General features: G+C 71.2%; 53 protein-coding genes and 3 pseudogenes (1 of these 56 cut by a window edge). 15 read left to right on the plus strand and 41 right to left on the minus strand.

The annotated features are described in order from the left end of the window. Positions 1-61: 61 nt before the first annotated feature. The 4 genes from NLX86_RS02780 to NLX86_RS02795 form a co-directional block, all read right to left on the minus strand. A complete protein-coding gene (locus tag NLX86_RS02780) occupies positions 62-349 on the minus strand; it encodes a zf-TFIIB domain-containing protein (RefSeq protein WP_254369931.1) in 288 nt (95 codons plus the stop codon). 66 nt (positions 350-415) lie between these two features. Beyond that, positions 416-1,390: an aminoglycoside phosphotransferase family protein gene (locus NLX86_RS02785; protein WP_254369932.1), complete on the minus strand. Its 975-nt coding sequence runs from the start codon at positions 1,388-1,390 to the stop codon at positions 416-418. A 676-nt stretch (positions 1,391-2,066) separates the two neighbouring features. Beyond that, entirely contained in the window at positions 2,067-2,273 is a 207-nt protein-coding gene (locus NLX86_RS02790) for a hypothetical protein (protein WP_254369933.1), read from the minus strand. A gap of 187 nt (positions 2,274-2,460) precedes the next feature. Continuing rightward, a complete protein-coding gene (locus NLX86_RS02795; RefSeq protein WP_254369934.1) occupies positions 2,461-2,718 on the minus strand; it encodes a hypothetical protein in 258 nt (85 codons plus the stop codon). Positions 2,719-2,919: 201 nt separating this feature from the next. Here NLX86_RS02795 and NLX86_RS02800 point away from each other — a divergent pair, with 201 nt between their 5' ends. Then, entirely contained in the window at positions 2,920-4,119 is a 1,200-nt protein-coding gene (locus tag NLX86_RS02800) for a serine/threonine-protein kinase (RefSeq protein WP_254370084.1), read from the plus strand. 98 nt (positions 4,120-4,217) lie between these two features. Beyond that, positions 4,218-5,642 carry a recombinase family protein gene (locus NLX86_RS02805; RefSeq protein ID WP_254369935.1) on the plus strand — a complete coding sequence of 475 codons (1,425 nt, stop codon included), beginning with the start codon at positions 4,218-4,220 and terminating at the stop codon, positions 5,640-5,642. Between the two features lie 45 nt (positions 5,643-5,687). Here the strand turns inward: NLX86_RS02805 and NLX86_RS02810 are convergent, their stop codons facing one another. From NLX86_RS02810 to NLX86_RS02865, 12 genes and pseudogenes are all read right to left on the minus strand, one after another. Beyond that, on the minus strand, positions 5,688-5,831 hold the full coding sequence (locus tag NLX86_RS02810) for a hypothetical protein (RefSeq protein ID WP_254369936.1): 144 nt from the start codon (positions 5,829-5,831) through the stop codon (positions 5,688-5,690). A 138-nt stretch (positions 5,832-5,969) separates the two neighbouring features. Then, positions 5,970-6,485: pseudogene (locus NLX86_RS02815) on the minus strand (IS30 family transposase); the annotation flags it as partial. A 144-nt stretch (positions 6,486-6,629) separates the two neighbouring features. Further along, a complete protein-coding gene (locus tag NLX86_RS02820) occupies positions 6,630-6,860 on the minus strand; it encodes a hypothetical protein (RefSeq protein WP_254369937.1) in 231 nt (76 codons plus the stop codon). A gap of 94 nt (positions 6,861-6,954) precedes the next feature. Beyond that, positions 6,955-8,190 (minus strand): helix-turn-helix domain-containing protein, encoded by a 1,236-nt coding sequence (locus NLX86_RS02825; RefSeq protein WP_254369938.1) that lies wholly within the window; start codon positions 8,188-8,190, stop codon positions 6,955-6,957. A gap of 94 nt (positions 8,191-8,284) precedes the next feature. Further along, positions 8,285-9,181, minus strand: a complete 897-nt coding sequence (locus tag NLX86_RS02830) for an RNA methyltransferase (protein WP_254369939.1) — start codon at positions 9,179-9,181, stop codon at positions 8,285-8,287. A gap of 108 nt (positions 9,182-9,289) precedes the next feature. Continuing rightward, a complete protein-coding gene (gene cobA / locus NLX86_RS02835; protein WP_254369940.1) occupies positions 9,290-10,549 on the minus strand; it encodes a uroporphyrinogen-III C-methyltransferase in 1,260 nt (419 codons plus the stop codon). 637 nt (positions 10,550-11,186) lie between these two features. Further along, positions 11,187-14,069, minus strand: a complete 2,883-nt coding sequence (gene cobT / locus NLX86_RS02840) for a nicotinate-nucleotide--dimethylbenzimidazole phosphoribosyltransferase (RefSeq protein WP_254369941.1) — start codon at positions 14,067-14,069, stop codon at positions 11,187-11,189. A 335-nt stretch (positions 14,070-14,404) separates the two neighbouring features. Further along, positions 14,405-15,622, minus strand: coding sequence for a precorrin-6y C5,15-methyltransferase (decarboxylating) subunit CbiE (cbiE, locus tag NLX86_RS02845; protein WP_254369942.1), 1,218 nt, complete (start codon positions 15,620-15,622; stop codon positions 14,405-14,407). A gap of 80 nt (positions 15,623-15,702) precedes the next feature. After that, positions 15,703-16,341 carry a GNAT family N-acetyltransferase gene (locus NLX86_RS02850; protein ID WP_254369943.1) on the minus strand — a complete coding sequence of 213 codons (639 nt, stop codon included), beginning with the start codon at positions 16,339-16,341 and terminating at the stop codon, positions 15,703-15,705. A 150-nt stretch (positions 16,342-16,491) separates the two neighbouring features. After that, on the minus strand, positions 16,492-17,358 hold the full coding sequence (locus NLX86_RS02855; protein WP_254369944.1) for a MetQ/NlpA family ABC transporter substrate-binding protein: 867 nt from the start codon (positions 17,356-17,358) through the stop codon (positions 16,492-16,494). Between the two features lie 55 nt (positions 17,359-17,413). Further along, the gene (locus NLX86_RS02860; protein ID WP_254369945.1) at positions 17,414-18,145 is read right to left on the minus strand and encodes a methionine ABC transporter permease; all 732 of its coding nucleotides are present in this window, start codon (positions 18,143-18,145) and stop codon (positions 17,414-17,416) included. After that, positions 18,142-19,161: a methionine ABC transporter ATP-binding protein gene (locus tag NLX86_RS02865; RefSeq protein ID WP_254369946.1), complete on the minus strand. Its 1,020-nt coding sequence runs from the start codon at positions 19,159-19,161 to the stop codon at positions 18,142-18,144. Before NLX86_RS02865 ends, NLX86_RS02860 begins: the two co-directional genes overlap by 4 nt. A gap of 520 nt (positions 19,162-19,681) precedes the next feature. Between NLX86_RS02865 and NLX86_RS02870 the strand changes: the two genes are divergently transcribed. Beyond that, entirely contained in the window at positions 19,682-20,050 is a 369-nt protein-coding gene (locus NLX86_RS02870) for a hypothetical protein (RefSeq protein WP_254369947.1), read from the plus strand. Further along, positions 20,043-20,468, plus strand: coding sequence for a hypothetical protein (locus tag NLX86_RS02875; RefSeq protein ID WP_254369948.1), 426 nt, complete (start codon positions 20,043-20,045; stop codon positions 20,466-20,468). Before NLX86_RS02870 ends, NLX86_RS02875 begins: the two co-directional genes overlap by 8 nt. A gap of 3 nt (positions 20,469-20,471) precedes the next feature. On the opposite strand, the gene NLX86_RS02880 is transcribed toward NLX86_RS02875, so the two are convergent. From NLX86_RS02880 to NLX86_RS02890, 3 genes are all read right to left on the minus strand, one after another. Next, positions 20,472-20,975 (minus strand): GNAT family N-acetyltransferase, encoded by a 504-nt coding sequence (locus NLX86_RS02880; protein ID WP_254369949.1) that lies wholly within the window; start codon positions 20,973-20,975, stop codon positions 20,472-20,474. 37 nt (positions 20,976-21,012) lie between these two features. Next, positions 21,013-21,546, minus strand: coding sequence for a sigma-70 family RNA polymerase sigma factor (locus NLX86_RS02885; protein ID WP_254369950.1), 534 nt, complete (start codon positions 21,544-21,546; stop codon positions 21,013-21,015). Between the two features lie 149 nt (positions 21,547-21,695). Further along, the gene (locus tag NLX86_RS02890; RefSeq protein WP_254369951.1) at positions 21,696-22,880 is read right to left on the minus strand and encodes a glycerophosphodiester phosphodiesterase; all 1,185 of its coding nucleotides are present in this window, start codon (positions 22,878-22,880) and stop codon (positions 21,696-21,698) included. A 270-nt stretch (positions 22,881-23,150) separates the two neighbouring features. Between NLX86_RS02890 and NLX86_RS02895 the strand changes: the two genes are divergently transcribed. Further along, a complete protein-coding gene (locus NLX86_RS02895) occupies positions 23,151-23,783 on the plus strand; it encodes a lysophospholipid acyltransferase family protein (RefSeq protein WP_374213824.1) in 633 nt (210 codons plus the stop codon). 169 nt (positions 23,784-23,952) lie between these two features. Here the strand turns inward: NLX86_RS02895 and NLX86_RS02900 are convergent, their stop codons facing one another. Both NLX86_RS02900 and NLX86_RS02905 read right to left on the minus strand, forming a co-directional pair. Continuing rightward, complete coding sequence (locus NLX86_RS02900; protein ID WP_254369953.1) at positions 23,953-25,497, minus strand: MFS transporter; 1,545 nt, start codon at positions 25,495-25,497, stop codon at positions 23,953-23,955. Beyond that, positions 25,494-26,045 carry a TetR/AcrR family transcriptional regulator gene (locus NLX86_RS02905; RefSeq protein WP_254369954.1) on the minus strand — a complete coding sequence of 184 codons (552 nt, stop codon included), beginning with the start codon at positions 26,043-26,045 and terminating at the stop codon, positions 25,494-25,496. The genes NLX86_RS02900 and NLX86_RS02905 overlap by 4 nt, the downstream gene beginning before the upstream one ends. Before the next feature lie 86 nt (positions 26,046-26,131). On the opposite strand from NLX86_RS02905, the gene NLX86_RS02910 reads away from it, so the two are divergent. Then, positions 26,132-26,434 (plus strand): hypothetical protein, encoded by a 303-nt coding sequence (locus NLX86_RS02910; protein ID WP_254370085.1) that lies wholly within the window; start codon positions 26,132-26,134, stop codon positions 26,432-26,434. Positions 26,435-26,449: 15 nt separating this feature from the next. Here NLX86_RS02910 and argH read toward each other — a convergent pair whose 3' ends face one another. Then, positions 26,450-27,877: an argininosuccinate lyase gene (argH, locus tag NLX86_RS02915; RefSeq protein WP_254369955.1), complete on the minus strand. Its 1,428-nt coding sequence runs from the start codon at positions 27,875-27,877 to the stop codon at positions 26,450-26,452. Between the two features lie 137 nt (positions 27,878-28,014). Then, positions 28,015-29,211 carry an argininosuccinate synthase gene (locus NLX86_RS02920; RefSeq protein ID WP_254369956.1) on the minus strand — a complete coding sequence of 399 codons (1,197 nt, stop codon included), beginning with the start codon at positions 29,209-29,211 and terminating at the stop codon, positions 28,015-28,017. Between the two features lie 130 nt (positions 29,212-29,341). Here NLX86_RS02920 and NLX86_RS02925 point away from each other — a divergent pair, with 130 nt between their 5' ends. Further along, a complete protein-coding gene (locus tag NLX86_RS02925) occupies positions 29,342-29,926 on the plus strand; it encodes a pyridoxamine 5'-phosphate oxidase family protein (protein ID WP_254369957.1) in 585 nt (194 codons plus the stop codon). 120 nt (positions 29,927-30,046) lie between these two features. Next, positions 30,047-30,748: a L,D-transpeptidase gene (locus NLX86_RS02930; protein ID WP_254369958.1), complete on the plus strand. Its 702-nt coding sequence runs from the start codon at positions 30,047-30,049 to the stop codon at positions 30,746-30,748. Between the two features lie 6 nt (positions 30,749-30,754). Here the strand turns inward: NLX86_RS02930 and NLX86_RS02935 are convergent, their stop codons facing one another. Genes NLX86_RS02935 through argC form a run of 5 tightly spaced genes read right to left on the minus strand, consistent with a single transcriptional unit; the run spans position 30,755 to position 35,642 of the window. Next, entirely contained in the window at positions 30,755-31,291 is a 537-nt protein-coding gene (locus tag NLX86_RS02935) for an arginine repressor (RefSeq protein WP_254369959.1), read from the minus strand. A 7-nt stretch (positions 31,292-31,298) separates the two neighbouring features. After that, positions 31,299-32,507 (minus strand): acetylornithine transaminase, encoded by a 1,209-nt coding sequence (locus NLX86_RS02940; RefSeq protein ID WP_254369960.1) that lies wholly within the window; start codon positions 32,505-32,507, stop codon positions 31,299-31,301. Next, positions 32,504-33,466 carry an acetylglutamate kinase gene (gene argB, locus NLX86_RS02945; RefSeq protein WP_254369961.1) on the minus strand — a complete coding sequence of 321 codons (963 nt, stop codon included), beginning with the start codon at positions 33,464-33,466 and terminating at the stop codon, positions 32,504-32,506. The genes NLX86_RS02940 and argB overlap by 4 nt, the downstream gene beginning before the upstream one ends. Continuing rightward, positions 33,463-34,617 (minus strand): bifunctional glutamate N-acetyltransferase/amino-acid acetyltransferase ArgJ, encoded by a 1,155-nt coding sequence (gene argJ, locus NLX86_RS02950; protein ID WP_254369962.1) that lies wholly within the window; start codon positions 34,615-34,617, stop codon positions 33,463-33,465. The genes argB and argJ overlap by 4 nt, the downstream gene beginning before the upstream one ends. After that, on the minus strand, positions 34,614-35,642 hold the full coding sequence (argC, locus tag NLX86_RS02955) for an N-acetyl-gamma-glutamyl-phosphate reductase (RefSeq protein WP_254369963.1): 1,029 nt from the start codon (positions 35,640-35,642) through the stop codon (positions 34,614-34,616). The genes argJ and argC overlap by 4 nt, the downstream gene beginning before the upstream one ends. Before the next feature lie 324 nt (positions 35,643-35,966). On the opposite strand from argC, the gene NLX86_RS02960 reads away from it, so the two are divergent. Then, positions 35,967-37,010, plus strand: coding sequence for a PP2C family protein-serine/threonine phosphatase (locus tag NLX86_RS02960; protein WP_254369964.1), 1,044 nt, complete (start codon positions 35,967-35,969; stop codon positions 37,008-37,010). A gap of 346 nt (positions 37,011-37,356) precedes the next feature. Here the strand turns inward: NLX86_RS02960 and rox are convergent, their stop codons facing one another. The 4 genes and pseudogenes from rox to NLX86_RS02980 all read right to left on the minus strand — a co-directional run bounded on the left by rox (position 37,357) and on the right by NLX86_RS02980 (position 41,321). Beyond that, the gene (rox, locus tag NLX86_RS02965) at positions 37,357-38,784 is read right to left on the minus strand and encodes a rifampin monooxygenase (protein ID WP_254369965.1); all 1,428 of its coding nucleotides are present in this window, start codon (positions 38,782-38,784) and stop codon (positions 37,357-37,359) included. A gap of 24 nt (positions 38,785-38,808) precedes the next feature. Beyond that, positions 38,809-38,940 (minus strand): annotated as a pseudogene (locus NLX86_RS02970) (glycosyltransferase); the annotation flags it as partial. A gap of 564 nt (positions 38,941-39,504) precedes the next feature. Beyond that, on the minus strand, positions 39,505-40,695 hold the full coding sequence (locus NLX86_RS02975; protein WP_254369966.1) for an MFS transporter: 1,191 nt from the start codon (positions 40,693-40,695) through the stop codon (positions 39,505-39,507). Between the two features lie 221 nt (positions 40,696-40,916). Next, entirely contained in the window at positions 40,917-41,321 is a 405-nt protein-coding gene (locus tag NLX86_RS02980; RefSeq protein WP_254369967.1) for a DUF5997 family protein, read from the minus strand. 58 nt (positions 41,322-41,379) lie between these two features. Here NLX86_RS02980 and NLX86_RS02985 point away from each other — a divergent pair, with 58 nt between their 5' ends. The 3 genes and pseudogenes from NLX86_RS02985 to NLX86_RS02995 form a co-directional block, all read left to right on the plus strand. Then, the gene (locus tag NLX86_RS02985) at positions 41,380-42,138 is read left to right on the plus strand and encodes a LysR substrate-binding domain-containing protein (protein WP_254369968.1); all 759 of its coding nucleotides are present in this window, start codon (positions 41,380-41,382) and stop codon (positions 42,136-42,138) included. Positions 42,139-42,503: 365 nt separating this feature from the next. After that, positions 42,504-44,723, plus strand: coding sequence for an NADP-dependent isocitrate dehydrogenase (locus NLX86_RS02990; RefSeq protein ID WP_254369969.1), 2,220 nt, complete (start codon positions 42,504-42,506; stop codon positions 44,721-44,723). A gap of 113 nt (positions 44,724-44,836) precedes the next feature. Continuing rightward, positions 44,837-45,092: pseudogene (locus tag NLX86_RS02995) on the plus strand (DUF664 domain-containing protein); the annotation flags it as partial. 14 nt (positions 45,093-45,106) lie between these two features. On the opposite strand, the gene NLX86_RS03000 reads toward NLX86_RS02995, so the two are convergent. The 4 genes from NLX86_RS03000 to NLX86_RS03015 all read right to left on the minus strand — a co-directional run bounded on the left by NLX86_RS03000 (position 45,107) and on the right by NLX86_RS03015 (position 48,001). Next, positions 45,107-45,280, minus strand: a complete 174-nt coding sequence (locus NLX86_RS03000) for a hypothetical protein (RefSeq protein WP_254369970.1) — start codon at positions 45,278-45,280, stop codon at positions 45,107-45,109. A 208-nt stretch (positions 45,281-45,488) separates the two neighbouring features. Further along, positions 45,489-46,067 (minus strand): histidine phosphatase family protein, encoded by a 579-nt coding sequence (locus NLX86_RS03005; RefSeq protein WP_254369971.1) that lies wholly within the window; start codon positions 46,065-46,067, stop codon positions 45,489-45,491. Positions 46,068-46,118: 51 nt separating this feature from the next. Beyond that, complete coding sequence (locus tag NLX86_RS03010) at positions 46,119-46,550, minus strand: GNAT family N-acetyltransferase (protein WP_254369972.1); 432 nt, start codon at positions 46,548-46,550, stop codon at positions 46,119-46,121. Further along, positions 46,547-48,001, minus strand: a complete 1,455-nt coding sequence (locus NLX86_RS03015; RefSeq protein ID WP_254369973.1) for a PLP-dependent aminotransferase family protein — start codon at positions 47,999-48,001, stop codon at positions 46,547-46,549. The genes NLX86_RS03010 and NLX86_RS03015 overlap by 4 nt, the downstream gene beginning before the upstream one ends. On the opposite strand from NLX86_RS03015, the gene NLX86_RS03020 reads away from it, so the two are divergent. Next, positions 48,000-48,950 carry a DMT family transporter gene (locus tag NLX86_RS03020; RefSeq protein ID WP_254369974.1) on the plus strand — a complete coding sequence of 317 codons (951 nt, stop codon included), beginning with the start codon at positions 48,000-48,002 and terminating at the stop codon, positions 48,948-48,950. The two genes, NLX86_RS03015 and NLX86_RS03020, sit on opposite strands and share 2 nt — an antisense overlap. Before the next feature lie 72 nt (positions 48,951-49,022). Then, positions 49,023-49,226, plus strand: a complete 204-nt coding sequence (locus tag NLX86_RS03025; protein ID WP_254369975.1) for a DUF1918 domain-containing protein — start codon at positions 49,023-49,025, stop codon at positions 49,224-49,226. A 1-nt stretch (position 49,227) separates the two neighbouring features. Here NLX86_RS03025 and NLX86_RS03030 read toward each other — a convergent pair whose 3' ends face one another. Next, a complete protein-coding gene (locus NLX86_RS03030; RefSeq protein WP_254369976.1) occupies positions 49,228-50,469 on the minus strand; it encodes a glycoside hydrolase family 10 protein in 1,242 nt (413 codons plus the stop codon). A gap of 157 nt (positions 50,470-50,626) precedes the next feature. Between NLX86_RS03030 and NLX86_RS03035 the strand changes: the two genes are divergently transcribed. Continuing rightward, positions 50,627-51,487, plus strand: coding sequence for a 3-hydroxybutyryl-CoA dehydrogenase (locus NLX86_RS03035; protein WP_254370086.1), 861 nt, complete (start codon positions 50,627-50,629; stop codon positions 51,485-51,487). Here NLX86_RS03035 and NLX86_RS03040 read toward each other — a convergent pair. The 4 genes from NLX86_RS03040 to pheT all read right to left on the minus strand — a co-directional run. Then, positions 51,484-52,032, minus strand: coding sequence for an NUDIX hydrolase (locus NLX86_RS03040; RefSeq protein ID WP_254369977.1), 549 nt, complete (start codon positions 52,030-52,032; stop codon positions 51,484-51,486). The genes NLX86_RS03035 and NLX86_RS03040 overlap by 4 nt on opposite strands. Positions 52,033-52,083: 51 nt before the next feature. Beyond that, on the minus strand, positions 52,084-53,424 hold the full coding sequence (locus NLX86_RS03045) for a transcriptional regulator (protein ID WP_254369978.1): 1,341 nt from the start codon (positions 53,422-53,424) through the stop codon (positions 52,084-52,086). A gap of 256 nt (positions 53,425-53,680) precedes the next feature. Then, complete coding sequence (locus NLX86_RS03050; RefSeq protein WP_254369979.1) at positions 53,681-54,745, minus strand: PP2C family protein-serine/threonine phosphatase; 1,065 nt, start codon at positions 54,743-54,745, stop codon at positions 53,681-53,683. Positions 54,746-54,976: 231 nt separating this feature from the next. Next, positions 54,977-56,387, minus strand: partial view of a phenylalanine--tRNA ligase subunit beta gene (gene pheT / locus NLX86_RS03055; RefSeq protein ID WP_254369980.1) — the 3' portion only. It continues 1,175 nt past the right edge of the window; the window shows 1,411 of its 2,586 coding nt (coding positions 1,176-2,586); the start codon falls outside the window, past its right edge; its stop codon occupies positions 54,977-54,979.

Below are 56,387 nucleotides of genomic sequence, written 5' to 3' on the forward strand. Positions count from 1 at the left end.
CACCACCGGAAAGCCCCCGGCCGTCGCTACGGCCGGGGGCTTTCTGCGTCACGGGGTCGTTTCAGGAGGAGAAGAGCATCCGCCCGAAGCCCTTCTGGCGGTGGTGGCCGTGGTGACCGCCGTGGCCGCCGTGCTGCGGGGCGCCCCAGGCGGGGGCGGGGGCAGCCGGATAGGCCTGCGGGGCGGGCGGAGCCGGCGGAGCCTGCTGCGTCCACTGCGACTCGAGGCGGGTCAGCGCCTCCAGTTCCCCGTAGTCGAGGAAGATCCCCCGGCAGCCGCTGCACTGCTCGATCTGGACGCCGTTGCGGTTGTACGTGTGCATCGCTGCATGGCACTTGGGACACTGCATGTCGGCTCAACTCCTCGCCGTCGGGTCGGCATCGCCGGATGCATGCCCGGCGACACTGGGCTCACCCTACGATGACGCCTCGAACTCCAACTCGGGCGGGAGTGACGCGATTCGGGCACAGGCGTCGATCACCAGCTCTTCCACCTCGTCCAGTGCTCGGTGCTCCGCGGCCGACTTGGCCAGGGCGAGGGCGGCCGTCTGTACGGTCAAGGCGCGGGCGGGAACGTCCAGTTCGGGCCAGGGGTCGTCGGCGTCGGGGCGCACGGCGGGCCCGCCTGCCGCACGGTACGCGCCGAGGAAGCGCAGCCAGATCTCCGGGGCGAGCAGGCCGGCCGCGTACCAGGCCGCCGGGCGGGCCAGGTCCCACGCCGGGTTGCCGAGGCCCATGTCGTCGACGTCGATCAGCAGCCAGGGGCCGTCGGGGGCCGGGTGCCGGACGAGCTGGCCGAGATGGAGGTCTCCGTGGCACAGCACGCCCGGCGCGCGCGGTGCGGGGGCCTCGTCGCGGGCCCAGGCCGGGAGCCGCTGCCAGGCCGCGATTACGGGGGCGGCGGCTGCCGGGCCGGCGCCGCCGCCGGCTGCCGTCATACGCCGGACCGCGCCGGCGGCCTTCGCCGGGCCGCGCATCTGCGGGAGCGGGCCGGGCAGTTCGCCCGTGGGCACGGCGTGCAGCCGGGCGAGCAGCCGGGCCGCGTCCTCCCAGGGGGCGGCGTCCGGGTGCTCGGGGTCGACGGGTGTGCCGTGCGGCCAGGCGGTCACCGGACGGCCGTGCAGTACGGCGGACAGGGCGCCCTCGCGGGCGAGGACGGGCAGCGGGGGCAGCAGGATCCCCTCGAGCCGGGGGTCGGCGGCGACGCGGATCCGTATGTCGAGGGCCGCCCGGTCCGTGTCCGGGGCGTGGGCCTTGACCACGACTCCCCCGCTGTGGACGACGGTGCCGTCGGGGCGGTCGGCGAGCAGGGCGTGCGGCTCCTTCGTACGGCGCGGGGCCGGTACGGAGGCGGCGAGCGCGGCGAGTTCCTCGGCGAGCGGTACGCGCACGGTCCCCCCTGCGGTGGTGCGGTCCGGGCTGCGGTGCGCCGCCCCGGGGATCGTACGCGGCGCGCGTACGTCGCCGGGGCCCGGCCGGTGCCGGCGCCGCCGGCGGTGCGCCCGCCCGGGGGGAGCGAGAGGTCCACCGCTGCCCGCGGCTACCGCCCACAGGCAGCGCGCCCGTGGGCTCCGGCGGGCACCTGCCCACCCGGCCGCCCGTTCGGAGATCGCGAGAAGCTCACCATCCCCCGTGGGCGGCTACCCGCCGTCGGCGCCCGCGGCCCCGTGCGGCGTACGCGCGCCCCTCGGGGCGCCTGCCCCGTGAGCGGCCGCGGCCCGCTGTGCGATACGCCCGACCCTCGGGTGCCTGCCCACGCCACCCCCGTTCGGAGGCGAGCCGGTCGACGGCTCCCGTCGGCGGCTGGCGCCTCGCGGGTGGGCCCATGGCGGGCAGGTCACCGTGTCCGTGGGTGGGGCTGCCGGGGCCACTGCGGCCGCGTTCGGGAAGGGCCGGGAGCCGGGTGTTGTAGAGCGGCTGATGCCGGCGCGGAAAAGGGTTTGCCCGCGCAGCTCCCCAGCTGCGCGGGCAAACCCTTTTCCTGCCGTCCGCCGCACCCCCGTCCCCACGGGGCTGATGGGCCGGATGTCCCCGGCCCGGGCCGCTCTCCCGGGCCCGGGGCGCCGCTCAGCGCCCCAGCATCACGCCCACGGACGACGCCTGTGTGACCACCGCTTCCCAGCCGCCGAAGACGACTACGAGCAGGGTCGCCAGGGGAAGGACCATCGCCGCCGCCACCAGGGGGTGGCGAGTGCCGGACGGGCGGCCGCCGAACGCGGCGTATGCCTTACGTCCCTGCGTGCGGATCATGCTCCGCGATGCCGTGTCCGCCATGGTCCCTCTCCTGTCGTTTTGAGCGCGGCGGGCGTCTGACCTCGGGGGACGAGTGCTGCGCCCGCCGCTTGACTTCAACGTTAGGGGCGGGGCAAGGCCCGGGCGTCATGCCCTCGTACCGATTCCCGGGCCTCCCGGAGGATGACGGGCACCCCGGCGGCCTACTCCCCTGGGTGGAGACGCGGTCCTAGGACCTGGGGTCTTCCCGGAGGGGATGCTCCGAGGAGTCGTCCCTGGGCACCGGCTGCTCGACCAGAGCCAGCACCCGGTTCGCCATGAACCGCGCCGTGCGCACCGGCGTCCCGGTCCGGGTGACTTCGCTCACTTCCACGACTCCCCTGCGCACCGCCGTCTCCACCCGGCGCCCCGCCCGGCTTGCCACCACTTCGTATGTACGCGTCGTGTCTCCCGCGTCCACGACTATCTCCACACGATCGCCCTTCATTTCCCAATCCCCCTTCTGCGACGGACCTTTGAGATCTCGCACGGGTGAGGGGAGAGCCGGCCGCCGCTCCCCTGACCACCCCTCAAGTTTCCCACCCGGCACTGACAATCGGCCGAGTGACGAGGGCGCGGCCTCTCCGCACAGCGGGCCGATGGTCCGTAAGCTGTGCCACGTCAAACGGACCGGGCAGCGGGGATGGACATGGCGATGATGCGGCTCCGGCGCGAGGACCCGCGTGTCGTCGGCTCGTTCAGGCTTCACCGGCGGCTGGGCGCGGGCGGCATGGGCGTCGTCTACCTCGGTTCCGACCGGCGGGGCCAGCGGGTCGCGCTGAAGGTGATCCGGCCGGACCTGGCGGAGGATCAGGAATTCCGGTCGCGGTTCGCACGTGAGGTCTCGGCGGCCCGCCGGATCCGCGGCGGTTGTACGGCCCGGCTGGTGGCCGCCGATCTCGAGGCGGACCGGCCCTGGTTCGCGACCCAGTACGTCCCTGGCCCCTCGCTGCACGACAAGGTGGCCGACGAGGGACCGCTGCCGGCCGCCCAGGTGGCCTCGATCGGCGCCGCGCTCTCCGAGGGCCTGGTGGCCGTCCACGAGGCCGGGGTGGTGCACCGCGACCTGAAGCCCTCGAACATCCTGCTCTCGCCCAAGGGCCCCCGGATCATCGACTTCGGCATCGCCTGGGCGACGGGCGCCAGCACGCTGACGCACGTCGGTACGGCCGTGGGCTCGCCCGGGTTCCTCGCCCCCGAGCAGGTCCGCGGGGCCCTGGTGACCCCCGCGACGGACGTGTTCGCGCTGGGCGCCACCCTCGCGTACGCGGCGACCGCCGATTCGCCCTTCGGGCACGGCAGTTCCGAGGTCATGCTCTACCGGGTCGTGCACGAGGAGCCGCAGCTGTACGGCGTCCCCGACGCGCTGGCTCCACTCGTCCGCGCCTGCCTGGCCAAGGACCCCGAGGACCGGCCGACCACCCTGCAACTGTCCATGCGGCTCAAGGAGATCGCGGCCCGCGAAGCGCAGGGTCTGTCAGAGATCCGTCCGCCCGCGCAGCGGAGCGAGGCGGACCGGCCGACAGGGCGGCTCGCCGAGCACGCCGACCGGCCCACCCAGCAGCACACCGAGCGGCGCACAGCAGGGACCTCCGCGCCCCGCGCGCAGGGCCCGCGCGCCTCCTCGCCGCGCACCACCTCACCGCGCACCACCGGTTCACGCCCGGCGGCGCCGCGCAACCCCACCCGCCCCGGAGCACGTACGAACGGCCGGCCCCGCCCCCGTACGACCTCGACCGGCCGGCGGCCGGCGGGGCCGAACCGGCGCCTGCTGCGCCAGCGGCTGATCGTGTTCGTCGTGGTGACGCTGATCGTGGCGCTGGGGATCGCCGCGGCGCAGCAGCTCTGACCTGCAGTACCGCGTTCAGCCCTGCGGGCGGCCCGTCGCCACCGCGTAGAAGGCGACCGCCGCGGCCGCGCCCAGAAACTTTCCGGGGGAAGCGTGCGGTGATCTACGCACGCGTATCCCTTGATGCTGCAGGCGAGGGACGCTCGGTCGACCGGCAGCTTGAAGCCGGCCGACAGCTCTGTGAGCTACGAGGCTGGACGGTAGTAGAGGAGCGGATCGACAACTCGATCTCCGCCTCGACCGGCAAGGAGCGGCCGGCGTGGAAGTCCGTTCTGGCTATGGTCGAGGCCCGCGAGGTGGACCTGATCGTCGCCTGGCACATCGACCGCATGACGCGCTCGATGCTCGACCTGGAGGAGCTGATCCTCCTCGCGGTGGATGCCGGGGTCGGCGTCGCGACGGCTTCGGGTGACCTCGACCTGACTACCGACGTCGGTCGGATGGTGGCTCGCATCCTCGCGGCCGTCGCCCGCGCCGAGGTGGAACGGAAGGGGGCTCGTCAGAAGCTGGCGAACGTTGCCCGTGCCGCCGAGGGGGACGTGCACTTCGGTGGCGTCCGGCCCTTCGGGTATGAGAACGACCGCGTCACGATCATCCCGAAGGAGGCTGACGCCATCCGCAAGGCGGCGGTCGACGTGCTCGCCGGCAAGCCGCTGGCGCAGGTGGCACGCGAGTGGAGCGATGACGGGCTCGTATCCTCCCGGGCCGAGATCGGGTGGGAGAAGGGGAAGCGGAAGCCGAAGGCCGGCTGGTCTGCGCGCGGAGTGAAGAACGTCCTCGTGAATCCTCGATACGCAGGTATCCGCGTCTACAACGGCGACGAGGTGGGCACCGGAGTCTGGGACAAGATCCTTGAACTGGAGGACTACCTCGCGCTTGTTCAGTTGCTCGTCGACCCGGACCGCAAGAAGGGTGAGAATGCCGGGCGCAACGGGCGCAAGCCTCAGTCTCTAGTGACCGGCATTGGCCGGTGCCAGAAGTGCGGGGAGACGGTGCGGGCAGCGTCCAACCGGGGCGAGCTGACGTACTCGTGCCGGATGTCTCACGTCCACACCAATCGGGAGTACGTCGACACCCGCGTGCACGGCGAGATGATCGACCGACTGTCCCGGTCGGACGCCTTGGCCCTGCTGGCTCCCTCGGGCCACACCGAGGCCGACGAGGCGAAGGCGGACATCGAGAAGGCGCAGGCCAAGCTCAACCAGCTCGCCAAGCTCCTCGCCACTGACCTCATGACCGACGAGCAGTTCATCACGGCCACTGCGGCGACGCGAGAGAAGCTGAAGAAGGCCGAGGCGGTGCTGATCAAGGCTGGGACGGGTGCCCTGACGGTAGGGCTTGACCTGGGGACGCCGAAGGTCAAGAAGCAGTGGCTTGACCTGCCCCTGGAGCGTCAGCGGAAGCTCGTCGAGGCTCTGTTGGAGGTGACCCTGATTCCGCGCGGCCGGAAGCGTCGAGACCCGACGCCATTGGAGGAGCAGGTGATGATCGAGGACCGTAAGGTCGAGGTCGAAGCCGAATAGAACGCACGAAGGCCCCCATCTCCGAGTGGAGATGGAGGCCTTTCGTCATGCGGCGAGCGCGTGGCTCTTGCGGGTGGGCGCGAGGAGCATACGTATCAGGCGGGCTTGCTCTGCGGTGAGGGGTGGTGGCGGCGCGCCCTGCCGTCGACGCCTCGCGATCTCGATCGCCTCGTCGATGGTGAGGTTCACGGTGCTACTCGGCCATGCTCGTTGAGGACTCGACGGACGAGGACTGCGCGACCGGCGCCTGCCCGGTGCGGTGATCACGGCGAAGGCGCCCCCTGCTGCGTGTTGGGCGAATTCAAGGGGTCGTGGCAACACCGCTGGTCATGCGGCTGTTGTCAGTAGCTTAGCCAGGCGCTCGGCTGGGGTTTCCCAGCCGAGCGTCTTGCGTGGGCGGCCGTTGAGTTCGGCGGCGACGGCTTCAGGGTGCTCGCGGCTGTGCCGGGACAGGTCGGTGCCCTTGGGGAAGTACTGCCGTAGCAGTCCGTTCGTGTTCTCGTTCGAGCCCCGCTGCCAGGGGCTGGAGGGATCGCAGAAGTAGACCGGCATGCCCGTGGCCATGGAGAACTGGTGGTGCAGGCCCATTTCGGCGCCCTGGTCCCAGGTCAGGGAGCGTCGCAGGTGGCCGGGGAGGGTGCTGACGGTGTCGATCAGCGCGTCGCGGACGGTGATGGTGTCGCGGTTGCCGGGCAGATGGACCAGCATCACGTAGCGGGTGGTCCGCTCGACCAGGGTGCCGATCGCGGAGCCGTTGTTCTTGCCGATGATCAGGTCTCCCTCCCAGTGGCCGGGAACGGCCCGGTCCTCGGCCTCGGCCGGCCGGTCGCTGATCATCACCGCACGGCCCGCCTGATGGGCCGGGCCTCGTCCAGGGCAGGCCCGCCTACGGGTTGGGCATAGCCAGCGCCAGACCGAGCACCAAGCCACACGAGGCGCTGATCATGACGATGAGTAAGACCCCGGCGCACCTGCCGATGACGCGCACTACAGACCAGCCCGGGTGTTGTGGTTCCTCACGGCCAGGCGTGCGCTCAATTCCTCGCGGGCCATGGGAGGCACCACGTTCTCGGGGAGGGCGTCCCATTCGAGGCCGCCGTCCACCGGGCGCATCTGCACACGCCCGCCGATCGCGCCCATGATGATGCCGATCTTGCCCTTGGCTGTGTCCTTGGCAAGATCCCCGATTCCGGGCTTGGTCTGCTCGTTGCTCGCCATGACGAGGAAATTACGGGGAGTGAATACGGGCAGCCAGGCACGCTTCGTGGTAGTTCTCTGGCGCTCCGTCAGGAAGTGTTGTGCAGCGCGGTAGTTACCCTGCAACGCCCAGGTGAGCGGCCATCTCGCGCATGTCTTGGGTCAGCGTCCGCTTCCGGTGGCTGAGGATGTCCCCCATGATGTAGCGGGCCATCGCCTGATGCTTCAGCCACTCCGGGGAGGCGCGACGAATCGTGCTCAGCTCCTCCATCGTGTCCTGGTGAGACCCGAGCATCGCGTGAGCCCGCGCGACGTCGAGACGGTGACGATCCCAGTTGTTTGCGCTCGGCCGGCCGAACCGCTTCAACGCCTTTCGCCCCACGGGCCCCTCGTCGGCACGCCGAATCACCCCGCGAGCATCTCCGATCAGGGACAGGTCTTCGATCGCCTTCGCTTCGGCCGTCACCGGCCCGAACGTGGTCCAGTGCTCCCGGAAGTTGACGTGCTCGACGTCCAGCGCGCTCGCGGCGGTCGCCGTCATGCGCCGAGCCTCCCGAGCGACGTCCGGGCGGTTGTTCCGCATCGCGGCGGAGGCCACGCGCTGAAGGAGCTCACCCCAGAGGGCCAGTTCGCCCGGCTTGGCGCTGGAGATGCGCGGCTCGATCTCCTCGGCCGTCACAGTGGCCAGGTGCTCAGCCTCGTCGAAGCGGTCCTGCCGCAGGAGGAGCCAACCCATCCCGACGACGCCTGTAGCGGCGATGTGCTTCTCGCCGGCCTCCCGAGCGTCCCGGATGCCGAGCGACAGGGCGTGATAGGCCATGTCGTAACGCCGAACCTGCGTCAGGTACTTCCCGGCGAGCAGGAAGGCGCTCGCGCGCACCACGACGGCCTGCCGACGGGCCTGGTCCTCCTCGGCGAGGGTTACGGCGGCCTCGGCGCCCCGCAGGATGCCAGGGAGGCGCTTGGCCACGCTGTCGTAGCGGTCGGAGTGGTATAGGGAGTGGCTGTCGTCGATGTCCCGCTGAATGGCGGCCAGAGTGGGCGCCTGTTCGGCCTCGACGATGACTTCCCGCAGTCCGACCGGTGGCATGAGGGCCCGGCGTAGCTCGGAGAGCTTCGGGCCGTCACCTTCGCCGATGTGGACCGGCTCGGGTGCCTCGGTGGCGAACAGGCTCGATGTCGTGGTGCCGAGAGCGCGGGCGAGCATGTGAATGGTCTCGACCTGGGCGTTTCCGCCCTGCTCGATCTTGCGGACGACTCCCACAGACAGGCCGGCTTCTTCGGCGAGCCGTTCCTGGCTCATGCCGGTCCGGCGTCGGTGGTTGCGGACGTTCTCCTGGAGCGACGACATCGAATCACCTCACGTCCAGCGTACCGGCGTTGGCGAGCCGAAGAGTTCTATCCCATTACCCGTGCGAGCACACGAACGGCTCTCGATCTTCCGTTCAGGCGGGCCTCGGCCGGGTCGCGTAGAAGGCGACGGCGGAAGCCGCTGCCACATTGAGCGAGTCGATCCCGGCGGCCATCGGAATGCGCGCCCACTCATCCGCCGCTCGTAGAGCGTACGTGGACAGTCCATGGCCCTCGGACCCGAGCATGATGGCGCACTTCTCGAAGCGGTCGGGGTCGAGCTCGTCGAGTGGGGTCGCCTTCTCGTCCGGGGTCATCGCGAGGATGCTGTACCCCGCCTCCCGGACGGCGTCGAGCCCGGCCGGCCAGTCTTCGAGCCGGGCGTACGGGACGGTGAAGGTGGCACCCATCGACACCTTGATCGCTCGCCGGTAGAGGGGGTCTGCACAGTCCGGGGAGAGCAGGATGCCCTTGATCCCGAGGGCGGCGGCACTACGGAAGGCAGCCCCGAGATTGGCGTGATCGACGAACCCCTCGAAGATTGCGATACGCCGACCTGCGGAATCTTGTAGACCCAAAGCGAACGTCGTGCCGATGTCGGTGTGGTCGTTGACCGCCTCCATGACCACCACCCGGCGGGCCGTCCCGAGCAGTTCGTCCGCCGTCGGCAGCGGTTTGCGCTGCATCGAGGCGAGGGCGCCACGGTGCACGTGGTAGCCGGTGACCCGCTCGGCGAGGTCCGGGCTGACCGCGTACACGGGAGCCGGGACCTCGTCGATGACGTCGCGCATCACGTCGACCCACTTGGCCGAGAGCAGCATCGACCGCATCTCGTAACCGGCGTGCTTGGCCCGTCTGATGACCTTCTCGCCCTCGGCGATGAACAGGCCCTCCGCGGGCTCGCGCCTGCGCCGGAGCTCGACGTCGGTCAGGCCCGTGTAGTCGCGCAGGCGCGGGTCTTCGGGGTCCTCGATGGTGATGAGATCAGCCACAGGGTGATACTGCCTTGTCCTGGGTGTGGTGCCAACGGCCGGACGAGATGGGTTACTGGCGGTTACGCGGATGCGCCTTTGCGCGCTTGCGCCGTGCGCCTCGCGCGGTTAGGCCGTGGTGCGTGGTGCCGGGCCCGTGCCCCGGCCCACGGTCACGACTTCGCCGATGACGATGACCGCCGGCGGGCGGATCTCCTCGGCCCTGACCGTGTCGGCGACCGTGGCCAGGGTCGCGTCCACCCGGCGCTGGGCGGCGGTCGTGCCCTCCTGGATGACCGCGACGGGCGTCTCCGGCGACCGGCCGTGCGCGGTCAGTGCTGCGGCGATCGCGCCGATCCGCTCCACCGCCATCAGCAGGACGAGCGTGCCGCGGAGCTTGGCGAGCGCCGTCCAGTCGACCAGCGAGCGCGGGTCATCGGGCGCGACGTGACCGCTGACGACGGTGAACTCGTGGGCCACTCCCCGGTGGGTCACCGGGATTCCGGCCGCACCGGGGACGCTGATCGAGCTGGAGATGCCGGGCACCACCGTGCACGGAATGCCGGCCTCCGCGAGCGCCTCGGCCTCTTCCATGCCGCGGCCGAAGACGAACGGGTCGCCGCCCTTGAGGCGGACCACCGCCTTGCCCGCCTTCGCGTGCTCGATCAGCGCGTGATTGATGGCCTCCTGGGCCATGAATCGGCCGTACGGGATCTTCGCGGCGTCGATCACCTCGACGTGCGGGGGGAGTTCGTCGAGCAGGTCGCGCGGGCCGAGGCGGTCCGCGATGACAACGTCCGCCTCGGCGAGCAGGCGGCGGCCGCGCACGGTGATCAGGTCCGGATCGCCCGGCCCGCCGCCGACGAGGGCGACGCCAGGGGTCCGCGTGCGGTGGTGGGGCGCCGAGAGGGTGCCGTCGCGCAGGCCCTCGACGATCGCGTCCCGGACCGCGGCGGAGCGGCGCGGGTCGCGGCCGGTGAGCACGGCGACGGTCACGCCCTCGCTGCGGCCGGTCGCCGGGGTCCAGGCGGTGGCCGCCTCGGCGTCGTCGCTGCGTACGCACCAGGTGCGGTTGCGCTCGGCCTCGGCGGAGGCCCGCGCGTTCGCTTCCGGGTCACCCGTCGCCACCAGGGCGTACCAGGCGTCGGCGAGGTCGCCGTCCGCGTACGGGCGACGCTCCCAGCGGATCTCGCCGGCCTCGGCCATCGCCTCGACGGACGGGGTCGCCGACGGCGATACGAGGACGATGTCGGCGCCGGTCGCGATGAGTGCGGGGAGGCGGCGCTGGGCGACCTGGCCACCACCGATGACGACGACGCGCCGTCCGGACAGACGCAGTCCGACGGGGTAGGCGGGGTGCGGGTCGCCTGCGGCGGCGTTCGCGGTCATGACGTGCGGCTCCTCGTGCGGGGCTTGCGTGTGCGGGCCGCTGCGGCGGTGGAGCGGCGCTGATGAGGGCGGGCTTTCGGCCCCGCGCTCACCTTACGGGCCGGGGGGCGGGGGTTCACCGTCGGCGGTGCGGCGCGGTGCGTGGCCTGTGGGCCCCGGCCTCGGTGTTGACCGGCTTCGGTGCGGTGCGGTTCCAGCGCGGTGCCGGGCGCGGTTCCGGTGCGGTGCCGGTGCGGTGCGGTTCCGGTGCAGTGCCGGTGCGGTCCCGGTGCGGCGCGGATCCGGTGCGGTGCCGGTGCGGTCCCGGTGCGGTGCCGGTGCGGTCCCGGTGCGGCGCGGATCCGGTGCGGTGCCGGTGCGGTTCCGGTGCGGTGCCGGTGCCGGTGCCGGTGCGGTGCCGGTGCGGTTCCGGTCCGGTGCGGTGCCGGCTCGGTGCCGGGTGCTGGTGCGGGTGGGGGCGGGGCTCCGCCCGGGGGGGGGGGGGGGCCGGGGGCCGGGGCCTCCGGGAGCGCCATTCGGGACTGCATGATTTACGGCGCGTTCGGCGGGGTCGCTTCCGGCGGCCGGAGCCCCGCGCCACAAATCACGCTTCTACGTCCCGAACGTCACTCCCTCCGACCCCGACCCCCTCCGCGCGTCACTTCTCCGTCACGCCCGCCGAGTCGAACGTAGCCACCTCGTGCATCGCACGCGCCGCGCTCTGAACCACCGGGAGCGCAAGGAGCGCGCCAGTGCCTTCGCCGAGGCGCAGGTCGAGGTCGACCAGCGGGCGCAGGCCCAGCTTGTTGAGCGCCGCTACGTGGCCGGGTTCCGCGCTGCGGTGGCCGGCGATGCAGGCCGCCAGGGCTTCCGGGGCGATGGCGCGGGCGACCAGGGCAGCCGCGCCGGCGCTTACGCCGTCCAGGATGACGGGGGTGCGCAGGGAGGCGCCGCCGAGGAGGAGGCCGACGATTGCGGCGTGTTCGAGACCGCCTACGGCTGCGAGGACGCCGATCGGGTCGGCCGGGTCGGGCTGGTGGAGGTCGAGGGCTCGGCGTACGACATCGACCTTGCGGGCGTGCATCTCGTCGTTGATGCCGGTGCCGCGGCCGGTTACCTCGGCCGGGTCCATGTCGGTGTAGACGGAGATCAGGGCGGCCGACACGGTGGTGTTGGCGATACCCATCTCGCCTGTGAGCAGGGCTTTGTTGCCCGCGGCGATGAGGTCACGGGCCGTCTCGATGCCGACCTCGATCGCGGAGAGGACTTCTTCGCGGGTGAGTGCGGGACCGGTGGTGAAGTCGGCGGTGCCGGGGCGCACCTTGCGCGGGAGGAGACCAGGTGTGGCCGGCAGGTCGCCCGCGACGCCGACGTCGATGACGCAGACCTCGGCGCCGACCTGATTGGCGAAGGCGTTGCAGACCGCGCCGCCGCCGAGGAAGTTGGCGACCATCTGGGAGGTCACTTCCTGGGGCCAGGCGGTGACGCCCTGCGCGTGCACGCCGTGGTCGCCGGCGAAGATCGCGACGGCGGCGGGCTCGGGGATCGGCGGCGGGCACATCCGGGACAGGCCGCTGAGCTGTGCGGAGATGATCTCCAGCATGCCGAGCGCACCGGCCGGCTTGGTCATCCGCTTCTGGCGTTCCCAGGCTTCGCCGAGCGCCTTGGCGTCCAGTGGCCGGATGTTGGAGACGGTCTCCTGGAGGAGGTCGTGCGGCTCTTCGCCGGGCAGGGCGCGGCGGCCGTACGTCTCCTCGTGGACGACCCAGGCCAGCGGGCGGCGCTTGGACCAGCCGGCCTGCATGAGCTCGGGCTCCTCCGGGAACTCGTCGACGTACCCGACGCAGAGGTAGGCGACGACTTCGAGGTGCTCGGGGAGGCCGAGGGCGCGGACCATCTCGCGCTCGTCGAAGAAGCTGACCCAGCCGACGCCGAGGCCCTCGGCGCGGGCGGCGAGCCAGAGGTTTTCGACGGCGAGGGCGGAGGAGTACGGCGCCATCTGCGGCTGGGTGTGCCGGCCGAGGGTGTGGCGGCCGCCGCGGGTCGGGTCGGCGGTGACGACGATGTTGACCGGGGTGTCGAGGATGGCCTCGATCTTCAGTTCCTTGAACTGCTTGGCCCGGCCCTTGGGCAGCGACTTGGCGTACGCGTCGCGCTGGCGGGTGGCCAGTTCGTGCATCGACCGGCGCGTTTCCGCGGAGCGGATGACGACGAAGTCCCAGGGCTGCGAATGGCCGACGCTTGGTGCGGTGTGCGCGGCCTCGAGGACGCGCAGCAGTACCTCGTGCGGGATGGGGTCGGTACGGAAGCCGTTGCGGATGTCGCGTCGTTCGCGCATCACGCGCAGGACGGCTTCGCGCTCGGCGTCGTCGTAGCCAGGCGCCGGCCCGGAACGTGCTTCCTCGGGTGTGGGTACTGGTGTGGGTACGGGTACGACTTCCGGCGCGGGTGCGGGTGCGGGTGCGACGGTCGCGGCTTCGGGCTGCGGCTCGGGAGCGGGCGCGGGTGCGGGCGCGGGTGCGGGTGCGACTGTTGCGGCTTCTGGCTGCGGCTCGGGCTCGGCGACGGGCTCCGGTGCGGGTGCGACGGTTACGGCTTCCGGCACCGGCTCAGCGATGGGCGCGGGTGCCGGAACGACGCTTGTGGCCTCCGGCTCCGGCTCGGTTGCCACGGTTACGACTGCCGGCTCCGGCTCGGGTGCGACGATCGCGGCTTCCGGCTCAGGCTCCGGGGCGACTTGCGGCTCCGGCTCCGGTGCGGGGGTTACGGCTGCGAGCTCCGGCTCGGGGGCGTTCTGCGGGGGGAGGAACTCCGGCTCCTGCGTGACGGGCTCCGGTGCGGGGGCCGCCGTGGTTGCTTCCGCGGGCTCCGGCTGCGGGCGTGCCGGGTCGCCGTCGGTGGCGGTCGGCTGCTCGGGCGCCGGTACGGCCTCGGCGACGGGCTCCGGCTGGGACGGCGCCAGGTTGTGCGTGGACGGAAGCGAGCCCTCCGCCGGGACGAACTGGCCCATCGGCTGGGCCGGTTCCGGGACGACCGTTTCTGCGGGGGCGAGCGGGCTCCACGGGGCGACTGCCTGCGGCGGGATCTCGCCGAGCTGCGGGCCCGGCAGGGCGCCGGCGTCACCGCGTGGCACGTCGAGGTACTCGGGGCCCGTGGTGGGCGGGCCCGCGTGCCGTACGGCCGAGGCGGGGCCGCGGTCGGCGAGGGAGCGCACCACGCCGCCGCTGGCCTCCGGCACGGGCGGGCCCAGGTGCAACGGGCGCCGCGCGGGAGGCGGGGTTGCCACGGGCTGCGGGACACGTACGCCGCCGAGGTCGACGGAGCCGGAGTCGCGGCCGCCCGCCTCGTGGGCGTCGGGCTGCGCGACGGGCACGGGCTGCGGGTCGCTCCACGCGCCCTGCGCGCTCGGCATCAGCAGCAGGTCGTCGTCCTCCGCGGGGTCGAGGAAGGTGTACGCGCCTGGAGCGGGGATGCCCGGCTGGTCCACCATGCCCGCGTTCTCCGGCATTCCCTCGCCCGGAACCTGGCCGGTGTCAGTCATGCGTACCCCTCGCCCATCGGTTGTGCTCCTTCGACCAGCTCGCCCGGGCGCCCCGAACGCGGCACACCCGGCGCCCGTCATGAAGAACGAGCGTGTGCGCCGCGCGGCACGAACACCCGCCGACATGAGTCATTGTCGCGGCCGTTCGCCGCCATGGCACCCGTATGTGCCACGGCCCGCTGTGGACTGCGCCACGTCGCGCGTCCTCCGGTTCCGCCATACCACACAGACACCCAAACCGGGCGCCCTTTTAGGACATTGGCGAACGAAGCACCGAACGCCCCCCAGGCAGTACAACGATCGGCCAGCCTACCCCGCGTGGTGCGACGGGAGGATCACGGGGCGCGATCCAGGCGCCGTCCGGAGAGCAGGAAGGCCACCGCGCGCTCGCGTTCGGACCAGGTGCGGGTGTCGAGGTCGACGGACTGCAACAGGGCGCATTCGACGGCGTAGCCGCTCTCGGAGAGGGTCCGGCCGATCGCCTCCGCCTCGTCGCGTGTCGAGGCATGCGTGACGATCCGCTCGGGGCGGCGGTCGGCGCACGCGGACACCACGGGGACTCCCCCGCCGCCGATGCGTACGACATCGGGTTCGGGGAGGTTCTCCAGGGTGTGCGGGGCGCGGCCGTGGACGACGTGGAGCTGGACCTGGGCGTGCCGGGCGGCGGCATCGATCCGGGCGCAGGCGGCGGCGTCCTGGTCGACCGCGATGACGGCCGCGCCGAACCGGGCGGCCTCCACGGCGAGGGCTCCGGTGCCGGCGCCGATGTCCCAGACGAGGTCGCCGGTGCGTGGGCCGAGGCGGGCCAGTTGGGCGGCGCGCAGCTGGATCGATTCGCCCTCGGCCGGGCCGGGCCGTCCTTCGGCGGGCAGGGCCCAGCCGCGTTCCGACGGCTGGCCTGCAGGTTCGTGGCCGGCGATCCAGCCGGCGTCCCGGTCGGCGACGTTGCCGCCGCCTCCGATGACGATGACGACATTGGGGTCGCGCCAGGTGTGGTCGGCGGCCTTGTCCGAGGTGAGGACGGTGACCTGCTCCCGCTCGGTGCCGAGTTCCTCGCAGATCACGAAGGTGCGGTGGACGCCTTCGAGGAGCAGGGCGAGTTCTGCGGGGCCGGCACCCGGGGAGGTGAGGACGGCGACCTTGGGGTGCGCGCGGCAGACGTTCACGGCGCGGCGCAGGGTACGGGGATGGGCGACGACGATGTGGGCGTCGTCCCACGGCATCGCGGCGCGGGCGAACGCGGCGGCCACGGGGGAGACCGCGGGCACGACTTCGACCTCGAGGCCGTGTTCGGGGGCGCGCAGGGTCCGTACGACGCCGAAGAAGCCGGGGTCGCCGTCCGCGAGGACCACGGCACTGCCGCGGTGGCCGGCGATCCGGCGGGCGGCGAGGCCGACGCTGCCGAGGCGGATCCTTTCCGCGGAGGCGGGAACTTCGGGGAGCGCCAGGTGGTGGGCGGCGCCGGCCACCAGTGTGGCGGCCGAGAGGGCGGACCTGGCGGCTGCGGTCAGGGGCGAACCGTCCCAGCCGATCACCGTGACCCGGTCGGCCATCGTCGTCAGTCTCCTGGGTGTGTCGCGGGTCGGGGCAGCCCGCGCGGCGGCGGGCACGGTGAGACTACCTGGTGATCTGGTCAGTTCCAGTCGGTGTACGCGGCGTACCCGCCGGCGTCGGCCATCTCGCCGGACACGCCGTCGAGGTCCTCGGGGAGCAGGCTCCAGACGATGAGGTCGGTGCGCAGATCGGTCCAGCTGCCGTCCTCCGTCTGCGTACGCGCTATCCAGGCGTTGCGCAGGACGCCCTCGCTGATGCAGCCGATCTTCTGGGCGACCTGCTGGGAGGCGGTGTTGTCGGCGGCGGTACGCAGTTCCAGGCGCTCGAACCGCTGGTCCCGGAAGAGCCACTGGGCGACGGCGAGCACCGATTCGGAGGCGTAGCCCTCGCCGCGCGCCCAGCGCGCCGTGACGTAGGAGATCTCGGTGGACCGGCAGCGCCAGTCGGTGTTGCGGAGGTGGACGATGCCGACGAGCCGCTGGGTGAGGAATTCGGTGACCGCGAAAACGATCCCCCGGCCCGCGGTGCGTTCGGCGTGTGCGAGCCGGGTGGCCCAGTCGTGGGCGTGGGCCGTGGTGTAGGGGTACGGGACGGAGGTCCACGCGGTGACCAGTTCGTCGTTCATCATCTCGGCCAGCGCCGTGACATCCGACTCCTCGAAGGGGCGCATCACCAACCGGTCCGTGCTGATGGAGATGTCCGGAAAGGTGGTAGTCATGCGCAACTCCATGCCAGAGACCGTTGTCAGGACCGTAAAGGCACAGCATGCAGCATCGGTCCGCGGCTGCGCATGGCCGGGTGGACGCGCGAAGGCCCCGCGCACCGGGCCTGGTGCGCGGGGCCGTTGCCTGTAAGGGCCGTACGGGCGTCAGGACTTGACGGCGCCGAAGGCCGGGATGACCGAGCCGTCACCGAACTTGCTCTCGATGAACTTCTTGACCTCGTCGGAGTTGAGGAGCTTGGAGAGCTTCACGATCCGCGGGTCGCTCTCGTTCCCCGCCTTCACGGCAAGGAAGTTGGCGTACGGGTTGCCCTCGCCCTTCTCCAGGGCGAGCGCGTCCGTGGAGGGCTTGAGCTGGGCGCCGATGGCGAAGTTGCCGTTGATCACCGCGGCGTCGAAGCCGTCGAGGCGGGGGGCGATCTGCGCGGCCTCCAGCTCGGTGAACTTCAGGCCCTTGGTGTCCTTGATGTCGGCGAGGGTGGCGTTGCTGCCGGCGCCGTCCCTCAGCTCGATCACACCGTTGTCGGCGAGCAGCTTGAGCGCACGGCCTTCGTTGGTGGCGTCGTTGGGCACCGCGACGGTCTGGCCGGACTTCAGGTCGCCGAGCTTGTCGGCCTTCTTGGAGTAGAGGCCGAGCGGCTCGATCTCGACGTTGACGACGGGCACGATGTGCGTCTTGTTCTGCTTGTTGAAGTCGTCGAGGTACGGCTTGTGCTGGAAGAAGTTGGCGTCGACGTCGCCGTGCTCGGTGGCCTTGTTGGGCTGGACGTAGTCGTCGAAGACCTTGACGTCCAGCTTCAGCCCTTCCTTCGCCGCCAGGTTGTCCTTGACGTACTCGAGGATGAGGGCGTGCGGGGTGGGGCTGGCGGCGACGGTGAGCGTGGCGGCCGGGTCGGCCTTCTTGCCCGCGGTCGTTTCCTTCTTCGGGTCGGAGGGGGCGCTGCACGCGCCGAGCCCGAGGGTCAGGGCGGCGGCGGCCGCGAGGGAGGCGGAGATCTTTACAGAAGTACGCACGAAGAGTGCCTTTCTTGCGGGGTTGAACTGTCCGGCAAAGGGTCCGGACATGGCGTCAGGAAGTCTTGGCGGGCGCCGGCGTGGGCCGGGTCCCGAAGAGCCGCAGGCGTGTGGCGGCGGTGGAGCGGCCCGAGCGGTGGGCCAGGCGCCGGACGGCGAGGTCGCCGGCCAGCTGTACGAGGGTCACGAGGACGACGAGCAGGACGATGTTGGCGATCATCCAGCTGCTCTCGAAGCGCAGGTAGCCGCGGGTGTACGCCAGGCTGCCGAGGCCGCCGCCGCCGACGGCGCCGGCCATCGCGGAGTACCCGATGAGCGTGATCACGGTGGTCGTGATGCCGGCGATCAGCGAGGGCAGCGACTGGGGCAGCAGCACCTTGAAGACGGTGGTCCAGGTGCCGCCGCCCATCGACTGGACGGCTTCGACCAGACCGTGGTCCACCTCGCGGATGGCGGTCTCGGCGAGCCGGGCGAAGAACGGGACGGCGCCGATGGCCAGGGGCACGACGAAGGCCGTGGGTCCGCTGACCTGGTTGGTGACCCAGGCGGAGAACGGGATCAGGACGATCATCAGGATGAAGAACGGCAGCGAGCGGCCGATGTTCACGATCGCTCCGACGACCTTGTTCACCACGGTGTTCTGCAACAGCCCGCCGCGATCGGTGAGGATCAGCAGAATGCCGAGCGGCAGTCCGCCCAGTACCGCGTAGAACGTGGACCAGCCGACCATATAGAGGGTGTCCAGAGTGGCGTTGACCAGCTCGGGCCGCATCTCGGACCAGTTCACTTGGCACCTTCCTTGCTGTCGGCGATGTCGATCTGCAGGCCCTGCTCGCGCAGGAAGCCGATCGGCACGACGTTCTCCTCGAAGCGACCGGGGAGTTCGATCCGCATCCGGCCGACCTGCTTTCCGCCGACGGTGTCCATGGCGGCGCCGAGGATCGATATGTCGATGTTGTAGGTACGGGAGAGCTGCGAGATGACCGGCTGGGTCGCGGCCTCGCCGTGGAAGGTGACGTCGACGACCGTGCGGTCGTCGCCGGAGGCCGCTCCGCTCACCGGGAAGAGTTCGTGGGCCAGCTCGGAGCCGGGGGTGGCGAGCAGTTCGGCGACCGTGCCGGATTCGGTGATGCGCCCGTTCTTCATCAGCGCGGCCGAGTCGCAGATGGTTTTGACGACGTCCATCTCGTGCGTGATGAGCAGGACGGTGAGGCCGAGCTGCTGGCCCAGGTCGCGCACCAGCTGGAGGATCGAGCGGGTGGTCTCGGGGTCGAGGGCGCTGGTCGCCTCGTCGGAGAGCAGCACCTTGGGGTCGCCGGCGAGGGCGCGGGCGATGCCGACGCGCTGCTTCTGGCCGCCGGAGAGCTGCGCCGGGTAGACCTTCGCCTTGTCGGCGAGACCCACCAGGTCGAGCAGCTCCAGGGCCTTGCCGGTGCGCTCCCTGCCGGAGATGCCGAGGATTTCCAGCGGCAGTTCGACGTTGGCCTGCACGGTGCGTGAGGAGAGCAGGTTGAAGTGCTGGAACACCATGCCGATCCGGCTGCGGGCCTCGCGCAGTTCCCGGCCGGCGCGGCGGCCGCGCCCGGCGAGGGCGGTGAGGTCCTGGCCGGCGACGGTCACGGTGCCGGCGGTCGGACGCTCCAGGAGGTTGACGCAGCGGATGAGGGAGGACTTGCCGGCGCCGCTCTGGCCGACGACTCCGAAGACCTCGCCCTCGCGGACGTGCAGATCGACGCCGTCCAGGGCGGTGACCTCGCGGCCGCGCGACTGGTAGACCTTCTTCAGGCCCGTTGTGGTGATCACAGGGGATTTCCGTCACTGTCGAGTGCGCGGCGAAGTGTCCGCCGGGCACGGGGCATTCGTCAGGGGCGCGGAACGGCTGAATCGGTGGAAACCGGTACTCAACGCGTGCGCGGGGCAGGCACGTTCCGCGGTTCACGGACGTGGCTCGGCCAGGACTCGCTTCGGGGCGCGAGGCCGTGGGAGGGGGCCCTCAGAAGGCGCACATTCGACACATACAACGAGCACCGGGCGTCATCATCGCCTCGGTCGCAAGGGTGCGGCTGCTCGTCGTGGTCATGCGCCCAGTAAACCAGACACGCGTCCGGAACCGATCACCGCTGTCCGAATACCGGACGGTCGTGGACAGGTTCAGCCGACTCCGGCGATCTCCACTCCGCCGCCCGCGACCTGCGCGGACGCGGCCGAGGGGCCGCTCACTCCACGGTCCGCGGCGGGCGGACCGGTCCCGCGTTGTGGCCAACGCCACGGTCGTCGCGGGGCCGGGCGCAGCGGGTCTTTTGGCCCGTAATACCCTCGCTGCATGCTTGACGCCCTGACGGTCGCGATCGGTGCGGCCGCACTCGCCCTCGCCGCGTGGTGCGGATTCGCCGCGTTCCGCGACCAGCCGACCAAGGACTGGCACTTCATCGGCATGGCCGTGGTCTCCGTGCTCGCCCTGGTCCAGCTGGCCGTCGGGATCGTGCAGCTCGCGCGGGGCGAGAAGCCCGACGAGGGCGGCGTGATCTTCGTGTCGTATCTGCTCGGCGCCTTCGCGGCGATCCCCGCCGCCGGATTCCTGTCGCTGGCCGAACGGACCCGCTGGGGCTCGGCGACGGTCGCGGCCGGCGCGGTGGTGCTGGCCGTGCTCGAAGTCCGGCTGTACGACATCTGGGGAGGCATCGGTGCCTGAGCCCGCCATCGTCGAGCGCACGCGTACCCGGTTGGTCACCGGCCCCGGCCTGCTGCTGGTCTGGGTGTACGGAGTGATCACCGTCGGCGCGGTGTCGCGGTCGGTCTACCAGATCCTCACCGAGTTCGACCGGGCACCGCTGGCCTACTCGCTCTCCGCGGCGGCCGCCCTGGTGTACGCGTTCATCACGTACTCGCTGGTGCGCGGCGGGGAGACGGCCCGCAAGGCGGCGCTGGTGTGCTGCGCCGGCGAGCTTACGGGCGTACTGGCCGTCGGCACCTGGACGCTGCTGGAGCCCTCCGCGTTTCCCGATGCCACCGTCTGGTCGGACTTCGGCATGGGCTACCTCTTCATTCCGGTGATCCTGCCGGTGACCGGGATGCTGTGGCTGCGGAGGTCCAGGGCGTCCGCGGTTTAGCACTTACGCGCTGGCCGCAAAGGCCCGCGTGTCCGCCTCCTTCTCCAGGGTGACGAGCGTCAGGCGGGGCCCGATCCGCCGGTTGGCCACCGCGGCGTAGCCACGGCTGCGGTAGAGGCGCAGATTGCTCTCACTGCGGTGTCCGGTGAAGAGCTGGAACCGCTTGGCGGCCAGCTCGGCGGCGAAGTACGTCTCTATGGCGACCAGCAGCCTGCCGCCCAGTCCGTGCCGCTGCATCCGGGGGTGGACGATCAGTTTCGCGATCCGCGCAGTGCCCGACTCGTCCACGCTGCCGCGCACCGAGGCCACCACTTCGTCGCCGAGCCGGGCCACCAGCCCGTAGCCCCGGCCGAGTTCGGTCCTGATGCCGGCGAGCGTCTGGGTGAGCGGCTCAATGGCGTAGTCGCCGTAGAGCTCGGCCTCGCTCTGATAGCACAGGTACTGGAGTTTGAGGATCTGCTCGGCGTCGTCTTCGGTCGCCGCAGAGATGGTCACGCTCATGCCCATGTGTGCATGCCTCCCGCTCACCTGGTTCCCGCTCGGTCTACGGCTCCTTTCCCCCGAGTTCAGGAGCCGCAACCTCTGCCCGCAGCATTCTGCGCAGACATCCCAGGCATCGGGAACGCACCGGCCCCAGGCTGCCCTGTGAGATACCCAACTCCCCTGCGATTTCCCGGTAGGTCGGATCGTCCGGGGAGAGCATCGCGCCGAGCAGTTCGGGGCACCGGCCGGGCAGCCGTCCGACGGCCGCCCGCAGTTCGCGGTGCCGCTCGCCGTCGAGGGCGCGGCGCTCCGGGGAGGAGTCGTGGCCGGTTGCCGGTTCCGGGGTGCCGGCGCCCAAGGCGTGGTACGCGGCTTCGCGCCGCGTCCTGCGGCGGGCGATGCGCGCCTCGGTACGTACGGCGGAACGCACCCAGCGCGCGGGTTCGTCGGGGCCCGTCTCGCGCTCCAGCAGCCGCAGCCATACGGCCTGTTCGAGGTCGGCGGCCTCGATCCCGGCCGCCGGTGCCTCGGCCGCGGCTTCGGCGGCGAGGAGCGGGCGTAGCGCGGCCACCAGCTGTGCGGTACTCGTGGTCATGCCGGGCGGGACGCGAGGGCGGGACGGGCCGGTTGCCGGTGCGGCGCCATGTCACCCCAACCGGTTGGGGGCGGCTTGGAGTTGACGCGAACGGGGCACGGAGTGGCCCGGAGTGGTCGGCTCCGGGCCCCCCGTCCGGTCGTATTCGATCAGTTCCCGTTGAAGTCGGCCGCGGCCAGCAGACCCGTGTCGGGATTGTCGGTGAAGATCCCGTCGATGCCCTGCTCGAAGTACGCCTTGAAGGCGCCGAAGGCGTCCCCGTACGCGTTCGGGTCCGTACCGCGCCGGAAGTCCAGCGGCAGGAAGCTGTTCTCGTTGCGCAGCGTGTACGGGTGGAGGATCAGACCGCGGGCGTGCGCGTCGCGGACCAGGGTGGTCGGTGTGCCCAGCTTTCCGGCGGCGTCCTTCGGGATGACCAGGTCCAGCGTGGGGCCGATGCCCTGGGCGAAGCCCGCGATCCACTTCAGCCCCTCGGGCTTGACCAGGTCCGCGACCGTACGGGGGTCCCCGGCCTGGACGAAGTCCCAGGGCCGGGAGGACGCGGAGGAGAACAGCACGACGCGCGGCGAGGCCACCAGCTTCGACAGCCGCTGGATGCTGGTCGGCTCGAAGGACTGCAGGAAGACCGGCGAGTGCTTCTTGTCCCTGCGGTACGTGCGCAGCAGCCGCGCGAGCGGCTCCTCCAGGCCGAGGCCGAGGCCGCGGAAGTAGGTGGGGTGCTTGGTCTCGACGTGCAGCCACACGGCCTTGCCGCGACGGCGGCCTTCCTTCTCGGCCCAGCGCAGCACCTCCTCGAAGGTGGGGATCTCCCAGCGGCCGTCGTAGAGCGTGTTCTCCTGCCGGACGCCCGGGATGCGCTCCTTGGCGCGCAGCGTCTTGAGCTCGGCGAGCGTGAAGTCCTCGGTGAACCAGCCGGTCTGGGAGACGCCGTCCACGGACTTGGTGGTCTTCCGGCTCGCGAACTCGGGGTGCGCGGCGACATCGGTCGTACCGGTGATGTCGTTCTCGTGACGGCAGACCAGATGGCCGTCCTTCGTGGGCACCAGGTCCTGCTCGATGACATGCGCACCGAGGTCGAGCGCGAGCTGGTACGAGCCCAGCGTGTGCTCGGGCCGGTAGCCGCTGGCGCCGCGGTGGGCGATGACGGTCGGCACCGGCAGGTCGCGGTACGAGAAGCCGTGACCGTGACGCTCCTGGGCGGCCGCCGTGCCGCTGCCTGGGCCGAGTCCCAGCGAGGCGCCGCCGATGCCGAGCACCGCGGCCCCCAGCAGCTTGCGGCGGCCGGGGCTCGTGCCCGTGCCCTCGGCCCGTCCCGCTGCCTCACCCTGCGTCATGAGCGCTCCCTCGATGTGATGTCCCGCACCTGCCGAATGGCGGACCGATGGTAGGCACCGGGGGGTGGCGTATGGGAGACCATGGACGGAACGCGGTGGAAACATGGGTCAACACTGCGTATCGGCTCGGTGAACCCGATGTGCGATCAGACCCGACCCGCGAGTATCGTCCTCACCTGCACAGACTTCATACTTCTACAGAGACACTCACGCCGCCGGAGGGCCCCGTTGTCCCGATTCGCGCTCATCAAGGCAGTGCTCGGACCGATCATGCGCCTGATGTTCCGCCCGCGGGTGGAAGGCGCCGAGAACATCCCGGGGACCGGTCCGGTGATCCTCGCGGGCAACCACCTGACCTTCATCGACTCGATGATCATGCCGCTGTTCTGTGAGCGTCAGGTCTTCTTCATCGGCAAGGACGAGTACGTCACCGGCAAGGGCGTCAAGGGCCGGCTCATGGCCTGGTTCTTCACCGGCTGCGGCATGATCCCGGTCGACCGGGACGGCGGCCACGGCGGTGTCGCGGCACTGATGACCGGCCGCCGGGTGCTCGAGGACGGCAAGGTCTTCAGCATCTACCCGGAGGGCACCCGCTCCCCCGACGGTCGTCTCTACCGGGGCCGTACGGGCATCGCCCGGCTGACGCTGATGACCGGCGCGCCGGTGGTGCCGTTCGCGATGATCGGCACGGACAAGATCCAGCCGGGCGGCGCGGGCCTGCCGCGCCCGGGGAGGGTCACGGTCCGGTTCGGCGAGCCGATGGAGTTCTCGCGCTACGAGGGCATGGACCGCGACCGGTATGTGCTGCGCGCGGTGACCGACTCGGTGATGAGCGAGGTCCTGCGGCTCTCCGGCCAGGAGTACGTGGACATGTACGCAACAAAGGCGAAGGCCGCCGCCTGATCCACCGTCGGCCGGAGGCCGGCGCAGCCGTACGAAGCATGTGAGGCGCCCCGGCGCCGAACCCGCGAGGACGGCAGACAAAACCGCCGCAACAAGGGCGAAGGCCGCCGCCTGATCCCGCACCGTGTGATGAAGGGCCGTACCCCTCGGGGTGCGGCCCTTCATCACGTCACGAGTGTTCGAGGCCGTCCTCGAGCTTCTGGCCGCGCAGCATGAACCACGCTGCGATCGCGGTGGCGAAGAGCACCGACGCGCCCACCGCGCCCGCCGCGTGGAAGCCGCTCGCGAAAGCCTCCTGCGCCGAGGAGAGCAGGGCGGCGCCCTGCTCGTGCGGCAGCCCCTTCGCCGACTCGACCGCGCCGCCGAGGGAGTCGCGCGCCGCGTCCGCCACACCGGCCGGGACGCCCTCGGGGACGGTGAAGTCCCGGTAGACGCCGGTCACGATGGAGCCGAGCACGGCGATACCGAGCGCCGCGCCCAGTTCGTACGCCGTCTCGGACACCGCGGAGGCGGCGCCCGCCTGCTCCTTGGGGACGGTGGACAGGATGACGTCCGCCGTCACCGTGAACGCGAGTCCCGCGCCCAGTCCGCCGAGGAACAGCGCCAGCGCGAGGGCCACGACCCCGGTGTCGGCGCTCAGCGCCGTACAGGCCGCCAGCGCCAGGCCGACCGCCGTCAGGCCGCCGGAGACCGCGCTGCGCACCGAGGCCCTGCGGGCCAGGTAGCCGGCCATGAGTCCGGCGCCCACGGCGCCGATCGCGGCGGGCAGCTCGATCAGGCCCGCTTCCAGCGGCGAGCGGCCCTGAACCAGTTGCAGGAACTGGGAGAGGAAGAAGACCAGGCCGGACAGGCCCAGGATGGTCAGCAGGTCGGCGAGGACCGCGCCGGAGAAGCCCCGGTGGTGGAAGAGCCGTACGTCGAGCAGCGGCGAGGGCAGGGTCAACTGCCGCCTGACGAACCAGGTCAGGGCCGCGAGTCCGATGGCTGCCGCGCCCGCGCTGTCCCAGTGGAAGCCGTGCACCGCCGCTTCCTTCACGGCGTACACCACGGCAACCATGCCGACCAGCGACAGACCGACGCTGATCAGGTCCCACGGGCCGGGGCTGGGGTTCCGTGACTCGGGCAGCAGCCTGATGCCGACGAGCACCAGCACCGCCATCACCGGCAGGTTGATCAGGAAGACCGAGCCCCACCAGAAGTGCTCCAGCAGGAAGCCGCCGACGACGGGTCCGACCGCCGCACCGGCCGAGGCCGCGGCGCCCCAGATGCCGACGGCGAGGCTGCGCTCCTTGGGGTCGTGGAAGATGTTGCGGATCAGCGCGAGCGTGGACGGCATCAGGGTGGCACCCGCGACGCCGAGCAGGGCCCGTGCGAGGATCATCATCTCGGGGCTGGTGGCGTACGCGTTGAGCACCGACACCGCACCGAACGCGACGGCGCCCGTGAGCAGCAGCTTCTTACGGCCGATACGGTCGCCGAGGCTGCCCATGGAGACGAGCAGGCCGGCGATGATGAACGAGTAGACGTCGCCGATCCACAGCAGCTGGGTGCCGGACGGCTTCAGGTCCTCGCTGAGGAACGGGGTGGCGAGGCCGAGTACGGTCGCGTCCACCGCCACCAGCAGTACGGCCAGGACGAGGACGGCGAGCGCGAGCCATCGGCCCGGACTGCGTACGGTCTCCGACTCCGTCGCTCGCTGGTCGGTACTCGTCATTTCTCCACGCTCCGTCGTGCGCCGCCGAGCAGCAGCTCGGCGATCATGTACTGGAAGTCCTTTGCCGCGACCCGGCCGTCCTGGACGGCCCAGGCGCAGGTGCCGATGAGGCCGTACAGCGCCTCGGTCAGCCAGGCGGGGCTGAGGTCGATCCGGAACTCGCCCTCCTCCTGGCCGCGCCGGAAGAGCGCCGAGACGCGGGCGTCGAGCCTGGCCCAGCCCTCGTTGACCTGTTCGCCCTCGAAGAGCTGGTTCTCGGTCACCAGGAAGGCGAGCAGCCCGGCGCCCGGTTCGGTCTCGGCGATGAGCCGCCGCACCGCGTCGCTCGCCCCGCCCTCGTCGAGCTGAGCGGCGTCGATCGCCGCCTCGAACTCCCGGATACCGAGGTCTTCGAGCGCCTTGACGAGGGCGTCACGCCCGGCGAAGTGCCGGTGCAGGGTGGCGCGCCCGATGCCGGCCGCCTTCGCCACCTCGTCCATGGTCGCGGTCGACTTACGGGAGAGGAGGGCGGCGGCGGTGCGCAGCACCTGGTCGCGATCGACTGTCATGAGACAACCATAACCCAAATGAGACGTTCATGTCTCACATTACGGCGGCCAGGGAGGAATCCTGTGCGTAGAAGCCGCTGAAGACCCTGAAGCCGCTGCTGCTGATCGACATCGACGGGCCGCTCAACCCGTATGGCGGCCCCCAAGCATCACCGGCCGGAGGGCTACGCCGGGCGCCGGCCGGCACGTACTGGAAGACGCAGTACGTGCTGGGGTACGCGGCAGGGCGGCCCTTCGCCTGGTTCGACGACGAGATCACCATGGACCGCAGCCATGTCGACCAGAAACACCTCGCCGCCGCCCTGCTGGTGCACGTCGATCACCGCATCGGGCTGACCCTGCCGGACTTCGACGCGCTCGCGTACTGGGCGGCGGCGCTGGTGGCGTAACTGGTGTTGGGGGGGTTACTTCTTGGCGGTGGCCCAGGCGTGCTGGACCGCCAGGTCCGCCTTGACCTCGGCGAGCTGGACCGCGACCGCGGAGGGCGCGGTGCCGCCGCGGCCGCTGCGGGAGGCCAGCGCGCCGGGCACGTTGAGGACCGAGCGCACCTCCGGCGTGAGGTGCTCCGAGATCTTGGCGAACTGGTCGTCGGTCAGCTGGTCGAGCTCGATGCCGTGCTGCTCGCACTCCTTGACACACTCACCCGCGACCTCGTGCGCCACCCGGAACGGCACGCCCTGCTTCACCAGCCACTCGGCGATGTCGGTGGCGAGCGAGAACCCGGCCGGTGCCAGCTCCTCCATGCGCTCGCGGTTGACGGTGAGCGTGGCCATCATCCCGGTGAAGGCCGGCAGCAGGACCTCCAGCTGGTCGCAGGAGTCGAACACCGGCTCCTTGTCCTCCTGCAGGTCGCGGTTGTACGCGAGCGGGAGGGCCTTCAGGGTGGCGAGAAGCCCGGTCAGGTTTCCGATGAGCCGCCCCGACTTGCCGCGCGCCAGCTCCGCGATGTCCGGGTTCTTCTTCTGCGGCATGATCGACGAACCGGTGGAGAAGGCGTCGTGGAGGGTGACGAAGGAGAACTCCTTCGTGTTCCAGATGATGATCTCCTCGGCGATCCGGGAGAGGTTGATGCCGGTCATCGCGGTGATGAAGGCGAACTCGGCCACGAAGTCGCGGGAGGCCGTGCCGTCGATGGAGTTGCCGGCGCTGCCGTGCTCGAAGCCGAGGTCGGCCGCGACCGCCTCCGGGTCCAGGCCCAGCGAGGATCCGGCCAGCGCGCCCGATCCGTACGGGGAGACGGCCGTGCGCGCGTCCCACTGGCGCAGCCGTTCCGCGTCACGGGAGAGCGACTGCACATGCGCGAGGACGTGATGGGCGAACAGAACCGGCTGGGCGTGCTGGAGGTGCGTACGGCCCGGCATGGCGACATCCGCGTGCGCCTCGGCGAGGCCGACCAGCGCATCCTGGAGCTCGGCGATCAGGCCGCCGATGATCCGGGCATGGTCACGCAGGTACATCCGGAAGAGGGTGGCGACCTGGTCGTTGCGGGACCGGCCGGCGCGCAGCTTGCCACCGAGGTCGGGGCCGAGGCGCTCCAGCAGGCCCCGCTCCAGCGCGGTGTGGACGTCCTCGTCGGCGACGGTGCCGATGAAGGTCCCGGCCGCGACATCGGCCTCCAGCAGGTCGAGTCCGGCGATCATGCGCTGGAGCTCGTCGGCGGTGAGCAGACCCGCCTTGTGGAGCACGCGGGCGTGGGCACGGGAGCCGGCGATGTCGTACGGCGCGAGCCGCCAGTCGAAGTGCACGGACGCCGACAGCTTGGCCAGGGCCTCGGCCGGGCCGTCGGCGAAACGGCCGCCCCAGAGCCGGACGTCACCGTTGTTGCTGCTCACAGCTCAAGCTCCTCAAAAGGGGTGGATGTGCCTCCCCCCAGGCCCTGCGGGCCTGGGGGACCCCCACCCCGCCGCGGAGGAACGGGGAGGCGGTTTCAGGCTACTGAGCGCTGCTGTCAGGCGAGGTCAGCGTCAGGCTATGCCTGCAGATCGCGCTTTGCCGCGATCTTCGACGACAGGCCGAAGATCTCGATGAAGCCCTGCGCCTTGGACTGGTCGAAGGTGTCGCCCGAGTCGTAGGTCGCCAGGTTGAAGTCGTAGAGCGACTCGTCGGACTTCCGGCCGGTGACGACGGCGCGGCCGCCGTGCAGCGTCATCCGGATGTCGCCGGTGACGTGCTGGTTGGCCTCGTTGATGAAGCCGTCCAGGGCGCGCTTGAGCGGGGAGAACCACAGGCCGTCGTAGACCATCTCGCCCCAGCGCTGCTCGACCTGCCGCTTGTACCGGGCCAGCTCGCGCTCGACGGTGACGTTCTCCAGCTCCTGGTGGGCGGTGATCAGCGCGATCGCGCCCGGGGCCTCGTACACCTCACGGGACTTGATGCCGACGAGCCGGTCCTCGACCATGTCGATCCGGCCGATGCCCTGGGCGCCGGCCCGCTCGTTGAGCTGCTGGATGGCCTGGAGGACGGAGACGGGCCTGCCGTCGATGGCGACCGGGACGCCCTCCTTGAAGGAGATGACGACCTCGTCGGCCTCGCGGGCGAGGGCCGGGGTCTGGGTGTACTCGTAGATGTCCTCGATCGGCGCGTTCCAGATGTCCTCGAGGAAGCCGGTCTCGACGGCCCGGCCGAAGACGTTCTGGTCGATGGAGTACGGGGACTTCTTCGTGGTCGCGATCGGGAGGTTCTTCTCCTCGCAGAAGGCGATCGCCTTGTCCCGGGTCATCGCGTAGTCACGGACCGGGGCGATGCACTTCAGGTCGGGGCCGAGCGCGGAGATGCCGGCCTCGAAGCGGACCTGGTCGTTGCCCTTGCCGGTGCAGCCATGGGCCACGATGCCGGCGTTGTGCTTCTTCGCGGCGGCGACGAGGTGCTTGACGATCGTCGGCCGGGAGAGCGCGGAGACCAGCGGGTAGCGGTCCATGTAGAGGGCGTTGGCCTTGATCGCCGGGAGGCAGTACTCGTCGGCGAACTCGTCCTTGGCGTCCGCGACCTCGGCCTCGACGGCACCGCAGGCGAGCGCGCGCTTGCGGATGACGTCCAGGTCCTCGCCGCCCTGGCCGACGTCCACGGCAACGGCGATGACCTCGGCGCCCGTCTCCTCGGCGATCCAGCCGATGGCGACGGAGGTGTCCAGGCCGCCCGAGTAGGCGAGTACGACGCGCTCGGTCACGGGTTTCTCCTTACGGTGCATTCAACGACAGGCATAACTATGCATTACTCCGTATGTTTCGTCAACGCGCTCGCTGAGCGGCATGCAATCCGGCGGCGCCGCGTGGGCTTGATCGCCGATAATCCGTGGCATGGGAAAGCTCTATGAACGGATAGACGGCCGGCTGCGCGCCTTCATCGAGGAACAGCACATCTTCTTCACCGCGACCGCGCCGCTCTCCGGCGACGGCACCGTGAACCTCTCCCCCAAGGGACTGACGGGCTCCTTCGCCGTCATCGACCAGCACACCGTGGCGTACCTCGACTTCGCGGGAAGCCACAACGAGACGATCGCCCACCTGAGGGAGAACGGCCGCATCACCCTCATGTGGTGCGCGTTCCAGGGGCCGCCGACGATCGTGCGGGTGCACGGCCGCGGCGAGCCCGTCTTCCGTGACGACCCGCGCTGGAAGGAGCTCCTCGGGCACTTCCCGGACATCGACCCCGGCCCGCACGGGCTGCGCGCCATCGTCGTCGTACGGGCCGAGGTCATCCGGGACAGCTGCGGGTTCGCCGTGCCCTACATGACGTACGACGACGAGCGCGAGCTGCACGCGCAGCGCTTCTCGCGCGAGGACGACGCGTCCCTCAGCGCGTACTTCGAGCAGAAGCCGGACATCGCCACCAGCATGGACGGCCTTCCCGGGCTCCCGCTGCCGCTGCCGCCGGCTCCCTGAGTCCGGGCCGCGTGCGGGCCGGGTGCGGGCCGGGTGCGGGCCGGGTGCGGGGCCGGACCCGTTGGGCCGGACGGCCCAGGCGCGCTGCCGCCGGCCGCTTCCGCGCGTACGGTCGCCCGTATGCGCAACCGTGCTGTTCTCGGTTCGGTCCTGTTCGTAGTCGCCGCCACAGGCGCCGTCGCGCCGGACCGCGCCGCGCCGCTGCCCGACCGGATGGCCGACACCGGCGGCGGCCGCCAGCTGCTCACCGCCGTCGCCCCGAGCGCCGGCTCGACCACCGGGCGGCTGACCTGGTGGGACCGGCGGGGCGGCAGGTGGGTCCGGGCCGGTTCCGCGGAGGCGAGGTTCGGGGCGAACGGCCTGGTCGAGGGCCGGCAGCGGGAGCAGGGCACCAACACCACGCCGACCGGCCTGTACGACCTGCCGTTCGCGTTCGGGATCAAGCCGCCGCCGCTCGGGACGGACTTCTCGTACCGCCGGGTGACGGACCGGTCCTGGTGGTGCCAGGACAACGCCTCGCGACAGTACAACCGGTGGGTCGAACCGCGGCCGGCGGACTGCGCGGCCGACGAGTCGGAGCACATGATCACGTACGCGACCCAGTACGCGCACGGGATGGTCATCGGCTTCAACTACGCCGAGCCGGTACGCGGCCGGGGTGCCGGGATCTTCCTGCACGTCAACGGCCGTGGCGCGACGGCAGGTTGCGTGTCCGTGCCCAGGTGGGCGATGAAGCGCATCCTGCGCTGGGCCGATCCGGAGCGCCGCCCGCACATCGCGGTCGGGACCAGTTCGGGCCCGACCGCGATCACCCGCTACTAGACGGTGCTAGCTCTCCTTCTGCGCGAGGCGCAGCAGGTGGTCGGCGAGCGCCTGGCCCCCCGCCGGGTCGCGACTGATCAGCATCAGCGTGTCGTCACCCGCGATCGTGCCCAGGACGGCGTGCAGTTCGGCCTGGTCGATGGCCGAGGCCAGGAACTGGGCGGCTCCCGGCGGAGTGCGCAGCACGACGAGGTTGGCCGATGCCTCGGCGGAGATCAGCAGCTCGCCGGAGAGGCGTCGCATCCGCTCCTCCTTGGCCGACTCCCCCAACGGCGCCTGCGGGGTACGGAATCCGCCCTCGCTGGGCACCGCGTAGATCAGCTCGCCGCCGGTGTTGCGGATCTTCACCGCGCCCAGTTCGTCCAGGTCCCGGGAGAGCGTGGCCTGAGTGACGCTCAGCCCGTCGTCGGCGAGCAGCTTCGCCAACTGGCTCTGGGAACGCACCGGTTGCCGGTTCAGGATGTCCACGATCCGGCGGTGGCGGGCGGTGCGGGTCTGCGGTACGGCCTGGCCGCCGTGCTCGTTGTCCTGCGCCTCGGTCATCGTCGTCTCATTCTCCGGATCGTCCGTCCCCGTAGGCAACGCCGAGAACGCCGGGCAGGGCCCGGAGGAACGCGTCCACCTCGTCGTCGCCGATGATCAGCGGGGGCATCAGCCGTACGACATCGGGGGCGGGCGCGTTCACCAGGAAACCGGCGTCCTGAGCCGCCTGCTGCACCTGCGGCGCGAGGGACTCGGTGAGCACGATACCCAGGAGCAGTCCCGCTCCGCGGACATGGGAGACCAGCGGGTGGCCGTTCGCGCCGCCGATGCCCTCGATTCCGGTGCGGAGCTTCTCGCCGGTCCGCTTGACCTGGTCGAGGAGTCCGTCCGCCGCGAGGGTGTCGAGTACGGCCAACCCGGCCGCGCACGCGACCGGGTTTCCGCCGAACGTCGTGCCGTGCTGGCCGGGCTGCAGCAGCTCGGCTGCCGGGCCGAAGGCGACGGTCGCACCGATCGGCAGCCCGCCGCCCAGGCCCTTGGCGAGGGTGATGATGTCGGGCTCGGCGCCCTCGTGGGCCTGGTACTCGAACCAGTGGCCGGTCCGGCCGATGCCGGTCTGCACCTCGTCGAGAACGAGCAGCGTGCCGGTCGCCCGGGTGATCTCACGGGCGGCCTGCAGATAGCCCTTGGGCGGGACGACAACGCCGTTCTCGCCCTGGATGGGCTCGATGATCAGCAGCGCGGTGTCCTCGGTGACCGCGGCGCGCAGCGCCTCGATGTCTCCGTACGGGACATGGGTGACGTCGCCGGGCAGCGGCAGGAAGGGCTGCTGCTTCTTGGGCTGTCCGGTGAGCGCGAGGGCGCCCATCGTCCGGCCGTGGAAGCCTCCTTCAGTGGAGACCATGTGGCTGCGGCCGGTGAGCCGGCCGATCTTGAAGGCGGCTTCGACGGCCTCCGCGCCGGAGTTGCAGAAGAAGACCCTGCCCGGCCGGCCGGAGAGCTGGATCAGCCGTTCGGCGAGCGCTACGGGCGGCTCGGCGACGTACAGGTTGGAGATGTGGCCGAGCGAGGCGATCTGCGCCGATACGGCCTGGACGACGGCGGGGTGGGCGTGGCCGAGCGCGTTGACGGCGATGCCGCCGACGAAGTCGGTGTACTCGGTGCCGTCCGCGTCCCAGACCTTGGTGCCCTCGCCGCGCACGAGGGACAGCTTCGGCGTGCCGTAGTTGTCCGTCATCACGCCCTGCCAGCGCTGCGTGAGTTCCTGGTTGCTCATGATTCCCCCTGTTCCGGTCCCTGTCCCAGTCCCTGTCCCGGTCCCTGCGCGTCGGGCACGACCATCGTGCCGATACCTTCGTCCGTGAAGATCTCCAGCAGGATCGCGTGCTGGACCCGGCCGTCGATCACGCGGGCGGTGTGGACCCCGTTACGGACGGCGTGCAGGCAGCCCTCCATCTTGGGAACCATCCCGCTGGACAGCTCGGGCAGCAGCTTCTCCAGTTCGCTCGCCGTGAGCTGGCTGATCACCTCGTCGCTGCTGGGCCAGTCCGCGTACAGGCCCTCCACGTCAGTGAGCACCATCAGCGTCTCGGCGTTCAGCGCGGCGGCCAGGGCGGCCGCGGCGGTGTCCGCGTTGACGTTGTAGACGTGTCCGTCGTCGGCGCTGCGGGCGATGGAGGAGATGACGGGGATACGGCCGTCCTCCAGCAGCGCCTCGATGGCACCGGTGTCGATCGCGGTGATCTCGCCGACCCGGCCGATGTCGACCAGTTCGCCATCGATCTCGGGCCGGTGCTGGGTCGCGGTGATCGTGTGCGCGTCCTCGCCGGTCATGCCGACCGCGAGCGGGCCGTGCTGGTTGAGGAGCCCCACCAGCTCGCGCTGGACCTGGCCGGCCAGGACCATCCGTACGACGTCCATCGCCTCCGGGGTGGTGACCCGCAGGCCGGCCTTGAACTCGCTGACCAGGCCGTGCTTGTCGAGCTGGGCGCTGATCTGCGGGCCGCCGCCGTGTACGACGACCGGCTTGAGGCCGGCGTGGCGCAGGAAGACGACGTCCTGGGCGAAGGCCGCCTTCAGGTCCTCGTCGATCATGGCGTTGCCGCCGAACTTGATGACGACGGTCTTGCCGTTGTGGCGGGTCAGCCAGGGCAGCGCCTCGATGAGGATCTGCGCCTTCGGCAGTGCGGTGTGCTTGCGTGGGGGTACCCCCGGCCGGAGGTTGGGGGAGCTCATGAGCTGTACGCGCTGTTCTCGTGGACGTAGTCCGCGGTCAGGTCGTTGCCCCAGATCACGGCGGACTCGCTGCCGGCGGACAGGTCGGCGGTGATCTTCACCTCGCGGTAGCGCATGTCGACCAGGTCCCGGTCCTCGCCGACCGAACCGTTCTTGCAGACCCAGATGCCGTTGATCGCGACATTGAGCTGGTCGGGGTCGAAGGCGGCCCTGGTCGTGCCGATGGCGGAGAGCACCCGGCCCCAGTTGGGGTCCTCGCCGTGGATGGCGCACTTGAGGAGGTTGTTCCGGGCGATGGACCGTCCGACCTCGACGGCGTCGTCCTCGGTGGCCGCGTTGACGACCTCGATGCGGATGTCCTTGCTTGCGCCCTCGGCGTCGCCGATGAGCTGGCGGGCGAGGTCGTCACAGACCGTACGTACCGCCTCGGCGAAGTCGGCGTACGCGGGCGTCACGCCGCAGGCGCCGGAGGCGAGCAGCAGCACGGTGTCGTTGGTGGACGTGCAGCCGTCGGAGTCGACCCGGTCGAAGGTGGTGCGGGTGGCGGCGCGCAGCGCCTGGTCCAGGGTCTCGGCGTCCAGGTCGGCGTCGGTGGTCAGGACCGCGAGCATGGTGGCCAGGCCCGGGGCCAGCATGCCCGCGCCCTTGGCCATGCCGCCGACGGTCCAGCCGTCCTGACCCGACACGGCCGTCTTGTGCACGGTGTCGGTGGTCTTGATGGCGATTGCGGCCTTCTCGCCGCCGTGCGGGGAGAGTTCGTTGGCGGCCTTCTCGATGCCGGGCAGGAGCTTGTCCATCGGCAGGTTGACGCCGATGAGCCCGGTGGAGGCGACGGCGACCTCGCCGGCGCTGTGGCCGTCGAGTACGCCGGCGACCTTCTCGGCGGTGGCGTGGGTGTCCTGGAAGCCCTGGGGGCCAGTACAGGCGTTGGCGCCACCGGAGTTGAGGACGACGGCGCTGACGGTGCCGCCCTTGACGACCTGCTCGGACCAGAGGACCGGGGCGGCCTTGACGCGGTTGGAGGTGAAGACGCCCGCGGCGGCCAGACGGGGCCCGTTGTTGACCACAAGGGCCAGGTCCGGGTTGCCGCTCTCGTTGATCCCGGCGGCGATGCCCGCCGCCGTGAATCCCTGTGCTGCCGTGACACTCACGGTGCGACTCCGATCGTGGAAAGTCCGGTGTCCTCGGGCAGTCCGAGGGCGATGTTCATGCTCTGCACCGCGCCGCCGGCGGTGCCCTTGGTGAGGTTGTCGATGGCGCTGATCGCGATGACGCGGCCGGCCGATTCGTCGTACGCGACCTGGATGTGTACGGCGTTGGAGCCGTAGACGGAGGCGGTCGCGGGCCACTGCCCCTCGGGGAGCAGGTGGACGAACGGTTCGTCCTGGAGCGCCTTCTCGTACCCGGTGCGTACGGATTCGGCGGTGGCGCCCGGCCTCGCCTTCGCGCTGCACGTGGCGAGGATGCCGCGCGCCATCGGGGCGAGGGTCGGGGTGAAGGAGACGCAGACCGGCCCCCCCGCCGCCGCGCTCAGGTTCTGGATCATCTCGGGGGTGTGCCGGTGGCCGCCGCCGACGCCGTACGGGGTCATCGAGCCCATCACCTCGGAGCCGAGCAGGTGCGGCTTGAGCGCCCTGCCCGCGCCGGAGGTGCCGGTCGCGGCGACGATCACCGCCTCCGGCTCGGCGAGCCCCGCCGCGTACGCCGGGAACAGCGCGAGCGAGACGGCGGTCGGGTAGCAGCCGGGCACCGCGACGCGCTTGGCCCCCTCCAGCGCGGCGCGGCCGCCCGGCAGCTCGGGAAGGCCGTAGGGCCAGGTCCCGGCGTGCGCGGAGCCGTAGAACCGCTCCCAGTCGGCCGCGTCCTTCAGCCGGAAGTCTGCGCCCATGTCGACGACGAGCACCTCGTCTCCGAGCTGCTCCGCGACGGCCGCGGACTGGCCGTGCGGCAGCGCGAGAAACACGACGTCGTGGCCGGCCAGCACCTCGGCGGTGGTCGGCTCGAGCACACGGTCCGCGAGTGGCAGCAGGTGGGGTTGCAGCGCGCCGAGCTTCTGACCTGCGTTGGAGCTGCCGGTCAGGGCGCCGATCCGGACCCCGGAGTGGGCGAGCAGCAGGCGCAGAAGTTCTCCCCCCGCATACCCGCTCGCCCCGGCCACTGCTACACGTACCGTCATCGAACCCTCCTCGTCGATGGCATGACTATACGTATCGCCGCACGTTTATGCAAAGCCGGACAGGCGTGCGGGCGCCGCTGTGATGTGACTGGGCGCTTCAGTCGGCGGATGAGCGTCTTAGTTGGCGGGCGTAGCACCGCAGGGGCGCCGCTGCCACCGGGTTCCTGGGAGGCCGCAACAGCTTCCGCGAGGCAGGCTGTTCCCATGGGGTCAAATCCTCGCCCACCTGTTCGGCCGGGAGCGTCCTCTCGACCAGGAGTGGGCGGTCACGGCGAGGTCCTGTTCACACTGGCGCAGTGTGCCCCCTACGCGATCTTGCTGGGCGTGCTGGGCATCGAGCTCTCGCCCGCACACGATCTGGTCACCGGTCCCGTCCTCACCACGACGCCGGCGCTGGCCGCGCTGACGATGGGCCCGATGGGCACGCTGTCCGCGGCAGCCCTCGCTGTGGGTGTGAACGTGACCTCCGCGACCTACAACCAGTCGTGGGGAACCCAGACCCAGCTGATCATCGGCAACTTCCTGGGGCTGATCGTGGTGTCCGTGGCCAGTGTCATCCTGAGTAACGCGGTGCGCACGCGTAGACAGAGCGAGCTCGACCAAGTTCGCCAGATCGCAGTGGCGGCTCAGGAGGTCGTCCTGCGGCCTGTCCCCGAGCTCCTGGGCCCGGTACGGGCGGCCAGCCTGTGCCTCGCGGCCGGGACAGGGGCACAGATAGGCGGCGATCTGTACGAGGCCATGCAGACGCGCTACGGCGTCCGGCTGATCGTGGGGGACGTCCGGGGAAAAGGGCTGTCCGCCATTCGCGCGGTCGCGGTGGCATTGGGCGCGTTCCGGGAGGCCGTTCACTATGAGGAGGAACTGCGGGAGGTCGTGGACCGCTGCGCGGCTGCGCTGCGGCGAGAGGCCGCCGTACCGGGTACGTACTCTCAGGAGAAACTCCCTGAAGTTCTGCTGGAGGGATTCACCACCGCGCTCATCGCCCAGGTGCCGGACGAACAGGTGGTGCACCTGGTCAACCGTGGCCATCCGCCTCCGCTGGTTCTCCACCAGGGCAAGGTTCGGGCCCTGATGCCCGCCTCGCCACTGCCGCCGCTCGGTCTCGAAGACCTCGTCAACGGTCCTCCCGCCAAGCCCGAGAGCTACCCGTTCCTGCCCGGCGACCGCCTGCTGCTCTACACCGACGGCGTCACCGAAGCCCGCAACCGCGACAACGACTTCCTCCCTCTGCCGGAGACCATGGAGCAGATACCCGCCGGCACCTCCCCACAGGAGTTCCTGGACGAACTGCACCAGGCATTGATCCGCCACACCGAGGGCCGCTTGACGGACGACGTGGCGATGATCCTCATCGACCGGCTCGCATGAAGAAGCCGGCAAGCAGGTCAGCGCAGCCAGCTGCCTCCTCAAGTGACAGTCCGCGTTGGCCACCTCCCGCAGTTCGATGATGGGATCCACCTCTCTGACGTGGAGGGCCAGCGGCGCGCTGGGCTTCGTCACACCCTGAGCGCGGTGACTGGCGAAACCCGCCAACTGGAGTGCTCAGTCACATGTGACTGAGTGCTTCAGTCGGCCCTTCAGCGCTTGAGTTGGCCCCGCTGAGCACCGTGGTTGGCCCGGCCTGGTGGCGCGGCACTCAGCGGGAGGTACGGCACCGGACCGCGCCGAACTCGGCCGGAGACAGGTCACATCCTTTCCAACCGCAACTGCGCGCTCAGCCGACGGCAGCGCCGAACCACTTGGGCAGCTGGCTGAGCAGATCCTGCTGATCTTCACCGACCCACGCCACGTGGCCGTCCGGCCGCAGCAGCGCCGCGGGCGCGTCCAGTTCCTCGCTGACGTCGACGACGTGGTCGACCCGATCTGCCCAACCTGCCACCGTGAGCCGGCCGGTCTGGTCGAGCAGTAGTCCGCGGCCGCCGTGCATCAGCTCGTAGAGGCGACCCTGCTTCAGCTTCACGTCCCGCAGCCGCCGGCCGAGCAGTTCGTGGCCCTCGCCGAAGTCGTAGCGGACCCCGACCGCGGTGATGATCCCGGTCACGTACCGGTTCACCTCCTCGAAGTCCATCAGCTTCGAGAACAGCTCCCGCAGCGCGGTCGCACCCGGATCGGTCCCCAGCAGCGTGATCTGCGCGCGGGTGTTGTCCAGCACGCGGGCGCCCACCGGGTGCCGTTCGGCGTGGTAGCTGTCCAGCAGCCCCTCCGGCGCCCAGCCGTTGACCGCGGCGGCCAGCTTCCAGCCGAGGTTGAACGCGTCCTGCACGCCGAGGTTGAGCCCCTGCCCGCCGGTCGGCGGGTGGATGTGCGCCGCGTCGCCGGCCAGCAGCACCCGGCCGACCCGGTAGCGCTCGGCCTGCCGGGTGGCGTCGCCGAACCGGGACAGCCAGCGCGGCGAGTGCACGCCGAAGTCGGTGCCCGCGAACGCCCGCAGCTGCTGCTTGAACTCCTCCAGGGTCGGCGCGGTCGCACGGTCCTCGGCCACTTTGTCGGCGGGCACGACGATGCGGTACGTCCCGTCCTCGTTGGGGATGGTACCGAACCGCAGTTGGGTCTTGCGGACCTCCGCGACGACGGCGTCAACCGTCGCCGGATCCTCGGTCATCTCCATATCGCCCAGCAGCGTCTCGACCTTGGCGGGCTCGCCGGGGAAACCGACGCCGAGCCGCTTGCGCACCGCACTGCGGGCGCCGTCGCACCCGACGAGGTAGCGCGAGCGCAGGTGCCTGCCGTCCGCCAGCTCGACGGTCACCCCGTCCTCGTCCTGGCTCAGCCCGACCACTTCGCAGCCGCGCCGGATCTCGGCACCGAGTTCGAGCGCACGCTCATTGAGCAGCCGCTCGGTGACCGGCTGCGGGGTGGCGAGGCCGTACGGGTGCGCCGTGTCCAACCGGTCCGGCCACGGCTTGACGATGCCGCCGAAGAGACCGCCGACCTGGAACTTCTCACTGACCGCGAGGAACCGGTCCAGCAGACCGCGCTGGTCCATCATCTCGACGCTGCGCGCGTGCAGGCCGCGCCCGCGGGACTGCTCGGTCGGCTCGGCCAACTTCTCCAGCACCACCACGTGCACTCCGGCCAGCCGCAACTCGCCGGCCAGCATCAAGCCGGTCGGTCCGCCGCCGACCACGATCACGTCAATCATGAAAACCCCCATTTAACGATGTTGAATTTCAGCCAGCCGCTCCGCACAGTCCGGCGGCGCGCACGCCCGCACCTCCGCGCCGAGTCCCCGCAACCGCACCGCGAGTCCCACCGGCGGTTCGACGTCCCCGCGTGACCCATACGTCGACAACAGCACACGTACTTCGCGAATCTCTGATTTACGCAGGTTCTGGCCTCGGCCGACGATTCTGCGGCACGACCCGGGTCTTGCCGCAAGCCCCCCGGTGCGCTATACGTTGAGCGTGGCAAGGAGTGGGTACTCTCCTTGCCCTTTGTCGTGCGCTGTGGACGGACAAGCTCCTCCCGAAGCGGTGACGCGCCGCGTACGGCGATGCCGGCGGTCCAGGAGGACCTCCCCCGGGCCTGCGGACGCAGCCGCGGAACGAGAGGTTCTTCACCCTCTTCAGCAAGGCTGGCTCGAACGCCGTCGAGAGCGCGGCCGTTCTCATGCAGTTCGTCGCCGCGCGCACGAGCGCTGGGCGGAGCTCGCCAAACGCATGCACGACACCGAGCGCGTCGGCGACGACACCACTTAAGGTCCGGGTGCCGTTAACGAACCACCTATTCGTTTTCGGCGTCCTCGGCGCATGATCGCCATCATGCCGGGCCAACCTGGCGCTCAGCAGGGCCAACTCAAGCGCTAGAGGGCCAACTGAAGCGCTAAGTCACAGCCGTCCGGGGTCACCGCGTCCGTACGCGCTTACGCCCTGGCCCGTACCGGCCGCCGGAGCAGGTAGACGGCCGCGGTCGAGACCAGGACGGCCATGCACGCGATGAACACCAGCCCCGCACCCTCCAGGCCGATCGGACCCGCCAGTACCCCCACACCGATCACCGGCACCGAGATACCCGCGTAGGCCACCACGAACAGCGTCGAGATCACCGCCGCGCGCCGGTCCGCGGGAGACGCCTCGGCCACCGCGGACAGCGCCCCGCGAAACGCCAGCCCCTGCCCGCCCCCGCCGACGAGCGCGCTCAGCACCACCAGCGGCAGCAGGTCCCACCGCAGCGCGCCCGCGAGCAGCGCCAGCCCGGCGAGGAGCCCGGCGCAGCCCAGCGGCAGCGATCGCCCCAACCCGACCCGGCCGACCGCCAGCTGCCCGGCGGTCGAGGCGAAGAAGGCCAGTGCGACGACCAGCCCGCTCACGGCGTGGTTGTCCACGTCCAGGGACTGCGCAAGGAACGCCGGGCTGACCGACGTGAACACCCCGAACAGTGCGAACCCCACGAACGAGGCGATCGCCGCAGGCCCGAACACCGCCCGCACCTGCGTGGGCAGGCCGGGCCGCTGCGGCCGTACGGTGCTCAGCGGCCGCAGCTCCCGTACGGTCTCCGGAAGCCGCAGCAGGACGGCGGCCGAGCCGGCCACCAGTGCGAGGTGCACGGCGAACGGCAGGTACAGCGGCCAGGCGGCGTACTGCGCGAGCACTCCGGCGAGCAGCGGACCGCAGCCCAGCCCGCCCATGTTGGCGGCCGTCGCCACGAACGTGGCCCGGGAGGAGCCGCCGTACGGTGCCAACTCCATCACGTACGCCGTGGCGGCCCCGGTGAACAGGCCGGCGGACAGTCCCGACAGCAGCCGCCCCACATACAGCCAGCCCAGCCCGGTGGCGCACAGGAAGCAGACGGCGCTCGCCGCCGCGAATCCCAGGCCCGACATCAGCACCGGCCGCCTGCCCACGGCGTCGGAGGCGTTGCCCGCCAGCAGCAGCACGCCGATGACCCCGAAGGCGTACACGGCGTACACGACGGTCACCGTCAGCTCGGAGAACCCGAACTTCTCCTGGTAGAGGCCGTAGAGGGGGGTCGGCAGCGTGGTGCCGGCCATACACACGGAGAACACCGCCCCGCTGAGCAAACACTGGCGCCACCCTGGGCGATCACCGTCCACGCCGCCGACGGTAAACCCGCGCGCCGCCCCGGACCGGCCCGGCGTGCCCGGCGGTACTGGGGTTCGCGGCCTGAGCCCCGGCTCGGCCCTCCCCGAAGGGCGGGCCCCCGGCCGGCAGTACGCTCATCCGCACCGAGCCGCTCGCCGACAACCGGCCGTTCCAGATCGGCTGCTTCGCCGAATGGCGAAGGCCCCTCCGCGGAGGGGCCTTCGCCATTCGGTCAGGACCGCGGTCGACGGGGTTGATCGCCTCGCGCCGCGTTCTTCTCCTTGATGCGCACCGCTTCCTTCCGGACCTCGGCCTGGGTGGCGCGTTCCTTCTGCAGCCACTCGGGACTGTCCCGCTTCAACGCGTCGATCTGCTCCGTGGTGAGGGCGTCCGTGACTCCGCCACGCGCGAGACCTGCGATGGAGATGCCCAGCTTCGCCGCGACCACCGGCCGGGGATGCGGGCCGTTGCGTCGCAGCTCCTGCAGCCACTCGGGCGGATCGGCCTGCAGCGCACTCAGCTCGGTGCGCGAGACGACACCCTCCTGGAACTCGGCGGGGGTGGCCTCGAGGTACACACCCAGCTTCTTTGCCGCGGTCGCGGGCTTCATCGTCTGGGCGGTCTGGTGCGACGTCATGGTGTCAAGAGTATCGAGCGTGTGCGCTACCTCCGACCAGGGCCGGTAACCTGGCGGAGTGACAGGCTCGGATGTACCTCCCTCGTTCCGGCTCGCGTATGTCCCGGGTGTGACGCCGACCAAGTGGGTGCGGATCTGGAACGAGCGGCTGCCCGAAGTTCCACTGACCCTCACCGCGGTCTCCGCCGCCGAAGCCTCCGACATGTTGCGGGGTGGCGGCGCCGACGCGGGTTTCGTGCGATTGCCGATCGACCGGACGGAGCTCAGCGCGATCCCCCTCTACACCGAGACGACGGTGGTCGTGGTCCCGAAAGACCACGTCGTGGCGGCGGTCGACGAGGTATCCGCTGAGGATCTTGCCGACGACATCGTGCTGCATCCCCTCGACGACACCCTCGAATGGGAGCGTCGGCCGGGACGGCCCGCGAACGTGCGCCCGGCCACGACTGCGGACGCCGTCGAACTGGTGGCGGCAGGAGTGGGACTACTCGTCGTCCCGCAGTCACTCGCCCGCCTGCACCACCGCAAGGACCTCACGTATCGGCCGGTCTCGGACGCGCCCGAGTCGCGCATCGCGCTGTCGTGGCCGCAGGACGAAACCACGGATCTGGTGGAGCAGTTCATCGGGATCGTCCGCGGGCGGACCGTCAACAGCTCACGGGGTCGCCCGACCCCGGCACAGCCGAAGAGCAAGCGCCCCGATACACGCGGCGCACGGCGGACGCCCGCAGCCGGCAAGTCGACCGGCAAGAGCCCACGGAGCGGTTCCGGCGGCCCCAAGGGCGGCAAGCGCGGCAAGCCTCGCCGTCGGTCGTAGCCCGGCCTCGCACATACGTGGGAGCCCAGGCTCGCAGGTCGTGACCAGCAGGTCGATGACATCTGCGGGCGCGCTGGGACCGTCGGGCAGCTCGACACCGAGCGCGCGCACGATCTCCTCGACCGAAGCGCGGGCGGGAACCCGGCGATCGGGCAGGCTCGCCGACCAGCGGACGGCGTGGCCGTATGCCTTTTGGAACGCTGTCTCGCGCGCGTCCATACCTCGGACTACGAGACGGTTGCCGCCGCCGCGCAAGTCACCGATCTGATGTCCAAGGGCTCGGTCACAAGGGCCCTGTCGAGAGTGGGGGGATGACGAGATATCTTGATGTCGAGCAATGTTGCAGACGTGGAGCGGAGCACCCGGTGACTGACTCGACCATCATCTATACGCACACCGACGAGGCGCCGGCCCTGGCGACCTATTCGTTCCTGCCTGTGGTCGAGGCGTATGCCTCGACGGCCGGGGTCACTGTGGAGAGCCGTGACATCTCGCTGGCCGGGCGGATCATCGCCGGCTTCCCAGAGCGCCTCGAGGAGAGCCAGCGGATCGATGACGCGCTCGCCGAGCTCGGTGAGCTGGCAAAGACTCCCGGGGCGAACATCATCAAGCTGCCGAACATCTCGGCCTCGATTCCGCAGCTGAAGGCGGCGATCGCCGAGCTGCAGCAGCAGGGCTACGCGCTGCCGGACTACCCGGACGACCCGAAGACCGACGGGGACTGGGATGTCCGCGCGCGCTACGACAAGGTCAAGGGCAGCGCCGTCAACCCTGTGCTGCGCGAGGGCAACTCCGACCGCCGGGCCCCCGCCTCGGTGAAGAACTACGCCAAGGCGCACCCGCACCGGATGGGCGCGTGGACGTCCGACTCGAAGACGAACGTCGCGCACATGACGGCCGACGACTTCCGCTCCACCGAGAAGTCAGTGGTCATCGCCAAGGCCGGCACCCTGCGTATCGAACTGGCGGGGGACGACGGCAGCACCACCGTCCTGCGTGAGTCGGTGCCCGTGCTCGCGGGCGAGGTCGTGGACGCGTCGGTGATGCGGGTGGCGGTGCTGCGTGAGTTCCTCACCGCACAGGTTGCCCGCGCCAAGGCCGAGGGCGTGCTGTTCTCGGTGCACCTGAAGGCCACGATGATGAAGGTCTCCGACCCGATCGTCTTCGGCCACGTGGTGCGGGCCTTCTTCCCGAAGACGTTCGCCGCGCACGGCGAGGCGCTCGCCGCGGCCGGCCTGACCCCGAACGACGGACTCGGCGGCATCCTCAAGGGCCTGGAGTCGCTGCCCGAGGGCGCGGAGATCAAGGCGTCCTTCGAGGCCGAGCTGGCTGACGGTCCCGCGCTGGCGATGGTCGACTCCGACCGGGGCATCACCAATCTCCACGTTCCGAGCGATGTCATCGTCGATGCCTCCATGCCGGCCATGATCCGCACCTCCGGTCACATGTGGGGCCCGGACGGCCAGGAGGCCGACACCCTCGCGGTCATCCCCGACAGCAGCTACGCCGGCATCTACCAGGTCGTCATCGACGACTGCCGCGCGAACGGCGCCTACGACCCGTCGACGATGGGCTCGGTGCCGAACGTCGGCCTGATGGCACAGAAGGCCGAGGAGTACGGCAGCCACGACAAGACCTTCGAGATTCCCACCACGGGCACGGTGCGGGTCGTCGACGGCGGCGGCAACGTCGTGCTCGAGCACGCCGTGAGCGCCGGCGACGTGTGGCGCATGTGCCAGACCAAGGACCTGCCGATCCAGGACTGGGTCAAGCTCGCCGTCACCCGCGCCCGCGCGACCGGCGACCCGGCGGTGTTCTGGCTCGACGAGGGCCGGGCACACGACGCCAGCCTGATCGCGAAGGTGAAGACCTACCTCGCCGAGCACGACACCGACGGGCTGCAGATCGAGATCATGGCGCCGGCCGAGGCGATCGCGTTCTCCCTCGAGCGCATCCGCCGGGGCGAGGACACGATCTCGGTCACCGGCAACGTGCTGCGCGACTACCTGACCGACCTGTTCCCGATCCTCGAGCTCGGCACGAGCGCGAAGATGCTCTCCGTCGTCCCGCTCATGAACGGTGGCGGACTGTTCGAGACGGGTGCCGGCGGCTCCGCGCCGAAGCACGTCCAGCAGCTCGTCAAGGAGAACTACCTGCGCTGGGACAGCCTGGGCGAGTTCCTCGCCCTCGCGGTCAGCTTCGAGCACCTCGCGCAGACCACCGGCAACGCGCGCGCCCAGGTCCTCGCCGACACCCTCGACCGCGCGACGGGCACGTTCCTCAACGAGGACAAGTCGCCGAGCCGCAAGCTGGGTGGCATCGACAACCGTGGCAGCCACTTCTACCTTTCGCTCTACTGGGCGCAGGAGCTGGCGAAGCAGACCGACGACGCTCAGCTCGCGAAGGCGTTCGACGCCCTCGCCAAGACACTGTCGCAGCAGGAGCAGACCATCGTCGACGAGCTGATCGCGGTGCAGGGCTCGCCGGCCGAGATCGGCGGCTACTACCAGCCTGACGTGTCCAAGGCCGCGGCCGTCATGCGTCCGTCGGCGACCTTCAACCAGGCGCTCGCGACCCTCGGCTGACCCGGGAGCCACAGTTGATCCGCCCCGGCCGGCAGCCCTGCCGGCCGGGGCGGTCCTGTCTGCGCTGGCGCACGCCCGCCTCGGCAGCGCTGAGCAGTGGAAGGGAATCAGCAGTGAGCGTCCAGCGGATCGGCCCGCCCCTGATCGCGGGAGAGCGGGAGATGCTGCGCGCCTTCCTCGACTAACCGCGCGAGGCTGGCGATGAAGACCGGGGCTCTCCTGGTACGGCACATGGCCGAGGTGGAGCGCGCATGGTTCCGCCGGGTGATCAACGGGGAGGACATCCCGCTCGGATGGTCGGACGAGGGCGACTTCCAGGTGGCGTACGACGCGAGCTCGGCCATCCGGTCGGAGGCCTTCGACGGCTGGTAGACGGAGGTCGCTCAGGCGCGGCGGATCGAGGAGGCGGCCGAGTCGCTGGACGTGACCGGCTGCCGGCTCCCGTCGCGGTCGGCGGCGTCGGCGGCGTCGGCGTCGGCGTCGGCGTCGGCGTCGGCGTCGGCGATACGCTCCCACAAGGCGCGCAGCAGGGCGGCCGTGTCGTCCGCTTCCGGCAAGTCGGCGGCGGTTGCGATACGGGTGGCCGCCGGGGCGAGTTCGCGCGCCGCACGACCGGCTTGGCCGTGCAGGCGGCCTGCACGACACTGCGCAGGAACAGCACGGTGGCGGTGACGGCCCACGAGGGTTCGGTCGGCCCGTTGGGCCTGGGGCCCCGCAGGCCGGCCCGTGGCCGTCGCCTTCGTAGGGGCGTGATCGTAAGGCCGCTTAGAGGGCCGCCGACTCCAGTCGCAGGCTCCAGCGTCCCGACCACCCCGCCAGGGTGACCGTTGACAGCGGGCGGACGTCGACGTTCCAGTACGTCGACGGGGACGCTTTCAGGGCGTACACCAGGGCCGCCCGGACGACCGAGGGCTCGGCCACGGCGACGATCGTGCCGCCGTCGTCGGCCGGGCGGGTGTCCAGCCAGCCGCCGATCCGGGAGATGAAGGCCAGCAGCGACTCACCTCCGTGCGGCGCCGAGCGCGGGTCGGCGAGCCAGGCGTCGACCGCCTCCGGCTCATGGGCCGTGACCTCGCCCAGGGTCAGGCCGCGCCAGCGGCCCATGTCGCACTCGCGCAGCGCCGGCTGGGCCATGGGCGCGAAACCGAGTGCCTGGCCGGTGGCGCGGCTGCGTGGGGTGGGCGAGCAGTACCGCAGCTCCGCCGCGCCGAGCGAGATCAGCCCGTGCGCGGCGAGCTGCACCTCGTGCCAGCCGGCCTGGTCGAGCGGCCGGTCGTCGTCGAATCGCTCGGCCAGCAGCGCGGCGCTGCGGGCTGCGGCGATCAGCGTGACCCGAACATGCATGCGGCGATCGTGAGGCCGTTCAGCCCCGCAGGTCAAGAAGGAACTCAGGAGTCACAGAAGACTCAGGGCCATCCACTTCTCGGGGTCGTCGATCCGCTGGAAACCGATCTTCTCGTAGACGCCGTGCGCGTCGTCCGTCGCGAGCAGCATGCGGCGCAGTCCGGCGGGGGCGAAATGGTCCCGGACCGCGGTGACGAGTGCGGTGCCGAGACCCCTGCCGCGGGCGGCCGGGGCGACGTACACATCGCACAGCCACGCGAAGATCGCGTGATCGGTGACGACCCGGGCGTACGCCAGTTGGGCGCACGAGGCCGCGTCGTACAGGCCGAAGTTGACCGAGGCGGCGACCGCGGCGTCGTGCTTCTCCCGGGGGCGGCCGAGCGCCCAGTACGCGTCGGTGGAGAGCCAGTGGTGGACGAGGTCGGTGTCCAGCCGGTCCGGGTCGGTGGAGATGTCGTAGTCCTGGGTCACGGTGTCGTTCATGAGGGGAAGCTTGCGGGCCGCAGGGTTTGCGTACAAGCGATTTGCAGCCGGCGCACTCCTTCGGCGATTTCCGCCGACCCGGCCACCGCCGCGAAGCTCAGCCGCAGATGTCCGGCCGGCGGTTCCGCGCTGAAGTACGGCCGGCCGGGGGCGACGGCGACTCCCGCCCGCAGCGCGCCCGCGACGACGGCCGCCTCGTCTGAGCCGTCGGGGAGGCGCACCCACAGGTGGTGGCCGCCGGACGGGATGCGCGGCAGGGTGAGCGCGGGGATCGCCGGCCGCAGCGCGGCGGCCAGCGCGTCGCGGCGGTTCTTCAGCTCTGCGGCGACCGTGCGCAGATGTCGGCTCCAGGCGGGCGATCCGACGAGTTCGAGGGCGGCCTCCTGAAGCGGGCGGGGGACGAAGAAGCTGTCGACGACCTGGATGGAGCGCAGCCGTTCCAGCACGGGGCCACGAGCCGCGAGCGCCCCCACCCGCAGGCTCGGCGAGGTGGCCTTGGTGAGCGAGCAGACGTGCACGACGACTCCGTCGGGGTCGTCGGCGGCCAGCGGCCGGGGCAGCGGGCCCGCGTCCTCGTGTGCCAGCCGGCGCGCGAAGTCGTCCTCGACGACGAAGGCGCCGGCTTCGCGGGCGATCCGCACCACCTCGGCGCGGCGGTCGGCGGCGAGCACGGCACCCGTCGGGTTCTGGAAGAGCGGCTGGCATACGAAGAGCCGGGCGCCGGTGGCCCGGAAGGCGGCGGCCAGCAGGTCCGTACGTACGCCGTCGGCGTCGGCCGGGACCGGTACCGGCCGCAGGCCCGAGGCGCGGGCGATCGCCAGCATTCCGGGGTAGGTGGGGGATTCGACGAGGACGGGCGCTCCGGGCGGGGCCAGCGCGCGCAGCGCGGTGGTCAGCGCGCTCTGGCCGCCGGCGGTGACCAGCACTTCGGCGGCGGTGACCGTGCCGCCGATCTCGCGGGCGAACCATTCGCGCAGCTCGGGGAGGCCGTCGACGGGCGGTCGCCCCCAGGCGCCGGGCCGGCGGCCGGCCCGGGCGAGGGCGGCGGCCATCGCACGCTCGGGCTGGAGCGACGGATGCAGGTAGCCGCCGTTGAACTCGATCACCCCGGTGGGCGGGGCGGCCAGGGTGACCAGCAGTCCGGCCGCTTCGACCGCGCGCGGGACCCGCTCCTCGGCCGCGTCGGCGCTGAGGGTGACCTCCTGCCAGGAGGTGTCTCCGGTGGCGGGGACGTCCGTACGGGGCTGCGCCCGGAAGGCACCGGCGCCGGGGCGGGTGACCACCAGGCCCTCGGCGGCGAGCTGGGCCAGCGCCCGGGAGACGGTCACGGGGCTCACCCGGTAGCGCTCCACCAGGGCTCGACTCGACGGCAGCTTTCCACCCGGAGAGTAGCGGTTCAGCTCGCTCCGCAGCGAACTCGCCAGTTGCACGACACTGCTACGCTCATACATGACAGCACAGGATAGCGCTACTCCCACCAACCCGATAGCAGTCGGCAGCGGATCCCGCAGCAACGGACCCCGCAGCGGCCCCCTCCCGAGTGGAACCCGCAAGAGTGGAACCCTTCTCGCCGGACTGGGTGTGGTCGCCTTCTCGCTCACGTTCCCCTCCACCGCCTGGGGGCTGGAGAGCTTCGGCCCGTGGTCGCTCGTCGCCGTACGCAGCCTGCTCGCCGCACTCCTCGCGGGCGGCTTTCTGCTGGCCTTGCGCGTCCCGGTCCCCGACCGGCGGCACTGGGCCGGCCTCGCGGTCGTCGGCGGCGGGGTGGTCGTGGGCTTCCCGCTGCTGACCACCCTCGCGCTCACCACCTCCACCACCTCGCACGCGGCAGTGGTCGTCGGCCTGCTGCCGCTGACGACGGCCGCCTTCTCGGCGGTACGCACCGGGGCCCGCCCCTCCCGTACGTTCTGGCTGGCCGCCGTGGCCGGGGCCGGCGTGGTCATCGGCTTCACCGTCCAGCAGAGCGGAGGCGCGCTCTCGGCCGGCGACGGGTACCTGTTCGGCGCGCTTCTGGTCTGCGCCGCCGGATACACCGAGGGCGGCAGGCTCGCGCGGGTGATGCCCGGCTGGCAGGTCATCGGCTGGGCGCTGATTCTCTGCCTGCCGCTCGCGCTGGCCGGCGCGGTGGCGGCCCTGTCGTTCGAGCCGGTGCGGCTGTCGGCCCAGGGCATCGTGGGGCTGCTGTGGCTGGCCGGATCGACCTTCTTCGGCCTGTACGTCTGGTACCGGGGCATGGCGGAGATCGGCGTGGTCCGGGCCAGCCAGCTCCAGCTCGCCCAGCCGCTGCTGACCCTCGTCTGGTCGGTACTGCTGCTGGGCGAATCCCTCTCCCCCGCCGCGCCGGTGGCCGCGGTCGCCGTACTGGTCTGCATCGCCGTTACGCAGCGAGCCCGAGGCTGACCATGATGCAGATCACACCAGCGGCCCTAGACTCGACCTGACGGCCGGTTTACGCACAGGGAGGACGTCTCGATGCATGCGGAAAAGGGCGACAAGCTGGTGGTGCACGGCAGGGTCGTGGGACAGCACGACCGCGTCGTGGAAATCGTCGAGGTCCTGGGGCCGGACGGCACGCCGCCGTTCAAGGTCCGCGCCGAGGACGGCCACGAGTCGATCATGTCCCCCGGGCCCGACTCGATGGTGAAGCACTACAAGGGCGCCGGCTTCGGCGAGTAGCTCAGCGCGACGGACCGGCCGGGGCCCGGTAGTGGTCGGCGACGACCCTGGCCATGGCCCCGATCCGGTCCGCCGCGACCTCCTTCGCTGAGAAGAAGGCGTGGCCGCCGACCTCCGGGTACCGCGCGCCCAGCGTGAGATGGCTGGAGAGTTCGGCCGGGTCCTGCCAGGCGGACGGCTGATTCGGGTCGCCCGCCTTGTAGAGCGCCTCGCCGATGTAGAGGCTGACTTCTGTGCCCCGCACGGTCTGGGACCACCACGGCAGCAGCTTGGCGTAGTCGGCGGCCGAGTGGCCGATGTGCCAGTAGAGCTGGGGCACGACGTAGTCGATCCAGCCCTCCTTGACCCATTTGCGGGTATCGGCGTACAGGGCGTCGTACGTCTGGAGACTGGCGGTGTCCGAACCCAGGGGATCCGTGGACACGTTCCGCCAGACCCCGAACGGGCTGATGCCGAAGCGGACGTCCTTGCGTACGTCCTTGACACGGCCGCAGGTTTCCAGGACCAGCAGGTCGGTGTTGTGGCGGCGCCAGGCGGCCCGGTCGGGAAAGTCGCCGCCGTGCAGGGCGTAGGCCTCGTCGTCGTCGAAGGTCTGGCCCGCGACCGGATACGGGTAGAAGTAGTCGTCCCAGTGGACCGCGTCGATCGCGTAGCGCCGGACGGCGTCGAGCATCGCGTCCTGGACAAAGCGCCTGACCTCCGGCAGCCCGGGGTTGTAGAAGAGCTTGCCGCCGTACCGGACGGCCCAGCCCTCGTTGACCCGGGCGGGATGCCAGTCGGCCAGCCGCGAGAGGTCGGTGTGGTTCGCGACCCGGTACGGGTTGAACCAGGCATGCAGTTCGAGACCCCGCCGATGCGCCTCGGTCACCGCCGTACCGAGAGGGTCCCAGCCGGGATCCACGCCCTGTTCGCCGGTGAGGCACTCGGCCCAGGGCTCGTACGGGGACGGCCAGAGCGAGTCGGCCGACGGCCGCACCTGGAGGATCACGGCGTTCAGCCGGCGGGCGACCGCTGTGTCGAGGTGCCCGAGCAGTTCGGCCCGCTGCTGATCGGCGCCGAGTCCGGCGCGGGAGGGCCAGTCCCGGTTCCCGATGCACGCCAGCCACATCGCGCGGAATGGGGGTGGGGCCGCGGCCTGCCGGGGCCGGGCCGCGGCGGCGTCTGCCGCCGTCATCAGACAGGACAGGGCCCCGGCCACGGCCACGATCAGTCCCCTTCGCCCTACGCATCGCGATTGCTTCATGTGACGCCCCCTGTTCGCACAGTGACGAGGACTCCTCTGCGGACAGCATGCCCGCCCCGGCCCGCCGCCCGCCCGGAGGCGCGGAGTAACGTCAAGGGCCGAGGCGGGCGCCGGAATCACACGGGGGACCCGCTGGATGATCAGCGAAAGGCACGATGTGACCGACATCGAACGCGTCGGAGTAGTGGGCTGCGGCCAGATGGGCGCGGGCATCGCGGAAGTCTGCGCCCGCAGCGGCCTGGACGTCAAGGTCGCCGAGACCACGGGCGAGGCCCTTGAGATCGGCCGGACCCGGCTGTACAACTCCCTCTCGAAGGCCGCCGAACGCGGCAAGATCACCGAGGAGGAGCGCGACGCGACGCTCGCCCGCCTCAGCTTCACCACCGACCTCGGGGAGTTCGCCGACCGCGACCTCGTGATCGAGGCCGTGGTCGAGAACGAGCAGGTCAAGACCGAGATCTTCCAGATCCTCGACCAGGTGGTGACCCGGCAGGACGCGATCCTCGCCTCGAACACCTCCTCCATCCCGCTGGTCAAGCTGGCGGTCGCGACCTCCCGCCCCGACCAGGTCATCGGCATCCACTTCTTCAACCCGGCCCCGGTGCAGAAGCTGGTCGAGCTGATCCCGGCGCTGACCACCGGCGAGGAGACGATCAAGCGCTCCGAGGCCCTGGTGCAGAACATGCTGGGCAAGCACGCGATCCGCGCCCAGGACCGCTCGGGCTTCGTCGTCAACGCCCTGCTGATCCCGTACCTCCTCTCCGCGATCCGGATGTTCGAGTCGGGCATCGCGAGCCGCGAGGACATCGACAACGGCATGGAGCTCGGCTGCGCCCACCCGATGGGTCCGCTGAAGCTCGCCGACCTGATCGGCCTGGACACGGTCGCCTCGGTCGCGGACTCGATGTACGCCGAGTTCAAGGAGCCGCTGTACGCCGCTCCGCCGCTGCTGCAGCGGATGGTCGACGCGGGGCGGCTGGGCCGCAAGACAGGCTCGGGCTTCTACCCGTACTCCTAGGCACCGGACAGCTCCTGGCTCAGCCGCAGATGGTGTAACAGCAGCAGGCCGGCCGCCATGTTGGCGGCCGGTATCTCGCCGCGGGCGACCATGTCGGGGACCAGTTTGAGCGGGACCCATTCGCGGCGGGACGACTCGAAGTCGTCCTGCGGATGGCCGGTGTACGTCGCCTCCTCGGACCAGAAGAGATGGTGGCGGGCGTCGGTGAGTCCGTTCGACGGCTCGACGGTCATGAGGTGGTGGAGCGGGCCGGGGCGCCAGCCCGTCTCCTCCTCCATCTCGCGGGCGGCCGCGGCCTCGATGTCCTCGCCGTCCTCCACGACGCCGGCGGCGAGCTCCCAGCCCCAGCTGTCGGTGATGAACCGGTGCCGCCAGAGCAGCAGTACCTCGTTGGCCTCGTTGACGGCCGTTGCCACGGCGACGGGGCGCAGCCTGATGAGGAAGTGGTCCAGGTGGCGGCCGTCGGGGAGTTCGACGTCCGCGAGGTTCACCCTGAACCAGCGGTTCTTATAAACAGTTTGTTCGCTCAGGTTCGTCCACTGCACAGTTCTGCCACCTTCCGACAAGTAGGTAGCAACATCGCAGCAGGTGCGCGCTCAGAGGGGAACGCGCAGCGCCCCGTCGATCAGTTCGGCCGTCTCACCGGCCCCGGCGCAGCCGCTGGCGACCAGCTCCTCGCGCACGGCGCGCAACCGGTCCCGGAGCCGCTGCGACTCCATCCCCCTGGCCCGTTCGGCCATTTCGGCCGCGGTCCGTACCGCACGGTCGGCCTCCCCCTGACGCAGTTCGATACGGGACAGCATGGCGAGCCGGTGGACCCGGCCCCGGTCGTGCGCCGGGCAGTCCACGGCCGCCGTCGCGTGCTCACGCGCGGCCGGCAGGTCCCCGAGGCTCAACAGGGCCTCGGCCACCTGCACATTGACCAGGCCGGGCTGTACGTAACCCGTCTCGTCCGGCTCGTGGTCGCGGCGGATCCGCTCCGCCGCCGCCTCCGCGTTCCGGATGCAGGACATCGCGCTGCCGCCGTCGCCGAGATGCGCGTACGCCTTGGCCTGCATCGCGTACAGGTCGCAGGCCAGCGCCGGGGTGATCTGCTGCCCCGCCGTCCGCAGCGCCGCCTCCGCGAAGGCCACCGCCTGCCGGTACTCGCGCATGAAGAGCGACTGGTTGACCAGCAGGGCGATGACGTACGCGCCGAGCCCCCGGTCGCCGCTCGCCTTCGCCAGCCGCAGCGCCTGGTGGAAGTAGCGCTGGGCCAGCCCGTGGGCGTCCGAGTCGTACGCACAGATGCCGGCCACCGCGACCAGTCCTCCCGTCGCCCGGTGCAGTTGACGGCCCATCCGGTCGGTGTAGCTGCCGCGCAGCAGCGGCGCCGTCTCCGCGTTGAGGAAGCCGACGATGCGCGAGCGCGTCGCGATGCCGCCGGCTCTGCGGTACATCAACTCGTAGTGCGCCCGGGCCGCGCGGAGCATCTCGATGTCCGCCATGCTCACGTGCGTCTGCCCGGACCGGGAGACGTCCACGTCCTCGGGCGGGTTCTCCCACTCCCATACGGGCATCACCGCGGGTGTCCCGGTGACGGCCGGGGCGCCGAGTACGTGCGGGCGCTGCTGCTCGTCCGAGCGCCACAGGGCGGTGGCGCGGTCGACGAACCCGTTCAGCGGCGAGCCGTGCGGCTCGGCCGGCCCGCCCGGGACGCCGAGGCCGATGTCGTCGAGGGTCACCGTGCGGTGCAGCCGGGCCGAGAGCACCTCGCAGATGAGGTCCGGTACCTGGCCGCGCGGCCGCTGGCCCTTGATCCAGCGGGCCACGGCCGTGTGTTCGTACCGCAGCGCGAGTCCTCTCGCCCGGCCCGCCTGGTTCACACGGGCAGCGAGGCCCGCCCGCGAGATGCCCGCCTCGTCGAGCAGGGCGTCGAGCAGGGTGTTGGGCTGCACGGGCCCCTCCGATGGCTCGGTGGCACCAGCGTAGTGGAGTGCGATTCGCACGGGGTGTGAACGCAATGCCCGCATAAATGCGCCGCGCGCTCTGCCGGGCCGGGGCGCGGACCGGTTGACTGAAACGCCTCGAAAGAGGTGGCCGGGCCGCCGGCTCCCCCTCGTACAGTGCGGCGGCCCGCTTCCGCGTCGTCTGTCCTGCTGTCTGCCCGACACTCCGCGGCAGGGCGGACGGCGCCCGTCAGGCCGTCGCTGTTCAGGCTCCATGGGGAGTCGGCGCCCGGCGCACCGCGGGCCCACCCGGCTGCGCGGGCACCCGGCGGCGGTCGTTGCGCAGGACCAGCAGGGCGACATCGTCGGCGAGCCGCCCTCCGGTGTGACGCAACAGCGCGGCGTGCACGTCTGCGACCAGGCCCGCAGGCGATACCGGGCCGAGAGCGGCCTCGGCCAGCGCGCCGCGCAACGGGAAATACTCCCCCGCCCGGTCGCGGGCGTCCTCGGCGCCGTCGGTGTGCAGGAACAGTGCCTCGCCCGGCAGCAACCGGGTGCGCAGCTGTACGGGAATGTCGTCCGGCAGGGGGAAGGCCCCCAGCGGCGGCAACGGGTCGGCGCCGGCCAGCACTTCGGCACTCCCCCGCAGCCGGTACGGCCACGGATGCCCGCAGTTCAGGGCCAGGACTTCGCCGTCCGGGCCGATCTCCAGCAGCAGTACGGTCACGAACTCCTCGGCGACCGGACTGTCCGGCTCCGCGCCGCCGGCCGCCGGATGCTCGGCGCGGGCCCGCTCCCGCAGATGCCGGTGCAGGGCCCGCTCCATCCGGCGCAGCACCCCCGGCAGACCGGGCTCGTCGTACGCGGCCTCGCGGAAGCTGCCGAGCACAGCGGCGACCGCGCCCAGCGCGTCGATCCCGTGCCCGCGGACGTCTCCGATGACGATACGGACGCCGTGCGGGGTGGCGACGGCCTCGTACAGGTCCCCGCCGACCGCCGCGCCACGGCTCGCGGAGAGCTGGCCCGCGGCGACGGCCAGCCCTTCGAGCCGGGCCGGCAGCGGACGCAGCAGGACCCGCTGCACCGCGCCGGAGATCTCCTGCGTGCGCCGCAACTCCCCCAGCAGACAGTGCCGAATGCACAGCGCGACCGCGGTGGCGATCAGCAGGAAGGCCACGCAGGTGGCGACCCGGGGCAGCAGCCGGTCGTGCACGGCCGGAGGGCAGGTCAGCTCCCAGGTGACGACTGCGGCGGCGCAGGCGAGGATGAACGTCCGGCGCACCCACGGCGCGTCCGCGCGAGGAGCGCGCCACGCCCTGATACGGATCATGCCGTCGGCCCCCTCGGTCCTGTTCGGCGGATCCCCCACGGCCCCCCGCGGCCGGATCGATTCTGTCGATCGTTCGTGCCCGTTCAGGTAAATCGTCTGCTTTTCTCACCCGAATGAGTGAGGTGGGGGTCCCCCCACGCCCGCAAGGGCGTAAGGGGCGCATTCGGTAGACCGAATGCGCCCCTCAACAGGCATTTCACGCCGCCAGGCAGCCGCCCGGCAGGTCTGCGACTACGCGCCGCGCAGTACCGCCCCGGTGCGCTCGGCGGCCAGCGCCACCGCCGCGTCTCGGGCGGCCGAAGCCTCCTCGACGGTCAGGGTGCGGTCAGCGGCGCGGAAGCGCAGCGCGTACGCCAGGGACTTGTGTCCCGCGCCGATCTGCTCACCGGTGAAGACGTCGAACAGCCGCAGCGATTCGAGCAGTTCACCGGCGCCTTCGCGCAGCGCGGCTTCCACGTCGGCGGCCGGCACATCGCCGGAGACGACGAGCGCGACGTCCTGGGTGGCCACCGGGAAGGTGGAGATCCGCGGGGCGTGAAGCGCTCCGGCACCGGCCCGCTCCAGGCGGTCCAGGTCCAGCTCCATCGCGCTGGTCCGCGCGGGCAGGCTCAGCGCCTTGACGACACGCGGGTGCAGCTCGCCGGCGAAGCCGATGAGCTGCTCCTCACCGTCGATGACGACGACCAGCTCGGCACAGCGGCCCGGGTGCCACGGTCCGTACTGGCCCTGCCGGACGATCAGTTCGGCCCCGGCCTCACGGGCGAGCGTACGGGCGGCCTCGACGGCGTCCGCCCAGTCGGCCGGACGGCCGTTGCCCCACCAGCCGGCCTGCTCGCGCGCACCGGCCAGCACCACCGCGGCGTGCCGCGGCTGCGCCGGCAGCGCGGCGTCGAGCGTGGCGATCTCCTCGTCGGTCGGACGGCGGTCGACCGGGAGCCGCACAGCGACGCCGGCCTCTTCGCCCGCCCGGAAGACCATGCCGGTCTCGAAGAGCGCGAGGTCGTGGCTGCCGCGGCTGTCGTTGCGGTGCAGCGCGCCGAGGAGGCCCGGCAGCAGCGCGGTGCGCAGTGCGGGCTCCTCGTGGGAGAGCGGGTTGACCAGCTTCACGACGCGGCGGCAGGTGTCGTCCGCCGGGATGTTCAGCTGGTCGAAGACCTGCTCGCCGATGAACGGGTAGTTCGGCGCCTCGACATAGCCGGCGCCGGCCAGCGCGCGGCCGACCCGGCGGTGCAGCAGCTGCCGGTCGGTGAGCCCGCGGCCCGACGGCGGCGTCGGGAGGGTGGACGGCAGGTTGGCGTAGCCCTCCAGCCGGATGACCTCTTCCGCGAGGTCGTTCGGCTCGCGCAGGTCCGGACGCCAGGACGGCACGGAGACAACGAGCTCGTCCTGCCCGTAGACGTCGCAGCCGACCTCCTGGAGGCGGCGTACGACGGTCTCGCGGCCGTAGTCGACGCCCGCGACCCGGTCCGGGTGGTCCGCGCCCATAGCGATCGTGTGCGGCGCGGACGGCGCGAGGATCTCGGTGACGCCGGCCTCGGCGGTGCCGCCCGCGAGCAGCACCAGCAGGTCGACGGTCCGCTGCGCGGCGGCGGCCGCGGCCTGCGGGTCGACGCCGCGCTCGAAGCGCTTGGACGCCTCGGAG

The sequence above is a fragment of the Streptomyces sp. A3M-1-3 genome (genome assembly GCF_024213665.1).
Classification (GTDB): Bacteria; Actinomycetota; Actinomycetes; order Streptomycetales; family Streptomycetaceae; genus Streptomyces.

Bases quoted from the DNA above. Each gene is read 5' to 3' on its own strand.
- NLX86_RS02780 (WP_254369931.1), bottom strand. From the start codon at position 349: ATGCAGTGTCCCAAGTGCCATGCAGCGATGCACACGTACAACCGCAAC.
- NLX86_RS02790 (WP_254369933.1), bottom strand. From the start codon at position 2,273: ATGGCGGACACGGCATCGCGGAGCATGATCCGCACGCAGGGACGTAAG.
- NLX86_RS02795 (WP_254369934.1), bottom strand. From the start codon at position 2,718: ATGAAGGGCGATCGTGTGGAGATAGTCGTGGACGCGGGAGACACGACG.
- NLX86_RS02800 (WP_254370084.1), top strand. From the start codon at position 2,920: ATGGCGATGATGCGGCTCCGGCGCGAGGACCCGCGTGTCGTCGGCTCG.
- NLX86_RS02820 (WP_254369937.1), bottom strand. From the start codon at position 6,860: ATGGCGAGCAACGAGCAGACCAAGCCCGGAATCGGGGATCTTGCCAAG.
- NLX86_RS02825 (WP_254369938.1), bottom strand. From the start codon at position 8,190: ATGTCGTCGCTCCAGGAGAACGTCCGCAACCACCGACGCCGGACCGGC.
- cobA (WP_254369940.1), bottom strand. From the start codon at position 10,549: ATGACCGCGAACGCCGCCGCAGGCGACCCGCACCCCGCCTACCCCGTC.
- cobT (WP_254369941.1), bottom strand. From the start codon at position 14,069: ATGACTGACACCGGCCAGGTTCCGGGCGAGGGAATGCCGGAGAACGCG.
- cbiE (WP_254369942.1), bottom strand. From the start codon at position 15,622: ATGGCCGACCGGGTCACGGTGATCGGCTGGGACGGTTCGCCCCTGACC.
- NLX86_RS02850 (WP_254369943.1), bottom strand. From the start codon at position 16,341: ATGACTACCACCTTTCCGGACATCTCCATCAGCACGGACCGGTTGGTG.
- NLX86_RS02870 (WP_254369947.1), top strand. From the start codon at position 19,682: ATGCTTGACGCCCTGACGGTCGCGATCGGTGCGGCCGCACTCGCCCTC.
- NLX86_RS02880 (WP_254369949.1), bottom strand. From the start codon at position 20,975: ATGGGCATGAGCGTGACCATCTCTGCGGCGACCGAAGACGACGCCGAG.
- NLX86_RS02885 (WP_254369950.1), bottom strand. From the start codon at position 21,546: ATGACCACGAGTACCGCACAGCTGGTGGCCGCGCTACGCCCGCTCCTC.
- NLX86_RS02890 (WP_254369951.1), bottom strand. From the start codon at position 22,880: ATGACGCAGGGTGAGGCAGCGGGACGGGCCGAGGGCACGGGCACGAGC.
- NLX86_RS02895 (WP_374213824.1), top strand. From the start codon at position 23,151: ATGCGCCTGATGTTCCGCCCGCGGGTGGAAGGCGCCGAGAACATCCCG.
- NLX86_RS02900 (WP_254369953.1), bottom strand. From the start codon at position 25,497: ATGACGAGTACCGACCAGCGAGCGACGGAGTCGGAGACCGTACGCAGT.
- NLX86_RS02905 (WP_254369954.1), bottom strand. From the start codon at position 26,045: ATGACAGTCGATCGCGACCAGGTGCTGCGCACCGCCGCCGCCCTCCTC.
- NLX86_RS02925 (WP_254369957.1), top strand. From the start codon at position 29,342: ATGGGAAAGCTCTATGAACGGATAGACGGCCGGCTGCGCGCCTTCATC.
- NLX86_RS02930 (WP_254369958.1), top strand. From the start codon at position 30,047: ATGCGCAACCGTGCTGTTCTCGGTTCGGTCCTGTTCGTAGTCGCCGCC.
- NLX86_RS02935 (WP_254369959.1), bottom strand. From the start codon at position 31,291: ATGACCGAGGCGCAGGACAACGAGCACGGCGGCCAGGCCGTACCGCAG.
- NLX86_RS02940 (WP_254369960.1), bottom strand. From the start codon at position 32,507: ATGAGCAACCAGGAACTCACGCAGCGCTGGCAGGGCGTGATGACGGAC.
- argB (WP_254369961.1), bottom strand. From the start codon at position 33,466: ATGAGCTCCCCCAACCTCCGGCCGGGGGTACCCCCACGCAAGCACACC.
- argC (WP_254369963.1), bottom strand. From the start codon at position 35,642: ATGACGGTACGTGTAGCAGTGGCCGGGGCGAGCGGGTATGCGGGGGGA.
- rox (WP_254369965.1), bottom strand. From the start codon at position 38,784: ATGATTGACGTGATCGTGGTCGGCGGCGGACCGACCGGCTTGATGCTG.
- NLX86_RS02980 (WP_254369967.1), bottom strand. From the start codon at position 41,321: ATGACGTCGCACCAGACCGCCCAGACGATGAAGCCCGCGACCGCGGCA.
- NLX86_RS03005 (WP_254369971.1), bottom strand. From the start codon at position 46,067: ATGCATGTTCGGGTCACGCTGATCGCCGCAGCCCGCAGCGCCGCGCTG.
- NLX86_RS03010 (WP_254369972.1), bottom strand. From the start codon at position 46,550: ATGAACGACACCGTGACCCAGGACTACGACATCTCCACCGACCCGGAC.
- NLX86_RS03020 (WP_254369974.1), top strand. From the start codon at position 48,000: ATGACAGCACAGGATAGCGCTACTCCCACCAACCCGATAGCAGTCGGC.
- NLX86_RS03015 (WP_254369973.1), bottom strand. From the start codon at position 48,001: ATGTATGAGCGTAGCAGTGTCGTGCAACTGGCGAGTTCGCTGCGGAGC.
- NLX86_RS03025 (WP_254369975.1), top strand. From the start codon at position 49,023: ATGCATGCGGAAAAGGGCGACAAGCTGGTGGTGCACGGCAGGGTCGTG.
- NLX86_RS03030 (WP_254369976.1), bottom strand. From the start codon at position 50,469: ATGAAGCAATCGCGATGCGTAGGGCGAAGGGGACTGATCGTGGCCGTG.
- NLX86_RS03050 (WP_254369979.1), bottom strand. From the start codon at position 54,745: ATGATCCGTATCAGGGCGTGGCGCGCTCCTCGCGCGGACGCGCCGTGG.